Annotated in this window: 47 protein-coding genes, 1 tRNA gene and 4 pseudogenes; 25 read left to right on the forward strand and 27 right to left on the reverse strand. The window is 39.6% G+C overall.

The window, feature by feature from the left end:
- Window positions 1-239: 239 nt before the first annotated feature.
- Window positions 240-1,289 (reverse strand): molecular chaperone DnaJ, encoded by a 1,050-nt coding sequence (locus tag E0H81_RS11985; RefSeq protein ID WP_131319173.1) that lies wholly within the window; start codon window positions 1,287-1,289, stop codon window positions 240-242.
- 352 nt (window positions 1,290-1,641) lie between these two features.
- Here E0H81_RS11985 and E0H81_RS11990 point away from each other — a divergent pair, with 352 nt between their 5' ends.
- The 5 genes from E0H81_RS11990 (at window position 1,642) to E0H81_RS12010 (ending at window position 5,845) form a co-directional block, all read left to right on the forward strand.
- Window positions 1,642-2,319 carry a DUF421 domain-containing protein gene (locus E0H81_RS11990; RefSeq protein ID WP_131266934.1) on the forward strand — a complete coding sequence of 226 codons (678 nt, stop codon included), beginning with the start codon at window positions 1,642-1,644 and terminating at the stop codon, window positions 2,317-2,319.
- A gap of 343 nt (window positions 2,320-2,662) precedes the next feature.
- The gene (locus tag E0H81_RS11995; protein ID WP_131319175.1) at window positions 2,663-3,610 is read left to right on the forward strand and encodes a transporter substrate-binding domain-containing protein; all 948 of its coding nucleotides are present in this window, start codon (window positions 2,663-2,665) and stop codon (window positions 3,608-3,610) included.
- A gap of 68 nt (window positions 3,611-3,678) precedes the next feature.
- Window positions 3,679-4,422, forward strand: a complete 744-nt coding sequence (locus E0H81_RS12000; protein ID WP_131319177.1) for an amino acid ABC transporter permease — start codon at window positions 3,679-3,681, stop codon at window positions 4,420-4,422.
- Window positions 4,422-5,105, forward strand: coding sequence for an ABC transporter permease subunit (locus E0H81_RS12005; RefSeq protein ID WP_131266940.1), 684 nt, complete (start codon window positions 4,422-4,424; stop codon window positions 5,103-5,105). The genes E0H81_RS12000 and E0H81_RS12005 overlap by 1 nt, the downstream gene beginning before the upstream one ends.
- Window positions 5,106-5,119: 14 nt before the next feature.
- The gene (locus E0H81_RS12010) at window positions 5,120-5,845 is read left to right on the forward strand and encodes an amino acid ABC transporter ATP-binding protein (RefSeq protein WP_171255174.1); all 726 of its coding nucleotides are present in this window, start codon (window positions 5,120-5,122) and stop codon (window positions 5,843-5,845) included.
- 58 nt (window positions 5,846-5,903) lie between these two features.
- On the opposite strand, the gene E0H81_RS12015 is transcribed toward E0H81_RS12010, so the two are convergent.
- Complete coding sequence (locus tag E0H81_RS12015; protein ID WP_131319179.1) at window positions 5,904-6,638, reverse strand: carbonic anhydrase; 735 nt, start codon at window positions 6,636-6,638, stop codon at window positions 5,904-5,906.
- A 606-nt stretch (window positions 6,639-7,244) separates the two neighbouring features.
- Between E0H81_RS12015 and E0H81_RS12020 the strand changes: the two genes are divergently transcribed.
- Window positions 7,245-8,432, forward strand: a complete 1,188-nt coding sequence (locus E0H81_RS12020) for an ammonium transporter (RefSeq protein WP_131319181.1) — start codon at window positions 7,245-7,247, stop codon at window positions 8,430-8,432.
- 121 nt (window positions 8,433-8,553) lie between these two features.
- On the opposite strand, the gene E0H81_RS12025 is transcribed toward E0H81_RS12020, so the two are convergent.
- The 3 genes from E0H81_RS12025 to E0H81_RS12035 form a co-directional block, all read right to left on the reverse strand.
- A complete protein-coding gene (locus E0H81_RS12025) occupies window positions 8,554-9,240 on the reverse strand; it encodes an HAD family hydrolase (RefSeq protein WP_131319183.1) in 687 nt (228 codons plus the stop codon).
- A 298-nt stretch (window positions 9,241-9,538) separates the two neighbouring features.
- Window positions 9,539-10,675, reverse strand: a complete 1,137-nt coding sequence (locus E0H81_RS12030; protein ID WP_131319185.1) for a porin — start codon at window positions 10,673-10,675, stop codon at window positions 9,539-9,541.
- Window positions 10,676-10,817: 142 nt separating this feature from the next.
- Window positions 10,818-12,065, reverse strand: a complete 1,248-nt coding sequence (locus E0H81_RS12035; protein WP_131319187.1) for an MFS transporter — start codon at window positions 12,063-12,065, stop codon at window positions 10,818-10,820.
- Between the two features lie 147 nt (window positions 12,066-12,212).
- Between E0H81_RS12035 and E0H81_RS12040 the strand changes: the two genes are divergently transcribed.
- From E0H81_RS12040 to putP, 5 genes are all read left to right on the forward strand, one after another.
- Entirely contained in the window at window positions 12,213-12,839 is a 627-nt protein-coding gene (locus tag E0H81_RS12040; RefSeq protein ID WP_131319189.1) for a 1-acyl-sn-glycerol-3-phosphate acyltransferase, read from the forward strand.
- 64 nt (window positions 12,840-12,903) lie between these two features.
- A complete protein-coding gene (locus E0H81_RS12045; RefSeq protein WP_131266956.1) occupies window positions 12,904-13,821 on the forward strand; it encodes a patatin-like phospholipase family protein in 918 nt (305 codons plus the stop codon).
- Window positions 13,822-13,919: 98 nt separating this feature from the next.
- Window positions 13,920-14,393, forward strand: coding sequence for an NfeD family protein (locus E0H81_RS12050; protein ID WP_131266958.1), 474 nt, complete (start codon window positions 13,920-13,922; stop codon window positions 14,391-14,393).
- Window positions 14,394-14,407: 14 nt separating this feature from the next.
- Window positions 14,408-15,262, forward strand: coding sequence for an SPFH domain-containing protein (locus E0H81_RS12055; protein WP_131319191.1), 855 nt, complete (start codon window positions 14,408-14,410; stop codon window positions 15,260-15,262).
- Window positions 15,263-15,442: 180 nt separating this feature from the next.
- Window positions 15,443-16,933 (forward strand): sodium/proline symporter PutP, encoded by a 1,491-nt coding sequence (gene putP, locus E0H81_RS12060; protein ID WP_131319192.1) that lies wholly within the window; start codon window positions 15,443-15,445, stop codon window positions 16,931-16,933.
- A 97-nt stretch (window positions 16,934-17,030) separates the two neighbouring features.
- Here the strand turns inward: putP and E0H81_RS12065 are convergent, their stop codons facing one another.
- Together E0H81_RS12065 and prpF are read right to left on the reverse strand one after the other, a co-directional pair.
- Entirely contained in the window at window positions 17,031-17,939 is a 909-nt protein-coding gene (locus E0H81_RS12065; RefSeq protein ID WP_131319238.1) for a polyprenyl synthetase family protein, read from the reverse strand.
- A 144-nt stretch (window positions 17,940-18,083) separates the two neighbouring features.
- A complete protein-coding gene (prpF, locus tag E0H81_RS12070) occupies window positions 18,084-19,274 on the reverse strand; it encodes a 2-methylaconitate cis-trans isomerase PrpF (RefSeq protein ID WP_131319194.1) in 1,191 nt (396 codons plus the stop codon).
- Between the two features lie 322 nt (window positions 19,275-19,596).
- Between prpF and E0H81_RS12075 the strand changes: the two genes are divergently transcribed.
- The 3 genes from E0H81_RS12075 (at window position 19,597) to E0H81_RS12085 (ending at window position 22,612) form a co-directional block, all read left to right on the forward strand.
- Window positions 19,597-20,952: an amino acid permease gene (locus tag E0H81_RS12075; RefSeq protein WP_131266969.1), complete on the forward strand. Its 1,356-nt coding sequence runs from the start codon at window positions 19,597-19,599 to the stop codon at window positions 20,950-20,952.
- 91 nt (window positions 20,953-21,043) lie between these two features.
- Window positions 21,044-21,116 (forward strand) — tRNA-Arg (locus tag E0H81_RS12080).
- Between the two features lie 170 nt (window positions 21,117-21,286).
- Complete coding sequence (locus tag E0H81_RS12085; protein WP_131319196.1) at window positions 21,287-22,612, forward strand: tyrosine-type recombinase/integrase; 1,326 nt, start codon at window positions 21,287-21,289, stop codon at window positions 22,610-22,612.
- Window positions 22,613-22,683: 71 nt separating this feature from the next.
- Here the strand turns inward: E0H81_RS12085 and E0H81_RS12090 are convergent, their stop codons facing one another.
- The 11 genes and pseudogenes from E0H81_RS12090 to E0H81_RS12135 form a co-directional block, all read right to left on the reverse strand.
- Complete coding sequence (locus E0H81_RS12090) at window positions 22,684-25,560, reverse strand: type I restriction endonuclease subunit R (RefSeq protein ID WP_131319198.1); 2,877 nt, start codon at window positions 25,558-25,560, stop codon at window positions 22,684-22,686.
- A gap of 3 nt (window positions 25,561-25,563) precedes the next feature.
- Window positions 25,564-26,682, reverse strand: a complete 1,119-nt coding sequence (locus E0H81_RS12095; protein ID WP_131319200.1) for a PD-(D/E)XK nuclease family protein — start codon at window positions 26,680-26,682, stop codon at window positions 25,564-25,566.
- A gap of 8 nt (window positions 26,683-26,690) precedes the next feature.
- A pseudogene (locus E0H81_RS16420) lies at window positions 26,691-27,416 on the reverse strand (restriction endonuclease subunit S); the annotation flags it as partial.
- Window positions 27,411-27,884, reverse strand: a pseudogene (locus E0H81_RS16425) (restriction endonuclease subunit S); the annotation flags it as partial. The pseudogenes E0H81_RS16420 and E0H81_RS16425, both read right to left, overlap by 6 nt.
- Window positions 27,884-29,452 carry a type I restriction-modification system subunit M gene (locus E0H81_RS12105; RefSeq protein WP_131319205.1) on the reverse strand — a complete coding sequence of 523 codons (1,569 nt, stop codon included), beginning with the start codon at window positions 29,450-29,452 and terminating at the stop codon, window positions 27,884-27,886. The gene E0H81_RS12105 and the pseudogene E0H81_RS16425, both read right to left, overlap by 1 nt.
- Before the next feature lie 722 nt (window positions 29,453-30,174).
- A complete protein-coding gene (locus E0H81_RS12110) occupies window positions 30,175-32,688 on the reverse strand; it encodes a DUF927 domain-containing protein (protein WP_131319207.1) in 2,514 nt (837 codons plus the stop codon).
- A gap of 10 nt (window positions 32,689-32,698) precedes the next feature.
- Window positions 32,699-33,184 (reverse strand): Rha family transcriptional regulator, encoded by a 486-nt coding sequence (locus tag E0H81_RS12115; protein WP_131319209.1) that lies wholly within the window; start codon window positions 33,182-33,184, stop codon window positions 32,699-32,701.
- 2 nt (window positions 33,185-33,186) lie between these two features.
- The gene (locus E0H81_RS12120) at window positions 33,187-33,399 is read right to left on the reverse strand and encodes a transcriptional regulator (RefSeq protein ID WP_131319211.1); all 213 of its coding nucleotides are present in this window, start codon (window positions 33,397-33,399) and stop codon (window positions 33,187-33,189) included.
- 110 nt (window positions 33,400-33,509) lie between these two features.
- On the reverse strand, window positions 33,510-34,481 hold the full coding sequence (locus tag E0H81_RS12125) for a hypothetical protein (protein ID WP_131319213.1): 972 nt from the start codon (window positions 34,479-34,481) through the stop codon (window positions 33,510-33,512).
- A gap of 103 nt (window positions 34,482-34,584) precedes the next feature.
- A pseudogene (locus E0H81_RS12130) lies at window positions 34,585-35,094 on the reverse strand (tyrosine-type recombinase/integrase); the annotation flags it as partial.
- Between the two features lie 251 nt (window positions 35,095-35,345).
- On the reverse strand, window positions 35,346-36,104 hold the full coding sequence (locus tag E0H81_RS12135) for a hypothetical protein (protein ID WP_131319215.1): 759 nt from the start codon (window positions 36,102-36,104) through the stop codon (window positions 35,346-35,348).
- A gap of 160 nt (window positions 36,105-36,264) precedes the next feature.
- Here E0H81_RS12135 and E0H81_RS12140 point away from each other — a divergent pair.
- A pseudogene (locus tag E0H81_RS12140) lies at window positions 36,265-36,993 on the forward strand (exodeoxyribonuclease VII large subunit); the annotation flags it as partial.
- A gap of 151 nt (window positions 36,994-37,144) precedes the next feature.
- Window positions 37,145-38,295 (forward strand): IS3 family transposase gene (locus tag E0H81_RS12145; protein WP_244926537.1). Its coding sequence is split into 2 segments (ribosomal slippage): window positions 37,145-37,385 and window positions 37,385-38,295, totalling 1,152 coding nucleotides; the frame shifts between segments, so codons are not numbered across the junction.
- 175 nt (window positions 38,296-38,470) lie between these two features.
- On the opposite strand, the gene E0H81_RS12150 is transcribed toward E0H81_RS12145, so the two are convergent.
- Window positions 38,471-40,018: a hypothetical protein gene (locus E0H81_RS12150; protein ID WP_131319219.1), complete on the reverse strand. Its 1,548-nt coding sequence runs from the start codon at window positions 40,016-40,018 to the stop codon at window positions 38,471-38,473.
- Between the two features lie 3 nt (window positions 40,019-40,021).
- Entirely contained in the window at window positions 40,022-41,107 is a 1,086-nt protein-coding gene (locus tag E0H81_RS12155) for a nucleoid-associated protein (RefSeq protein WP_131319221.1), read from the reverse strand.
- A gap of 891 nt (window positions 41,108-41,998) precedes the next feature.
- Between E0H81_RS12155 and E0H81_RS12160 the strand changes: the two genes are divergently transcribed.
- Both E0H81_RS12160 and E0H81_RS12165 read left to right on the forward strand, forming a co-directional pair.
- Window positions 41,999-43,258: an OmpP1/FadL family transporter gene (locus E0H81_RS12160; RefSeq protein ID WP_131319223.1), complete on the forward strand. Its 1,260-nt coding sequence runs from the start codon at window positions 41,999-42,001 to the stop codon at window positions 43,256-43,258.
- A gap of 330 nt (window positions 43,259-43,588) precedes the next feature.
- Complete coding sequence (locus E0H81_RS12165; protein ID WP_131319225.1) at window positions 43,589-44,755, forward strand: OmpP1/FadL family transporter; 1,167 nt, start codon at window positions 43,589-43,591, stop codon at window positions 44,753-44,755.
- Between the two features lie 71 nt (window positions 44,756-44,826).
- On the opposite strand, the gene thrH is transcribed toward E0H81_RS12165, so the two are convergent.
- Window positions 44,827-45,444, reverse strand: coding sequence for a bifunctional phosphoserine phosphatase/homoserine phosphotransferase ThrH (gene thrH, locus E0H81_RS12170; protein ID WP_067723937.1), 618 nt, complete (start codon window positions 45,442-45,444; stop codon window positions 44,827-44,829).
- 199 nt (window positions 45,445-45,643) lie between these two features.
- Between thrH and E0H81_RS12175 the strand changes: the two genes are divergently transcribed.
- A complete protein-coding gene (locus E0H81_RS12175; protein ID WP_131319227.1) occupies window positions 45,644-46,378 on the forward strand; it encodes a phosphoadenylyl-sulfate reductase in 735 nt (244 codons plus the stop codon).
- Window positions 46,379-46,549: 171 nt separating this feature from the next.
- Window positions 46,550-47,929 (forward strand): WS/DGAT/MGAT family O-acyltransferase, encoded by a 1,380-nt coding sequence (locus E0H81_RS12180; protein WP_131266979.1) that lies wholly within the window; start codon window positions 46,550-46,552, stop codon window positions 47,927-47,929.
- A 55-nt stretch (window positions 47,930-47,984) separates the two neighbouring features.
- On the opposite strand, the gene E0H81_RS15945 is transcribed toward E0H81_RS12180, so the two are convergent.
- The 6 genes from E0H81_RS15945 to E0H81_RS12205 all read right to left on the reverse strand — a co-directional run bounded on the left by E0H81_RS15945 (window position 47,985) and on the right by E0H81_RS12205 (window position 52,737).
- Window positions 47,985-48,155 carry a PA1571 family protein gene (locus tag E0H81_RS15945; protein ID WP_165494446.1) on the reverse strand — a complete coding sequence of 57 codons (171 nt, stop codon included), beginning with the start codon at window positions 48,153-48,155 and terminating at the stop codon, window positions 47,985-47,987.
- A gap of 132 nt (window positions 48,156-48,287) precedes the next feature.
- Entirely contained in the window at window positions 48,288-49,742 is a 1,455-nt protein-coding gene (gene rng / locus E0H81_RS12185; protein WP_131319229.1) for a ribonuclease G, read from the reverse strand.
- A gap of 42 nt (window positions 49,743-49,784) precedes the next feature.
- Complete coding sequence (locus tag E0H81_RS12190) at window positions 49,785-50,351, reverse strand: Maf-like protein (protein WP_131319231.1); 567 nt, start codon at window positions 50,349-50,351, stop codon at window positions 49,785-49,787.
- The gene (gene mreD / locus E0H81_RS12195; RefSeq protein ID WP_131266985.1) at window positions 50,339-50,830 is read right to left on the reverse strand and encodes a rod shape-determining protein MreD; all 492 of its coding nucleotides are present in this window, start codon (window positions 50,828-50,830) and stop codon (window positions 50,339-50,341) included. Before mreD ends, E0H81_RS12190 begins: the two co-directional genes overlap by 13 nt.
- Entirely contained in the window at window positions 50,817-51,674 is an 858-nt protein-coding gene (gene mreC / locus E0H81_RS12200) for a rod shape-determining protein MreC (RefSeq protein WP_131266987.1), read from the reverse strand. The genes mreD and mreC overlap by 14 nt, the downstream gene beginning before the upstream one ends.
- 16 nt (window positions 51,675-51,690) lie before the next feature.
- Window positions 51,691-52,737, reverse strand: a complete 1,047-nt coding sequence (locus E0H81_RS12205) for a rod shape-determining protein (protein WP_131319233.1) — start codon at window positions 52,735-52,737, stop codon at window positions 51,691-51,693.
- A gap of 132 nt (window positions 52,738-52,869) precedes the next feature.
- Here E0H81_RS12205 and gatC point away from each other — a divergent pair, with 132 nt between their 5' ends.
- The 5 genes from gatC to E0H81_RS12230 all read left to right on the forward strand — a co-directional run.
- Window positions 52,870-53,184, forward strand: coding sequence for an Asp-tRNA(Asn)/Glu-tRNA(Gln) amidotransferase subunit GatC (gatC, locus tag E0H81_RS12210; protein WP_131266991.1), 315 nt, complete (start codon window positions 52,870-52,872; stop codon window positions 53,182-53,184).
- 53 nt (window positions 53,185-53,237) lie between these two features.
- Window positions 53,238-54,716 carry an Asp-tRNA(Asn)/Glu-tRNA(Gln) amidotransferase subunit GatA gene (gene gatA / locus E0H81_RS12215; RefSeq protein ID WP_131319235.1) on the forward strand — a complete coding sequence of 493 codons (1,479 nt, stop codon included), beginning with the start codon at window positions 53,238-53,240 and terminating at the stop codon, window positions 54,714-54,716.
- A complete protein-coding gene (gatB, locus tag E0H81_RS12220; protein ID WP_086192630.1) occupies window positions 54,716-56,170 on the forward strand; it encodes an Asp-tRNA(Asn)/Glu-tRNA(Gln) amidotransferase subunit GatB in 1,455 nt (484 codons plus the stop codon). Before gatA ends, gatB begins: the two co-directional genes overlap by 1 nt.
- 49 nt (window positions 56,171-56,219) lie before the next feature.
- Complete coding sequence (locus E0H81_RS12225; protein WP_131319236.1) at window positions 56,220-56,615, forward strand: hypothetical protein; 396 nt, start codon at window positions 56,220-56,222, stop codon at window positions 56,613-56,615.
- Window positions 56,578-56,769 (forward strand): transposase (locus E0H81_RS12230; protein WP_165492622.1); only part of this gene is annotated, 192 nt, incomplete at its 3' end. The genes E0H81_RS12225 and E0H81_RS12230, both read left to right, overlap by 38 nt.

The following is a 56,769-nucleotide window of genomic DNA, read 5'->3' on the forward strand; positions in this document are numbered from 1 at the left end:
AGGAATCGCCAAACTGCCTGTGTAGTTGAGAAACTCGACTTTTGGGTAGAGGCCAGGTCTTTGATTGCGGGAGCAAGTGAAGCAAGAGGAGTCATATTGAGTTTTACAAGGCTGTTATAGCGTTTGACAAGACGCTGATCCAGGCCAGAGATGTTAAATTGAAGAGCATGCTCTTCAATTTAACGCAAAGCTCGGAAATTGTGTAGATACCTATGACCAAAGGGAGAGGGAGAAAAGCATTAAATCACCCCATTCTCTAACAACATCTCTATCCCTTTCACACGGCTCATATATTTCAGTCGTTCCTTTTCCCATTTTAGTTGCTGCTTAATGGCTGCGGTATCCGCATCAATTTGCTTATACAAATCCGAAATTTGAACTTTCCCTTTGGACTTTTGCACGGCAATTTTGGCATTCTCTGACCAGACCAATGAATCAATGATGTCATCTATCTGGCTATCGAGCTGCTGACTTTGTGCATCAAGTGCCAATTTATAAAACTTGATTTGATCTGCAGTTAAACCTTTTTGCGCTGCCCCTCTATTCTGCTCAATTTGTATTTGCAGTTTGAGTAAATAAAACAAATCCTGCTGCTCATAAGCGGCATTGGCATGTTGCAACATTTCAGTTTTTTCAAGTTTCTTGCTTTCGTCTTGCTCACGGTCAGGGTGAATAACAGCTGCAATTTTTAAATACACCGTTTTCAGTGACTGCTCTGCCATTTTCGCTGCTTGCTCGCGTTTCTCTTGTTGTTTTTTAAGTTTGGCTTGTTCGCGTTGCTGTTCGTGCTTTGTATTATCCCAATCACCGAAAGTATCAAATGCTGTTTCATCTGCATCTGATTCAGCGCTTTCAAACCCGGAATCTGTTTCAGCTAAAGGCTTTTTCTTGGCTTTTTTCGCGTTTGTATGTTCTGCATATTGCTGGTAGAAGGTATCAATTTCTTCGACTGTATTGGCTTCTTGTTCAGACAAGGCTTTGGAGCCTTTTAAATAAGCCGCAAAATGTTGGATTTTTTCATCAAGCAGCACGACTTCAGCTTTTGAAAATTTACCGCCATGTAAGTGCTTCCATAACTGTTCAAGCTGCTGAAACAATACAGTGTGCAATTCGTTATACACCGGCACCAAAGTTTGACGCGCATATTGTTGAATGTCGTTTTGAGCTTTTTCCCATGCTGCCAAGTCTACTTTTTGCTGTTCAATTTTTTCAATCAGACGATTGAGCTTTTTCTGCTGGGGCGAAAGCTCTGCATCTGGCTGAACCGTGGTTTTTAAATTGAAAGACATAGGGAAGAAAAAAGCAAAAGAAAAACTATAGCAATATTCCTGACTCAATGACAGACAAGTGTATGGCAAGCAAATTAAAGGATTAGCTGGAAAGATGATGCCTGATACGCAGCACCTGCCATCACAATGTTTCAGCTTAGATTATCTTATGCCGCGTCCCGCGTGTGAAATTTAAAACTACAAATTGGTTTATTGGCTTATTCATCTTTTTATTTTTTCATACCGGTTATTTTCAATTAACTAAGTTACTCAAATACTGGCAGTTCTTTACCGAACTATAAACATACACCCTGCTCTACTGGTGCATAGTATAAAAAGAATGATGAAGCAATTATAGAAAGGAACAGCATACATGGATTGGGCCAGTATCTTTATTCATGACACCACGTGGACATTTGCCGCAGAAATCACCATACGTGTAATTCTCATGTTTATCATGATTATGATCTTTCTGCGCTTAACCGGGAAACGGGGTATTCGGCAACTGTCCATTTTCGAGCTGGCGATTATTTTATCCCTTGGTTCCATTGCCGGTGACCCGATGTTCACTGAAGATCTGCCGCTGATCCAGGCGCTGCTGATCATGAGTATTGTCATTATCCTGTATCGCCTGACCACCTGGCTGATGATGAAATACCAACCCTTCGAAGACTTAATCGAAGGAAAGTCGCTTTATATTGTAGAAGATGGGGTACTGGTTCTGGACAAGATTAAACGCGGCAAAATGTCGCATGATGAATTCTTTGCTGAAATGCGTCAGCAAGGCATCGAACATTTGGGTCAGGTACGTGCCGGCTTACTGGAAACTGATGGTAAATTTAGTATTTTATTGTTCAAACCGGATGAAATACGTTATGGCCTGCCGCTTTTCCCCAAACAGTATCAGCAAACCACTCAAGTAGAACCGGACACCTGTTATGCCTGCATGTATTGCGGTCATGTCGATTATATTTCCAAGCCGGATCAGCAATGTTCACGTTGTAAATGTTGCCGCTGGGCCAAAGCGCTGAATAGTCAGATGTTAAGTTAAATGGTCATGGGTTCTGGATATTTTTATCTTTTGTTCAAATTAAACCGCCTTGAACTTTAGTCGCAAGTCAAAATAAGGAACTTACTCTGGCATGTTTCCTGCTGTAGTTAAAGTCGCTTGCTATACGGGGTTTTGGCTAAAAAATGGTTATTTCCTAAACATTTATCATTAACAAATTCTGCATAAATTTTGCTTGAGCAATACTAGATAACTCGCTTAAGATGAAATTGATGCAGTCTTGCATGAATAATTACAACAGCATCATTTGTGCATAACTTGATAAATGGATCAGTCCAAGACCATAAGCAAATGATGAATAAAATACACAAAAGGAGTTTTGTACATGACCTCTAAACGCACCCTGACTTCGCTACTGTGCGCAAGCGCCTTTATGTTTGGCTTAACGGCTTGTAGCGACAATAAAGCTCCTGCTTCAAATGACCAACCTGCCAGCGGTGCAGATACGGCATCTTCAGGCACCCTGGATAAAATCAAGAAATCTGGCACCATCGTGTTGGGCTATCGCGATTCTTCTATTCCGTTCTCTTATATTGCCGACAATCCAAATCAGCCGGTCGGTTATGCGCATGACCTGCAATTAAAAGTGGTTGAAGCGGTTAAACAAAAACTGAATATGCCGGACCTGAAAATTCGCTATAACCTGGTGACCAGTCAAAACCGTATTCCTTTGGTTTCAAATGGCACCGTTGATTTGGAATGTGGTTCAACTACTAACAATAAAGAACGTCAGCAACAGGTTGATTTCTCTGTCGGTTTCTTTGAAGTGGGTTCGCGTCTGCTTACCGCTAAAGATTCAGGCGTCAAAGATTTCACCGATCTGAAAGGCAAAAAACTGGTAACTACAGCTGGAACAACATCTGAGCGTTATATCCGTCAGCATCAGCAAGAGCTTGGCATTGGTGAAATTATTTCTGCCAAAGACCATGCAGAATCATTCCTGATGCTACAAAACGGTCGTGCCGCTGCCTTTATGATGGATGACATCTTGCTTGCCGGTGAAAAATCTAAAGCTTCGGATCCGAACAAGTGGGAAATTGTCGGCACTGCACCCATTCAAGAAATTTATGGCTGTATGCTGCGTAAAGGCGACACAGGCTTTAAACAAGTGGTCGATGATGCGATTAAAGCCACCTATAGTTCGGGTGAAATAAACAAAATGTATGAGAAATGGTTCCAGCAACCTATTCCACCAAAAAATATCAATTTAAACTTCAAAATGTCAGATCAGCTTAAAGCGTTAATTGCTACTCCACACGATCGCGATCAATAAACTTTAAAACAACATACTTTCAAAGTCAGGTAAAAGAGATTTTTACCTGACTTTTCAGTGGAGTCACTATGAATTATAGTTGGAATTGGAGTGTTTTGTGGCAATCCACAGGGGTCGGTGACAGTACCTATTTGCAATGGGTTTTAATTGGTCTGGGCTGGTTGTTGGTGATTGCGCTTGTTGCATGGACCATTGCCATGGTTTTGGGCAGCATTCTGGGTATCATGCGGACTTTGCCAAGCAAAACTGCCCGCGCTATCGGAACGGCGTATGTCACCATTTTCCGTAATGTACCTTTGCTGATTCAATTATTTATCTGGTTTTATGTGGTTCCCAACTTTTTACCGTCAGCCATTCGCAGTTGGTGGATTAATGACTTGGGTGCCAATACCACGGCGCTAATTTCTGCCAGTGTCGGTTTGGGTTTATTTACCGCTGCACGGGTCTGTGAACAGGTACGTACAGGCATTGAAGCCTTGCCGGTTGGACAGGTCAATGCCGGTTATGCCATGGGTTTCAGTACTGCTCAACTTTACCGCCACGTCATTTTACCGCAGTCCTTTCGCACCATTTTGCCGCCACTCAGTTCAGAGCTGACCAACTGTGTCAAAAATACTTCAGTCGCTTCACTCGTGGGGGTCGCGGAAATTATTTCCCAGATGAAAACCATCAGTGAATATACGCAAAATACCATCGAGATTTATACCATTGTGACCGTGATTTTCATTGTGATTAACGTCTGTTTAATCTCGGCAATGACCCTGCTGGAAAGACGCTTGCATGTACCCGGTTTAATTGCAGGAGGCAAATAATGGAATGGCTCTCTGCATTTTTAAATGATTTACAACTCTCTGGCCCTGCTCTATGGCATGGTTTCAGCATCACCTTAAAAGTGGTTTGTATTGCCACAGTCGGTGGTATTTTAATTGGCACGATACTGGCTTTAATGCGTTTATCTTCCATTAAGGTTTTTAACTTTATTGCACAAGGTTATGTGAACCTGTTCCGTTCCATTCCCTTGCTGTTGGTGCTGATGTGGTTCTACTTTGCGGTACCTTTTTTTTATACTGCAGTCACAGGAAATTACCTGACCATTGATACCGCGCTGGTCTCCAGTATTGTGGCCTTTATGCTGTTTGAAGCGGCCTACTTTTCTGAAATTGTGCGTGCCGGCATTCAGTCCATTTCGCGTGGACAATCCGCAGCGGCTTCTGCTTTAGGCATGAGTTATGGACAATCGATGCGACTGATTATCTTGCCGCAAGCCTTTCGCAAAATGACGCCGCTCCTGCTGCAACAAACCATTATTTTATTCCAGGATTCCACCATGGTTTATGCCATCGGCTTACTGGACTTTTTCAGAACCAATTATGTTCGTGGTGACCTGATGTCGCTGCTGACCCAGTACATTTTATTTGCAGGTTTGGTGTATTTCACCATTAGTCTTTTGGCCACTTATGCTGTTAAAAAATTACAAAGAAGGTTACGTGTATGAATGATAACAAAGTGATGATCGACATTCAGAACGTGAGTAAATGGTACGATAAATTTCAGGTTCTCACAGATTGCACGACGCAAATTCGCCAAGGTGAAGTGGTGGTGGTCTGTGGTCCTTCAGGTTCGGGGAAATCAACATTAATTAAAACGGTCAATGGTCTGGAAGCCTTCCAGCAAGGCAATATCACGGTCGACGGAATTTCAATTAAAGACCCGAAAACCAACTTGAACTTATTGCGTAGTCGCGTCGGCATGGTGTTTCAGCATTTTGAATTGTTTCCGCATTTGACCATTACTGAAAACTTGACCATTGCCCAGATTAAAGTCTTGGGACGTTCTGAAGCTGAAGCCAAGAAAAAAGGCTTGGCGTATTTAGACCGTGTTGGACTCAGTGCGCAGGCGGATAAATTCCCTGCACAGCTTTCCGGTGGACAACAACAACGTGTGGCGATTGCCCGTGCCTTAAGCATGGACCCGATTGCCATGCTGTTTGATGAACCGACCTCGGCACTTGACCCTGAAATGATTACCGAAGTATTAGACGTGATGGTGGGGCTGGCCAAAGAAGGCATGACCATGATGTGTGTGACCCATGAAATGGGCTTTGCCCGTCAGGTCGCAAATCGCGTGATTTTTATGGATCAAGGTAAAATTGTTGAAGACTGTACCAAGGATGAATTCTTTAATACCCAGCGTGGTGAACGCGCTCAGCAATTCCTGAATAAAATCTTGCACTAAACAGATCAGCATTTAAAAAAAAGCAGATCATATGATCTGCTTTTTTATTGGGATGCAATTATTCAAGAACCAGGCGTGCATTGGTCGGTTGCACAGGACGGTTATTCGGATGTTCCATCAGACTTGAAAATGCCTGAATCTGCTGTTTCGATGCGTGTTGAATATCTTTAAGTACAATCCAGCGCACCCCTTCTGAACATGGCGGCGTGGTTAAAGAACCATTAAAACGATAGTAATCCAACTTTTCAGGTAAGAATGCAGCAGCAAAATCTTGATGTTTCAACTGTACGGCATTGCCTGCTTTTTTCGGTAATTCTTTCCAGAGCTGTTTCAGCTTTTTATTTTCCTGGCCTTCTTCAAACATCACAGCGATAACCGCTAACTCGCCTTGCTCAGTGGCATGCACCAGATGCATTTCCATGGCAAAGCTTTTTCCTTTAATGGTGTTTTCACTTGGGCTATGTAAATGAAATTGTTTCAGATGAAAGACTTTTTGCTCTAAATCGAGAGTACTGCCCTGAGCAAAATTGATTTGCACGGTACGATTATTATTGATAATGGTGTCCGCTTTTGAGCTGTAATTTAATTTTAAAGCAGGCAGTGTTGCGGATATGGTTTGATCAATATTAATCGGTGCTTGATTGACCCCTTCGCAGGCTTGATATTCAGGCTTGATTTTGCCCCATTGTGCCGGTGCAGTCTGCGCAGCATAGCCCCAGTCAAATTGAGTTCCTTCTGCTGCAAAGGTATTAAAACCAATCAGTGCCAGTAATGCGAGCATACTCCGTTTCATCTTTAAACCTTAAAATACAATATAAAATGAGCACTTATCTTCTAGGGTTAAAACTGTGATATCAAAACCAAAACTACCATTTCGTTATGGATTTTGTATCCCGTATTGATTAATTATTCATCTTATCTGGTTTAAATATATTCAGTTTCCTCTACCGTATAAGTTTCTACATCAGATCGAATTTAGATTTGGTTAAAGTATAATTTTTAAAACGCACCCTCATTGATGATAAAAGCAGCTAAAACGGCTTCATCACAATGCATTGCTTAATTATCTTCAAATCATCTTTAAATTATTTTTAATATTTTAGATCAATCACATTGCCACTATTCAGTGCCATGGGAAAACGCCGAAAAAATAGGCGAATTCATAAGTCCTAAATTTAATTTAGTAATCATATATTTATATATACTTTAAATTAAATCTTTTGCCTCAAATTGGTGCATAAAATGCATCTAAAAATCAGGCTTTGCTTTATATCGAGTCTTGAGCATTTTTTTAGATGAATGATCAATATTTTCCTTTTTCAAAACCCTTCCTCAAATTATATGCCTCGATATACTGATCTCCTTTTTGTGAAAAACAGCACTAAAATGGGGCTAAAATATGCAAAATATTGATTTACTCTTTCTCCTTCTTGGTGCAGTTTTAGTTTTAGCCATGCATGCAGGTTTTGCATTTTTGGAGCTGGGCACAGTACGACATAAAAACCAGGTCAATGCACTCAGCAAAATTCTGACTGACTTCTCTATTTCAGCCATCGCGTATTTTTTTGTTGGCTATTACATTGCTTATGGGCAACATTTTTTCCATATTGGCGCAACTTTAGCCGCAGATCATGGCTATAACCTGATGCGCTGTTTCTTTTTGCTGACCTTTGCCGCAGCTATTCCTGCCATTATTTCTGGCGGTATTGCTGAACGCGCCAAAATGCGTTCCCAAGCCATCGCCACCTTATTACTGGTCGCCTTGATCTACCCTTTCTTTGAAGGCATTGCATGGAATGGCAACCTAGGACTGCAACAATGGTTAGAAAGCACATTTGGTGCAAGTTTTCATGACTTTGCCGGTTCTGTCGTGGTGCATGCCATGGGCGGATGGATCGCTTTAGTTGCCGTCATTTTACTGGGAGCGCGTCACGGCCGTTATAAAAAAGATGGTCGAGTAAGCGCACATCCACCCTCTTCCATTCCTTTTCTTGCTTTGGGTTCATGGATCTTAATCGTAGGCTGGTTTGGCTTTAACGTGATGAGCGCGCAACGTCTGGATGCTATTTCAGGTCTGGTGGCGATTAACTCGCTCATGGCGATGGTCGGTGGAACCGTTGCTGCCAACTTCATGGGCAAAAATGACCCGGGCTTTTTACACAATGGTCCTTTAGCGGGCTTAGTGGCGATTTGTGCAGGTTCTGATGTGGTGCATCCAGTTGGAGCGCTTATAATTGGAGCAGTTGCAGGCGTGATCTTCGTGAAACTCTTTACCTATACGCAAAATAAACTTAAAGTCGATGACGTACTTGGTGTTTGGCCATTGCACGGCGTATGCGGAACATTTGGCGGCTTGGCCGTGGGTGTTTTCGGACAGCAATGGTTAGGCGGACTCGGCAATGTTTCCATGATTTCGCAAATGATTGGCACACTACTGGCAATCTCGATTGCACTTGCTGGCGGCTTTCTGGTTTACGGTGCACTCAAAATCACCATGGGCATCCGTTTATCCCAAGAAGATGAATTTCGTGGTGCGGACTTGTCTATCCATAAAATTTCTGCCAATTCGGAAGAAACTATTTTTTAAGCTGATTTTTAAACCTTTCTTTAAACTTAATTACCATTTTCAGCGCGACTCGAAAGAGTCGCTTTTTTTATCTGTATCAATGTGACTTCCCTTTCTGAAAATAGATAAACGACAATAAACCTTATAAATATTGCTGAATTTCAGCTAAATTTTGAATCGTATTCATCGACTTATGATCTTCAGTCTCATGAAAACCTTTAAGCCATAAAGCCTGCATGCCCGCTTGGGTCGCGCCTTGTATATCATTGACTGGATGATCGCCAATAAAAAGACAGTTTTGTGGTGCAACATCCAATTGCCGGCTGGTATGCAGAAAGATTTCAGGATTTGGCTTGCTGATACCGACCAGTTCAGAACTGATAATTTCATCAAAATAATGGCTAAAACCCAAGCCTTGCAAAATGGTTAAACGGGTGGCATGTCCCCCATTGGAAACCACCGCCAGTTTATAACCTTGCTGTTTTAATTCTGCTAACAGACTATTCGCGCCTGGCATGGCAACCGCAGATAATCCAAATTGCTGAAACCAGAATTGAGTAAGTTCTTCAAAATCAGGCAGACTGTTCCAATTCAGTTCTTGCTGTAGCGCATAAGCCACGGAAGCTGCAATACTCGGATGAGTGAGTAATTCTTTTTTAGGGTAGCCCCCATTGTCAATACGGCGAATAATCGACTGAATCTGGCTGATCTCAACTTGCTGTAATTGCTGCTGATAGGTATTCGCCAAATGTTGGCTATATGCCAAAATACTTTGATCACGATGGGTTAAGGTATTATCCAGATCAAATAAAACAGCACGAATTGTCATTTTAATACCTCACAAATCTTGTGGGTTAATGTAGCACCGAAAACATTCATGATCATGCTGTTTCCTGAATATGCTTATCACGTTTCAGCACAACATTATTGGCAGATCTGCATAATTATATCCGCACAATCTTCCAAGGTTTACACCCCCATTCGGCCATCACTTAAGTCTAGATCAAGTTTTAGGTGTTATAAGCCTGTTATCAAAATAATGATTCTTTGTCGATTTTCATTAACCCATATTTGATGCCGTAATAAAAAAGGCGATGTTTGCATCGCCTTTTAAATCTAAATACCCATTAGAATTTATATTCTACACCTGTACCGACAACAGGTTGTTTATCTTCTTTAGAACCTTGTTCAAGTGTTAATTGACCTGCATAGCCATATGCTTTCACTTGCTTGTTAAATGCATAGTCAAGACCTGCAAGAATTTGTTTTGCTTCAAAGTCATTTGTATCGACTGCATTCGATTTAAATGCTGTAGTGTTTTGGCTATATTGCGCTTTTACAGTCCAAGCCTTTGCCGTTGGAAGATTATATTCAGCCCCCAACAACCAGCCTTGAGCATCATCAATCGTATTTGCTAAAGCTGCTGTAGCAGGGTTAGCACTTGGACGACCTACATCTGAACTCTGATAAAGGGCTCTTAAAGACAAGCCATTGTCTAAATTTAAACGACCAATTGCACGAATCGTATCGGCTTCAATAGTCTGGTTTAGAGCTACAGTATTTTCTGTAGATGTCGCATTTAAGAAACCTTTACCGTTAAAACGGCTCGGAATGGCTTTGTCATAACCCAAACCGACTACAAACAGATTATCTGTATAGGTGACAGAAGTAGACCATGAATCCCCTAAACCACGACCGGCAACCTTGCTGCCCCCTTTAGTTGCTTTAATCGTATCGCCTTCACCTGTTGCCAATAATGCTTTGGCTTCTAATTTACCTGTACCAATTTTAAATGCAGGTGTCTCATAGACAAGAACATTATCAATACGGTTTTCACCGGCCAAGATACCGTTTACATCAGCTGAATTTTCAATGTAATTATTAAAGGTATCTACAGTTGCAGATAACTGTTTCACTGGCGTATCAATTTTACCGGCTTTTAAAGCCCCTAATTTTTCATCTTTAAGGCCGACTAACAAGTTTCGTGGAACAAAGACATCTGTACCATTTTCGCCATCATCTACATAAAAAGTAAATTCAGCTTGATACAAAGCACTTAGACGATCGTTAAGTTTTTCTTCGCCTTTTAAACCAATAAATGAGTTATTTGAACTGAGTTCAACAACATCACGGTCAGATGTATTCGCATTATTTTCTGGTAGGTAATCTACAGTTGCATCGATTTCCCCGTAGAATGTTGGTGCTGCAAAAGTAGAGCCTGCTAATAGGCTTAAAGCAATCGCTGCTGCAATTTTGGTTTTCATTGTTAAATTCCCCTAAATTATTTTGTAACAGATGTTACTGTTTAGAAATATTTAAGAAAATGATTTAATTTTTATTTAGTTATCTTTTTTAATGTTTAGATTTTAAATAGATATTTAATTGAATTAAAAAGCTTTTATTGAATTACTCCAGTGTGCTTTTCCAGCGCACAATAGGAAATAAACAGATCACGGCAATCAGGCTGATTAAAAGCAAATAGTCTGCATAGCCCAAAAAATCACCCAATATTCCACTTAGGCTGTATAGGCCCCCACTCACCGTCGCCATCAGCGCTACCTGAAAAGTAAAATCTGTTCCTGCCACGTGTTTGCGGCTGTATTGCATCACCAAAGTCAGAATCACCACCAGCAACATCGCTGAAATCATATCTTCAGCTACATTAATCAAATAAATCATCCACGGTTTAATTGACTGTTGTGCCTCATATTGAAAAGCCAGCCATGTGTATGCAGCCAAGCTAAAAATTTTCAAAACAGAAAAACTCAGCAGCGCATTGGCACGGGAAATATACTTCAGGCTCAGTCCGGCAAGTCCCGCCCCAATTAATGCAGCCAACGCCCCAAGCATGGTCACATAAATACCAATTTGGGAAAATGTCAGGCCTAGATCCACCATCAAAGGCTTTAGCAGAGGCCCGGCTAAACCGTCGGCAATTTTAAAAGTGGTCAGTACCCCTAGCCATAAAGCCAGACTACGGCTTTGATAAAAATACGACAGGTAACTTTTTACTTTGCTCCAGCTAAATGCCTCTTTGTCAGCTGTGTGCTGAATATACTTGAATCGCACAGGTTCTTTAAAGCATAAAACAGGCAATGTATTTAAAAGAACCAGTCCGGCCAAAACTAGAAAAGTGATTTGCCAATCCAGCCAGTCCAATGCCCATAAAATCGCCCCGCCCCCGACAATAAAACCCAGCCGTGAGCCGATGACCTGAAAAGTATTGCCCCAATGCTGCTGTTCATTTTTAAGCATATTGACGGCTAAGCCATCGGTTGCAATATCCTGGGTGGCACCGACCAGATTCATGCTCAGTAAAGCCACAAAAAATGCCAATAGATACGCAGGTTGATTCAAAGCCTGGATCGGCAGGAATGATAAGCCGATGAGTACAATGACACTCAATAACTGGGCCGGAACAATCCAGCTCCGATAATGTCCAAAAGCTGAGTAGCCAAAACGATCAACTAAAGGCGCCCAGAAAATTTTAATCGACCACGGCAACATCAATAATCCAAAGCCGCCAATTTGTGCCAGTGATACGCCTTGGGCACGTAAAATTACCGGTAAAGCATGCGTCATGAAACCAACAGGTAAACCTTGCGCCCAATATAAAGAGAACAACAAAATATAAATGTTAGGTGTACGCGGCATAGGGTGCCCTTATGATCAAAAATTGGATTGATTATTTTTATCAAGCAAGCTGAATTGGAGTTAATATTTTGCCAATGCATCTTATTTAACAAAAGCTTAACATAATTAAAATGCGATAACCTTTTGTCGGGGAGGTCGATAAAAACTATGTCAGCACATTTCCCAACCTTGCCCGATCAAGTACCGGCTCGCGGTAGCCGCTTAAGCCGAACTATTTTCAAAAAAATCTTTCTTGCCCAAGGCTGGAGTTTTGAAGGTGAATTTCCCAACCTGCCCAAAGCCGTCGCGATTATTTCTCCCCATACCTCCAATATAGATGCTTGGCATGGTTTTACTGCATTGCTCGGGCTGGGCATTAAAATTACCATTTTTGGCAAACACACTTTGTTTAAGACCCCGCTTAAACCTTTACTTGAATGGATTGGCGTGATTCCCGTCAATCGCAGTATTCAACAAGGCACAACTCAGCAAATTATCGACTTTATTGATACTCAAAACCAGATCTGGGTCGGTATGGCGCCTGAAGGAACGCGCAAACAGGCTAAATCGTTTAGAAGTGGTTTTTACCGTATTGCCGTGGGTGCCAATCTCCCGATTGTGATGTTTGCTTTTGATTATGACCATAAAACCATTTACTGCTTAGGCGTGTTTCAACCAACGGGAAATTATGAACAGGATTTAGAACAGATTTTAAATCTGTATGCGGGGAAATTCTCTCCGAAAAATCCGTACTGGCTGGCCAAACCGTTACAAAATCGTATAAAAAATAGCTAGCCAAAATTACAACAATCTGCTGTCATGTGCGCAACTTTTGTCTATTTGATGTCCAATTTTAATTATGAAGTTTGTGCAATATTCTTTTATGGGTCTCCTTGCGCTTAGCCTGATGGGCTGTGATAAAGCCATTAAAACGCCAACGCAAACAACAACCATAAAAGCACGTGAACCCGTAATTGCCATTGCTCTGGGGGGCGGTGGAGCCAAAGGTTTTGCCCATATTGGGGTATTGAAAGTTTTGGAATCGCATGGCATTAAACCAAAAATTGTCACAGGTACCAGTGCCGGTAGTTTTGTCGGCAGTATTTACGCCAGTGGTAAAACGCCCTACCAACTGCAGCAAATTGCCCTGACCTTAAAAGAATCCGACATTCGTGATTTAACCTTAAACAGTCAAGGGGTTGTACAAGGCCAAAAATTGCAAAACTATGTCAACAAGCACATTGCCAATAAACCGATTGAACAGTTCCCGATTCGTTTTGCAGCTGTTGCAACGCGCCTCGACACCGGTCGTAAAGCTGAATTTATTAAAGGCAATGCAGGTCAGGCGGTTCGTGCTTCATGCAGTATTCCGAATGTATTCGTCCCTGCAACAATTGGCGGGAAACAATATGTTGATGGTGGGCTGGTAAGTCCAATTCCGGTGAAAACCGCGAAAGATATGGGTGCGGATATTGTGATTGCAGTGGATATTTCTGCACGGCCAGTCGGTGGCAGACCGCTGAATATGTGGGGCCTGCTCGATCAGACCATTAATATTATGGGACAGCAAAGTATCAATGAAGAACTCAGTCAGGCGACTGTGGTGATTCAGCCTAAAGTGGGACACTTGGGCACCCTGGATTTAAAAGCCAGCAATCAGTCTATTTTAGAAGGTGAAAAAGCCACCCAACTGAAAATTATTGCGATTGAAAAAGCCATTACCGATTTTAAAAAGTCGCCCGCCGCGTTTAAAGCAGCGCCCAAAGCCAAAATCTAAAAAAGATGCTTTTTTAATATTCAAAGACTTACTCATCTGCTAGATTGATATAGACGCTTGGTTATCTATATCAATTTTAACAATACACGAGTAGATGTATGGAATTTGCTTTCGAACCTTGGCATTGGTTTGTATTGGGTGTTTTGCTCATTCTTTCTGAATTAGTACTCCCCGCTTTTGCTGCACTATGGTTTGGCATCGCTGCCATCATGGTGGGTGTTTTACTTTGGCTGTTCCCGATGATGGGCTTCACCATGCAACTGGTCACCTGGATTATCCTGTCCGTGCTGTGCACCTTACTCTGGTTTAAATTTATCAAGCCGCTTTCAACCGATAAAACCAAAGCCGGTTTATCCCGTGAGGCGACCATTGGTCAGGTTGGCATGGTCATTCAAACCCATATGGAACATGACCTGATTACCGTGCGTTTCCCCATGCCGGTTTTGGGCTCTGACGAATGGAACTGCCGTAGCTTAGAACCGGTTCAGGTCGGTGACCGGGTTCGCGTGATCGATATTCTCGGTAACGATCTTGTGGTCAAGCCCCACCATTCACATAATGAAAATATATAAAGCGAGGAAATAACATGTCTGGTGGTTCTATTATTGTTTTAGCCATCCTGGTTTTTGCAGGTGTTACCATTTTTAAAGGGGTACGCATTGTTCCCCAAGGGTATAAATGGATTGTGCAGCGTCTGGGTAAATATCATACCACCCTGACACCGGGTCTGAGTTTTGTGATTCCTTATGTCGATGAAGTCGCTTATAAAGTCACCACCAAAGACATCGTGATGGATATTCCTTCTCAAGAAGTGATTACCCGTGATAACGCCGTTTTACTGATGAATGCCATGGCGTATATCAATATCACCACACCAGAAAAAGCGGTCTACGGTATTGAAAACTATACCTGGGCCATTCAAAATCTGGTACAGACTTCATTGCGTTCTATCGTTGGTGAAATGGATCTGGATGATGCCTTATCATCACGTGATCATATTAAGGCCAAACTGAAAGCCGCTATTTCTGATGATATTTCTGATTGGGGTATTACGCTAAAGACTGTCGAAATTCAAGATATTCAACCATCAAGCACCATGCAATCTGCGATGGAAGCGCAAGCTGCGGCTGAACGTCAGCGCCGTGCAACCGTGACCAAGGCAGATGGTGAAAAACAGGCGGCTATTTTAGAAGCAGATGGCCGTTTGGAAGCTTCACGTCGTGATGCTGAAGCACAGGTGGTCTTGGCTGAATCATCACAACGTGCCATTGAGATGATTACTTCTGCGGTTGGCGATAAAGAAATTCCGGTTGCCTACCTGCTGGGTGAACAGTATGTCAAAGCCATGCAAGAGATGGCGAAATCTAACAATGCCAAAACTGTGGTGTTGCCTGCAGATATCATGAACACCATTCGTGGCGTGATGGGTCGTAATCCATAAAGGTTTGCATTTTTTCTATAAAATAGACGGCATTGGCTGTCTATTTTTATTCGAGTTGAGAAAAACTCTGCAATCATTGTGAAATTATGATTAAATTTCGCGTTATTTTTTGAAATTATTTGTGCTTCTTTATCCAAGCCTTTGTTTCGATCTACTGTCCACCTTGTAAATGGATACCGTATGAGCTCCCTGAATCCGACCTTAATTACCTTTCTTTTTTATATTGTCGCCATGATTGTGATTGGCCTCATGGCTTATCGCGCGACAGCCAACTTCTCTGATTACATTTTGGGGGGTCGTCGTTTAGGTAGTTTCGTAACAGCGCTTTCTGCCGGTGCTTCAGATATGAGTGGCTGGTTGCTCATGGGACTGCCTGGCGCAATTTATCTTTCAGGTTTGTCTGAAATATGGATTGCCATTGGCTTGATTATTGGCGCATGGCTGAACTGGCGACTGGTTGCCGGACGTCTTCGTGTTCACACCGAAGTTCAGCACAATGCCTTGACCTTGCCAGACTATTTCTCCAACCGTTTTAACGATCAGAAGAAAATTCTGCGTATTGCTTCTGCTTTCATTATTTTGATTTTCTTTGCCATTTACTGTGCTTCAGGCATGGTTGCAGGCGCACGTCTGTTTGAAAGCATGTTTGACATGTCCTATAGCACGGCGCTTTGGGTCAGTGCAATTGCCACCATCAGTTATGTATTTATTGGTGGCTTCTTGGCAGTCAGCTGGACCGATACCATTCAAGCAACCCTGATGATTTTTGCCTTGTTGCTGACTCCTGTGGTTGCAGTATTAAGCTTTGCCGATATGAACCAAGTAACTTTGGCACTTGAAGCTGCCCGCCCACAGGCAACCGACGTGATTGGCAATTTAAGCTTTGTTGCCATTATTTCATTACTGGCTTGGGGCTTGGGTTACTTTGGTCAGCCGCATATTCTGGTGCGTTTTATGGCTGCAGATTCAGTTACCTCCATTCCAAATGCACGTCGTATTGGCATGACCTGGATGATTCTTTGCTTAGGCGGTGCGGTTGCTGCCGGTTTCTTTGGTATTGCCTACTTCCAGCAACACCCTGAACTCGCCGGTGCGGTAACTGCCAATCCAGAAACGGTGTTCATGGAACTGACCAAAATTCTGTTTAATCCATGGATTGCCGGAATTGTCTTGGCTGCCATTTTAGCCGCGGTGATGAGTACCTTAAGCTGCCAGTTACTGGTGTGCTCAAGTACCTTGACTGAGGACTTTTACAAATCATTCTTACGCAAAAATGCAACGCAAAAAGAATTGGTCTGGATTGGTCGCTTGATGGTGCTATTGATTGCCCTGCTTGCAATCTGGATGGCAGGAAATCCTGAATCTAAAGTCCTCGGCTTAGTAGCTTACGCTTGGGCTGGCTTCGGCGCTGCCTTCGGTCCACTGATTATTCTGTCATTGTTCTGGCGCCGCATGACGCTAAATGGCGCACTTACCGGTATGCTGATGGGTGCGGTTGTGGTCATTCTCTGGAAAAATATGTTTAGTGCGACCGGGCTGTATGAAATTATTCCAGGTTTCATTTGCTCACTAATTGCCATTATCGTGGTCAGCTTAATGGGTAAAGCACCCACCGAAGAAATCACCACACGCTTCGATGAAGGTGATCGTTTATATCAAGACTCTAAATAGTCTTTAGCAAATAATCTTTAGCGTATAAAAAAGAGGACTCCATGTCCTCTTTTTTTAATTCAATTTTTCTAAATCACACGCTTCTAAAGCCCAGTATTTAACTTTTGCGCGACAATAAAAACTGTGAAATCTGATTCAGTTCAGCTGCATTTTCAGCAAAAATTTCCAAAGCACTAAAAGCCTGATCGTGCAATTCTTTGGCATAAGCTTGGGCCTTTTCCAAACCCATCAATGCAGGATAAGTCGATTTATCAACTTGCTGGTCTTTACCGGCAGTTTTTCCCAACACTTCTGTATCGGAAATAATATCCAGAATGTCATCTTGCACCTGAAAAGCCAGTCCAATCGCTTGCGCATATTCCCGTAATTTAGGAATCGCCTGATCGGTGCCTTCAAACACACATACTGCAGCCATCATCACTGCCGCAGAAATTAAAGCGCCGGTTTTATTACGGTGAATATTTTCCAAAGCTTCCTGATTGACATGCTTGCCTTCGGCTTGTAAATCCAGTACCTGACCACAAACCATTTTTGAACTGGCAGTCGCCAAAATTTGCATCTGTTTTAATACAATGGATGGAGCAACCGCAGGACCTTGATCAAACAGACGACTGCCTAATATTTCAAAGGCCATCGACTGCAAAAGATCGCCGGCAAGTAAGGCTGTATCTTCACCAAAAGCCACATGACAGGTTGGCTGACCGCGACGCAGTAAATCATTGTCCATACACGGCAAATCATCATGTGCCAATGAATAGCAATGAATCATTTCAATCGCTACTGCCGCACGACGTACCGCAGCGAAATTTGCATTGGGCTTTATGGCCGCTGTTGCATAACAAAGCGCCGGACGTACACGTTTCCCACCGAGCATCACCGCATGATGCACAGCGCCTTTCAGCGGTTCCGGAATGGAAAATGCGTCTAATGCCGTCAATAAATCGTGTTGAATACGTTGCTGTGCTTGGGTTAATACATTTGCATGTACGTCAGTTAAAGATGACACATTCGCCTCGAATACTTTGCTTTGGTTCGTAGATCTAAACATCAGAAATTCATGATTGATCTAATATACAGCGCTCTTGTCATCATCGACAGAGAACTTGCGACTCATGATACTGCTTTCTCGCAAGTTTCTCTATCTTGTTTACTACTTCAGGCTATCTTCTGGAATACGAACCCAGCCTTCCATCAGCACGCGTGCGCTACGGCTCATCACCGCCTTCTTCACCTGCCATTGTCCATTTTCCTGAACCGCTTCTGCACCGACACGTAAGGTCCCTGAAGGATGACCAAAACGTACTGCTTCACGCGCTCCCCCACCCGCAGCCAAATTGACCAATGTTCCCGGAATTGCAGCGGCAGTGCCAATGGCAACAGCGGCTGTGCCCATCATGGCATGGTGCAGTTTGCCCATCGACAAGGCACGAACCAGTAAATCGACATCTGTAGTTTGAATGTCTTTACCGCTTGAAGATGTATAAGCTTTAGGTTTAGACACAAAGGCAATTTTCGGGGTGTGCTGGCGTTTTTCAGCTTCGGAAATGTCCTGGATCAAACCCATATGTTTTGCACCATAGGCACGAATGGTTTCAAAACGTGTCAGTGCCTGAGCATCACCATTAATCGCATCTTGCAATTCAGTACCTGCATAGCCAATATCTTCGGCATTTAAGAAGATGGTCGGAATACCGGCATTGATAAACGTGGCTTGAAAAGTGCCGATGTTGGGAACTTCAAAAGTATCGACCACATTTCCAGTTGGGAACATGGCACCGCCCTCTTCGCCATCATCGGCAGGATCGAGGAATTCAATTTGAACTTCTGCTGCAGGGAAGGTCACGCCATCGAGTTCAAAATCCCCGGTTTCTTGCACTTGACTATTCGTGATGGGTACATACGCAATAATAGTTTTTTGAATATTCACTTGCCAGATTCGTACCGTACATATGCCATTTTCAGGAATACGTTCCGCACTGACCAAGCCATTGGAAATCGCAAATGAGCCTACTGCAGCCGTTAAGTTTCCGCAGTTACCACTCCAGTCGACAAAAGGCTGATCAATTGCGACCTGTCCAAATAAATAATCCACATCATGATCGGGTTGTGAACTTTTCGCCAAAATCACGGTTTTACTGGTACTTGAACTTGCTCCACCCATACCATCAATTTGCTTGCCGTATGGATCTGGACTGCCAATCACACGCAATAACAGTTGATCGCGAACGGTTCCAGGCTGCTGTGCTGCTTCCGGCAAGTCATCGAGTTTAAAGAAAACCCCTTTACTGGTACCACCGCGCATATAAGTTGCTGGAATCTTGATTTGTGGAGCAAAACTCATTTCATTAATCCTTAATACTTATCGTTGTTTTAAACAACATTCGGAAAATGTTGATCACTTTTATGATAATGCTTTTTTCACTAAAAACCTTCGCTACAGGACTTAAGTATAAAAAAGATACGCTCAAACATTATTGATAAAAGACATTTATAACTTACAAGTCATTGTATTAATAAAATTAATCTATTGATTCATTTATCAATTATTTACAAATTATATCCTGCGCTTATTCACATAATCATGACCATACTAGGGTTGTACTAGGCTAATACAAATCAATCCATTACAATCACTTCACTTATCCATTGTCGGGCTGATTACTTTGAATAGCGAGTCTTCTACACTTCAGCGTGGCTTAAAGAACCGTCATATCCAACTCATCGCCATGGGCGGAGCAATTGGTACAGGCTTATTCTTAGGTTCCGCACAGGTGATTCAATCTGCAGGTCCTTCCATCATTTTGGGTTATGCCATTGGTGGTTTGATTGCATTTTTAATCATGCGTCAACTGGGGGAAATGATTGTACATGAGCCTGTAGCAGGGTCATTTAGTCATTTTGCCTTTAAATATTGGGGGAAATTTCCCGGCTTTTTAGCGGGTTGGAATTACTGGATTTTATATATTTTGGTGGCCATGACAGAGTTGACTGCAGTCGCCAAATATATTAATTACTGGTGGCCTTTTATTCCTGCATGGGCATCAGTACTGTTCTTTTTCGTTGTCATTACTTTGGTCAATCTCGGCAATGTGAAATTTTATGGTGAATCGGAATTCTGGCTTTCCATCATCAAAGTAACCGCTGTTATTTCCATGATTGTCTTTGGTGTGTATCTGCTGCTTACCGCAGATGCAGGCTCAACTTCTTCGTTTAGCAATCTTTGGACACATGGTGGTTTCTTCCCGAATGGCTTTGAAGGCTTGTTCTATATGCTTGCCTTCCTCATGTTCGCTTTTGGCGGGATTGAGCTGATTGGGATGGCTGCAGCAGAAGCCAAAGATCCTGAAAAAACCATTCCTAAAGCCATTAACCAAGTGGTTTTCCGTATTCTGCTGTTCTACATCGGTTCATTGGCGATTCTTTTATCGTTGGTGCCATGGAATCAGCTTGAGTTAGGTGGTCTGGATAAAAGTCCATTTGTAATGATTTTCAGTCAACTTGGGATTGGCTGGGCGGCTCACTTATTGAATTTCATTATCTTGACTGCGGCGCTGTCTGTTTATAACAGCGGTATGTATGCCAATAGCCGTATGCTTTACGGTTTAGCACAACAAGGCAATGCACCTAAAGTATTTAATAAAGTAAATAAACAAGGGGTGCCTATCCCTGCTGTTTTATTCTCAGCACTGCTAATTTTTGGTTGTGTACTTTTAAACTACTTTGTGCCAGAAAATGCCTTAAGCCATCTAATATATGTGGTGGTGGGTGCATTAGTACTCAACTGGGCCATGATTACCTTGACGCACTTGAAATTTAGACAGGCGATTAAACAAGCTTCTATCCAAACCAAGTTCCCTGCACTTTGGTCTCCAATCAGTAATTATTTGGTACTCATCTTCATTGCGACCGTACTTTATATTATGTGGATGCAAGGTTTTAAAGAATCTGTACTGATGATTCCGATCTGGATTGTGATCATGTTGGGTCTATTTAAAGTCCTCAAGATGAATAAATCTTAAGCAAAAACCATAAAGATCAGTATTTAAAAAAGTTATTGTTTCGACAATAACTTTTTTTTTATCAGTATTTGCGCTAAATTAGCTGCGCATTGTGCCCTTAGCTTAACTGGATAGAGCAGTTGCCTCCTAAGTGACCGACGCGGGTTCGACTCCCGCAGGGCGCACAACCCCAATAGCAAAATATAAAACAATTTAGTTAAAAATCATTTATATTCATACATATATACCAAAAACATAGAAGAATATAGGTAAATATATAAGGATATAGTTGCAAAATATAAGGATATGATTGAGGATATATACAGTTCTATTTAATTTGTATCCTTATTCTATTATGGCCAAAAAGACTATTCCGTTATCTGACTCCAAGTGCACTGGGGCAAAACCACAGGAAAAAGACTACTCTTTATATGATGGTCATGGACTTATTTTGTTCATCCGAAAGAGCAGCTCAAAGGTATGGCGATTTAAATATAAAAGAGCTAACGGTAAAGATGGCTTAATGACTTTAGGCAACTTCCCAGCTTTAAGCTTAAAAGCTGCCCGAGATAAGCGCCGTGAATTAGAAGAACTAATAGCTAATGGCATAGATCCAATTGAACACGGCGAAATACAAAAGGCTAAATTAAATAATGCATACAGTTTTGAGGTTATAGCTCGGGACTGGCATAAGGAATATAGCAAGACAGGTCGCTGGATTGCACATACCGCCGAGAGAGCATTAAAGAACTTAGAAGATTATGTTTTCCCTATCATCGGGCAACAGTCGATAGATGCAGTTAAGCCTATAGACCTAGCTAAGGTTTTACGCTCCATTGAAGAATCTGGATATTCAGAAGTATTAAAGAAAACTCGTCAAAGATTTAGCAGCATATTTTCTTATGCAATATCACGCGGTCTGATAGAAGAAAATCCTGCTTACTTCCTAAAAGATGTTTTTGTAATAATAAAGAAGTCTAAACATCACCCTCAATTACCTTTAGAACAACTACCCGAACTTTTACAAAAATTAGAAAATGATAAGGGCTACCCTATCACTAAATTATGTACGGCATTTGCACTTCATACGTTTGTACGTTCCAGTGAGTTCCGTTTTGCACGCTGGAGTGAGCTTGATCTTCAAAAAGGTATATGGATCATTCCAGGGGAAAGAGAGTTTATTCCAGGACAAAAATTTTCTAATCGGGGTGCCAAAATGAAGATGGATCATTTAATTCCATTATCACCTCAGGTTATCGATATCCTAAAAGAGATTCACCCTTACAGTGGCATGACTAAAAATGTCTTTCCAAAGAATGGAGACCCTCAAGGTTTTATTAGTGAATCTACAATTAATAAGACGCTACGCCGTATCGGCTATGACACTAATACAGATATCTGCGGACACGGCTTCAGGGGAATGGCTTGTTCTGCCTTGGTGCAAAGTACGCTCTTCCAAAAAGAAGCTGTAGAAAAGCAAATGAGTCACCAAGAACGCGACCAAGTACGTTTGGCTTATACACATCAAGCAGAATACTTAGAAGAACGTAAAGCTATGCTGAATTGGTGGAGTGACTACTTAGATGCAAATCGAGTAAAGCATATCAGTCCATACGATTTTACTCAGCAATTGCTTAATGATGATGTAATCAATTTTAAATATGCAAAACTGTTTAAATAACCAGTTTTCACCGTTCCTAAGCCTAATAATGGATACAAATTACTTTTCTTTAAACCAATAGCTATCTATATTTAAAACCCCAGATAAAACCTCTCAATCAACTGCCGTGTCTTGACCAGCAAGTTAGTGAAGACATTATCCCGTTCAAAAAGTTTTACTTTATAGTTCGGTAAATCTTTCAATTCTTCTTTACGTGGTAAACGATGCGTATATTCATAGTGATCGATTACTTCTTTCATCGCTTCAGGCTTTAGATTTTCCTGTTCACAAAGCTGTTGGTAAGCCTGCTCTTTTTCTATATCCCAAAATTGTGCAAAGGCATCCTGTACGCTTTGGCCGTTGATCATCTTAGGCATGTTTTCTTCAATGAATTTTTGGATGAGGTCTTGCTTATCGTGCAAACCAATATCGCTACTGATTAGATCGTAAATTTGCGCTTGGTACTTCTTACGCTTTTCCTCTGAATCTGTATCAACAACAAGCTGTAGAAGGTTGATGATATAGCCAACATTGATGCGGTCACTGTGCAGTAAATCCAGCTGAAAATCGACATCATTAAGTATCGATACTTTTTCTTTCTTAGTAGTCTTTCTAACGGCACGACATAAGTCAGCATACTTAGAGGCGAAGTTCGCGAAGTGCTGCTTATCCAGTTGTGTTTGGTCTTGGTCGTACTCAATAAAAGTTTGTAATTGCGCGTTATAGCGCATCACTTCACGAAAAGCTTTAATAAATTCCAGTTGCTGTTCTTCTGTGACGAGATCATCGACTGATTGGTAATTAGGTGTTAAGGCAAACAATTTGCTCACCGCTGCTTGGTAATCCTGTTCGATTTCCGCATAGCTGGGAACAAGTACAATTTTAGTTATTTCTTTATTTGAAAATAGCGCCAGTGCTTCATCCGTTGCACGTTTCAGATTGCGGAAACAGATGATATTGCCAAATGGTTTTTTATCATTGTAGACACGGTTGGTACGAGAAAATGCTTGAATCAATCCATGAAATTTTAGATTTTTATCAACATACAACGTATTCAAAGGTTTGGAGTCAAAGCCAGTCAGGAACATATTGACCACGATTAAAATATCAATCTGCCTGTTTTTTACGCGCTGTGCAATATCGCGGTAATACGCATAAAATTGATCACCTGAGTTGTAGTTAGTTTTGAACTGTCGATTGTAATTAGCAATGTAGCGATCCAGCTTATCCCGACTGGATGAATTGACCTGACTTGGAATATCTGCGGCTTCTTCATGAATCAAGCCATTTAAGTCATCAGTCGGTACAGCCTCATTTGCAGCGTAGGAAAAGATGGTTGCAATGGTCAAAGGCTTAAATATCCGACCTTGTGCTTCATCTTCAATTTGTTTTTCAGCCTGTACCTTTTCAAAGATGTCGTAATATTGGGTCAGTGTATCTACTGAACTGACACAGAACATCCCGGTAAATTCACGGTTACGGGTTTTTGTGTCATGCGTCTCGACAATATAGCGCGCAATCATTTCCAGGCGCTGCGGATTATCGTATAGCTCCCGGGTATCAATCCCTTCTACATCTTCAGCATAGCTTTCATTGGTTGCCATACCTTTACTCGTGTACTTACCCCGATAATCGATCTGGAATTGCAATACATTACGGTCACGGATGGCATCCACGATCACATACTGATGCAGACACTCATTGAACAGGTAGTCTGTAGTAAGTTTCAAGCCGGCTTTAGATTGACTGTTTTTCTCAAAGATCGGGGTTCCGGTAAAGCCAAACATCTGGGCATTGCGAAAGAACTTCTTGATATTCTGATGGGTTTCACCAAATTGACTGCGATGACATTCATCAAAGATAAATACCACTTTTTTATTTTTTAGATAATCAATGGATTCTAAATAACGGTCGGTGCTAATGGCCCGATTGAGTTTTTGGATAGTAGTTACAATCAATTTGTCATGACGTTGGTCAAGCTGTTTAACCAACGTAGACGTGTTATCGGTACTGTCCACACTCTCTGCTTTAAAGGCATTGAATTCTCTTGAGGTTTGCGTATCAAGGTCATTACGGTCAACCACAAACAGGACTTTTTCTACATCAGGCATTTGCATGATGATTTGACTGGCTTTAAATGAAGTCAGGGTTTTACCTGAACCGGTAGTGTGCCAGATATAGCCGTTCTGATCCGAGCTTTGTACATGCTGCACAATCTTCTGCACCGCATAAATTTGGTAGGGGCGCAGGACCATCAAAGATTTTGTGGTCTCTAGCAACACCATGTATTGGGTCAGCATTTGGGTAATATGCTGCTGATTCAGAAAAGTATCGGCAAAGTCGACAATTTCATTGATGTGTTTATTGCTGACATCGGCCCAGGGAAAGGCAAACTCGATGCCAGTCGTGCCGTTAGAATAATAACGGGTATTGGCGCCATTACTGATCACAAACAATTGCACAAAACTAAATAGTCCTTGTCCAGCCCAATAGGCTTCACGGGTATAACGCTGGGTCTGGTTAAAGGCTTCAGCAATTTCCATCCCGCGCTTTTTCAGTTCAATCTGTACCAAAGGCAAACCGTTCACCAGTATGGTCACATCAAAACGGCTGGTGCGGCCATTATAGTCACGGTGATCCACCGTAATTTGATTGGTGACCTGATAGATGTTTTTGCTGGGATCATCGGACAGAAAAAAGATGTGCCTGCTGCTGCCATCATCAAACTTGACCGGGAACAGATCGCGCAGATTCTTGGCCCGTTCAAACACAGTGCCTGTATTTAAAAAGCTAATGACCTGTTTCCACTCGGTTTCGGACAGGGGTGCAAGTCCATTGGCGCGTTCAATCTGGGTTTTCAGGTTCGACAGGAGCTGGCTTTCTTCCTTGAGCGTCACTGAGGCATAACCCAATTGCTGCAGCTGGCCAATCAGTTGATTTTCAAGTTGGTATTCGCTTTGTACTGCCATAACTTACCCTAATTCAATTTGATTTAATATTTTTTGATTTTCAATAATTAGCTCTGTTATTGCTGCTAAATCAAACTCATTAAAGTTCCAACAAATACTCAAATAACTCTCATCAGTTTGCTCATGCGTTTTTTTTGTATTTATCTGATTTTTATATTTACCTTTTTTTACTCTGGAATTAATAGTTTTTACCATTTCTTGATTTTTTTTATTTAAATCAAAACATAACCAAACTTCAGAGGCAGGTTTTTCATCAAAATATAAATATAAGGCGATATCAGTATTGGATTTGAATTTTGAATTTTGAAAGCGCCAAGCCTTTGCTTCCTTTTTATCTCGTCTCTCACTGACTACCTTATAATTTTTCTCCTCAAATACTGCCCCATATTCATTTAAAATATGTTGTTCAATTTCTTTATAAGCCTTTTCTCTTAATACAAATAACTCTTGAATCTCTTTATTATTTTTAATTACAAAATCAATCGTATTCATATCGGTCTCTAAAACTTCTTTCAAATTAATTAGATGTAATACAAATTCTCTAGCAAAAATAGTCCATTTACTCAAAGATCGTTCAAAGCTAGATTTACTTAAAGTTGTACGTATATGCTGTGCTAAATGTGAATAGGATATGCAGTACCAATTTTTAAATTTGGTTGTTCCATCTAAACAGATAACCAGTTTGATTAAGTGCTTATTTCCATATTTAGCTTCTTTTTTCCCCCACGCTTCATAGTGCGATACAGGATTATTTTGCTTATGGTTTATTTTTAGCTCTACTAAAATTAAGGTTTTTTCAGTCTCGAGCCATAAATCAATTCTTTTCTGATCGGCTACGGTCTGTTCAACACCTATTTTCTGAAAACTACCAAAATCTAAATCTTCTAACTCATCACTAATATCTTTTAATGAATTAATGAAACTTTCGTAGAAAATTAAACCAAGGTCATGCGCTTCATTTGGGTCAGTAAAAAATGCTAATAATTCAGTTGTAGGATTCTCATGATGCTTTCTAAAGGCGGTATCGAAGATAGTTGCCTCAGATTCTTTTGGGGTATTGAGTTTTGCCTCTAATAGAATTTTTTCATATTTATGAATCAATCTTTCTTCAGTATCTTGCATCACTCCCCCTACACAAACATCTGCTGTAACAAACCTTTTTTCCAAGTTTTAGCTTGTTCAATTTGCTGTACCACGACTTCAATTTTTTGGTCGATGGCAGATAGGAAATTGGCGATTTTGGTTTGTTCTTCTAGGCAAGGAAAATCAAAAGTGAATTCATTCAAAGTACCTGTCGTAATTTGGTTAATACGAGCTCCCAAATTCATCTGAACCTGTTCAAAAAACCACGGTGTTTGCATGAGGTAAGCAATAAAACGATTGTATTGACTTCGATAAACAGACATAAATGCACCGAATGTCATGACTTCATTGTCATTAATAATGACACTTTTTCCGATGAGCCTTTGACTTCCATTTCTAGTACAAATTAGAATATCATTTGGTTGAACAAGGATTTTATCTTTGATCTTTTTATTTACACGCACTTGATCTTTCTTATCCAATCGCCCATTTTTAATATTTGATGAACGCAAAACTAAAATGCCTGAACCATCATTCGTAACATCTGTTGGAGAGTAAGTTAATCCAATAATATTTTCACCAACTTCACCAAGCGTCTTACTTTTCCACTCTCCAAACTCACTGCCATCATCCGCTTTAAAACGAAGCTGCTGACTAAACAGCTTTTGCATCATGCCTTGTTTGTATTGGCTCAGTAGAGTATGTTTCTGCGTGAGTTGGCTGATCTTTTCATCCACGGCAGAAAGAAAAGCAGCGATTTTGGTTTGTTCTTCAATAGTTGTAATAGGCATTACTATTCGGTAAAAATCTGAATGATTCAAATCAGGAATAGTAGAAGCACCTGCATATTTTAAAATAAGATGCTGAGTTGTATCTTTTTTTAGAAATTCAATAAAGAAGTTTTTATTGATAATACTTCTATCAAAATCTATTTTAAAAAAATTATTATGAAAAGCACCCTTAACATCTGTAACAACTTGACCAGTATTACCTGTTCTTGTCATTAAAATATCATTTTCATCACAAATAACATTACGAGGAGGATTTTCAATAAAATAAGTGTTTTTTGCACCTTCTCTCAAAAATTCATTTGTAATATAGAAATATCTATTTTCACCATCATCTGTAAATCTATTTTCAATAGCAATTTGAAGACCTTGATTGATCTTGCAAATATTTTTTAAAGGCTTGATAGACCAATTCCTACCAAACTCTTTAAATCTTAACTTAGGCGAAGCCATTACTTCACCTCCGCAAAAGGCGAAGCAATTCCAAGCTCTTTGCAGAAATCTGCAATTACCGCATCGGTTTTTTGACTGTCTTTTTCAAGCTGTTGAAGCTGTTGGGCAATTACATCCAGATCAATCTCGGCTTCCGCTTCAAAGGTATCGACATAACGCGGAATATTCAGGTTGTAATCGTTGTCTTTGACTTCTTGTAAAGTTGCTACATGGGAATATTTTTCAATGTTTTGGCGGTTTTTAAATGCCGCAATAATATTGTCCAAATGCTCAGGCAACAGCTTGTTTTGATTCTTCTGCTTTTCAAAATCGTTACTGGCATCAATAAACAGAATATTGCCGCTATGCTCACGGTTTTTCTTCAACACCAAAATACAGGTCGGAATCGAGGTGCCATAGAAGATATTAGCCGGCAAACCAATAATCGTATCCACCACATTCAACTGTTCAATCAGGTACTGACGAATCACACCCTCACTGGAACCACGGAACAACACGCCATGCGGTAACACCACCGCCATGGTGCCATGCTCATCCAGTTGATACAGCATGTGCTGCACAAAAGCCATATCGGCTTTCGAGCTTGGCGCCAGTTTGCCATAAGCAGCAAAGCGTTCATCCTGTAAAAATAACGGATCGGCTGACCAGTTAGCAGAGAATGGCGGGTTGGCTACCACTGCATCAAACTTGTGCTCTAAATGCTGCGGTCGGGTTAAGGTGTTTTCCTGCTTGATGTCGAACTTGGCAAAATGCACATCATGCAAAATCATATTCATCCGCGCCAAGTTGTAGGTGGTACGGTTCATTTCCTGACCGTAGATCATATCTACGTCTTTAACTTCACGTTTTACCCGCAGCAACAACGAACCCGAACCACAGGTCGGATCATAGACTGAACGCAAGCGCTCCTTGCCTTGGGTGACAATCTTGGCCAGTAAGGTTGATACTGTTTGTGGTGTATAGAATTCACCGGCTTTCTTGCCCGCGCCTGATGCAAACTCACCAATCAGGTATTCGTAAGCATCACCCAGTACATCGGCCTCGGTATTGGAAATATCAAAATCAATATCGTCTAAATGACTGAGGACTTTAGCCACCAGTTCATTACGGTCACTGGCATTATTCCCAAGCTTGGTGGAGTTGAGATCAATATCTTCAAACAGGTTGGCAAAGTCATCGGCAGAGTCGGTGCCTAAAGTACTTTGTTCAATCGATTTTAAGGTCGCAGTTAAATCATCCAGAATGAATTCGCCCTGACGACCACGCTGTGCCAGTGTATGAAACAGCTGTTTTGGCGTCAGCGCATAACCGACTTCGGCAATGGCATTCTTTTTAATTTCTTCGATATAAGGTACATGCTCAGGATTTTGTTCATCAAGTTCAAGAAAGCTGACCTCTTCCCCATCCAGCACATCATTGGCAAAAGTAACCGACTTTTCCGATAAATATTTAAAGAAAATAAACCCCAGAATGTAATCACGGAATTCATCTGCCCCCATGGTTCCGCGTAAAGTATTGGCAATATTCCAAAGTTGTTTTTGTAGTTGCTGCAATTGTACTTGGGTCATGCTCAATCCAAATTTATCAGTATATTGTTAGACGCCGTATCTTAGCCTTTTCACATAATTTTCAAAACAATAACTTTCTATAAATTGTCATAGAAAAATTATCAAAAACAACAAATTTATCTACTTGATATGACCCATCCACATAAAATTTATTCACGTTTTTTATATAAGTCTCCTTATAAAAACTCACTCTCGTATTGGCATAAAACATCAATTAAAATTAGAATTGAATGAGTTAAAAAAGTGACGCCAACCTGAAAAAGTATTACTTGTAGCGTCAAAAAAAATATTAAATATTTTTAAAAAAATAATTAAAAAAATTAATATTTATATTAAATTTTAAATACTTAAATTAAAAATAAAGTTGTTTAAAATAAAAAAAACGCCACTATTAAAAAATCAAATAATGCAAAAAACGTGGGTTCAAAAATCTGTTAAGGGATGCACAAGTCTATTCAAAATGGTGTATCAAAAGTTACATTTTCAGTAGTATTTGATCACTTATCAAAGTTCTTAATTCACTATAAAAAAGCCTCAATGCTGGGGCTATATCTAATAAATCAGAGATAGACTGTTTTTTCTTAGGCAACATTTGCAACCGGGGCAACAGTGTTCATTTTTGTAGCTTTCAGGCTGTTGCCTCTTTCATTTTCATTAGGCAACATGGGCAACACAGATCAGCTATTTGCTTTAGTTAATTCATTTGTTGCCTTTGTTGCCTTTTACTTTTCTATAAGAGCAACATGCTCAAAACCTTTATTTATAAGGTTGTTGCCCTTGTTGCCTTTGTTGCCCTCGATATTATCCATATCCCAACTAAAGATAGATTCCTTAACGGCATATACTCTTATTGCTTTACTTCGATTAGGCAATCGAACTGTTTTAGTATTTTTGCCTGTGTCATGTTCTAAAAGGCTATAGGCAAGTAAAGCTTTTGCTACTTTTCTGCTGTCATATCCCTTACAGATTTCATTCTTGAACTGCTCAGGCAATACATAAAATATCTTTTCGCCGTTCTCTATTTTCCAATAGCCCACACGGTTATTAATGCGCTCGATGTTGTCAGGGTTAGGAGTAATCGCCTCAAAACGGCTAGATTCGTTCGCCTCAAAAAATGCTTTCACATGAGCAACAATTTCTCTATCCTCATAATCTCCAACTTGTTCAAAGCCTCCCAACCATTGATTAAAGACTTTCTGTACCGCGTCAAATGCTGCACCTGTTTTCCAGCCTGTAATATTGGCTTTTGTTGCTAGCTCTCCAGCAGTTGCAACAATTGCAAAATAATTCGCTACACGAGCAATATGTCCTTGAACATGTTTACCCGTTAAAGCATCTCGATATTGATCTAGTAAAGCCCTAGCATCATCAATAGCCTGATTCTTATCATTGGTAAGATATTCAAGCCATGCAATACCAGCAACACCGTTGCACTCTGCCATGCGGTTAGTTAGCTCAGTTGCCTGCTTTGCTCCATCCTCTGCAAAGTCTATACAATCAAATACACCATACTCAGACTGATCTATATCAATATCGGCTAGGCGTATTTCTTGTCCTAGCTTGGTCTTTTGTCCTTGTTCTTGCATGATGTCTTTAAGGCTTTTTTCACCACTAGATAAGAAAATAACTTTCCACTGGTGAATAGCTCTTGCTGTTATTTGCTTAGTCATTCGTGCCTTACCTGAACCATTGGCAAGCATATAAACAATATTTCCCAGCTCTTTAGGGTTCGCTATCTCCCCAATTTCATCTAGCCCTAAAAAACCATCATTATGCATATAAGCTGTATGCTCTAAAGCGTTTCCTGTCGCTAGCCATGTTCTATAGAACTGTTTTGGATCACCCCATACAGAACAGGCTAGATTAAGCGCTGTACTTTTCCCTTTAGATGAGCCGCCTTTAAGGTGAAAGCCTCCACCTTGCTGGTTAAGAGGGTCTAACAATTGGCCTGCAAATGCCGTACACAATGAAAAAACTAGGAGGCTATGACTCTCCACCAATTGCGCTACATTGCTTCGCCACTCTGCCAATGCGCCTTTACTTTGATATCGGTTATCCAAGCTGTTATTGGATTGATAAACAATTAAATCGCCGTTTCTGTTCTCTCCAATCTGTTGATGAGGTAATACAAATACTTCACCATGCCAGCCAACACGATCAACACATAGAGCAAATTGTCCTGTTTGATAACTCATGAGATAGCATTGAAATAGGTTTCTTGCTCGTTGGTCAGGTGCAATCATGACACCTTGATAGGCTAAGGCTTTGCGTAGATCTGCGCCGTCTGTTTGGAATAGTTCCATAGATAAGGCTTGTGTATGGACTGTACTGCTATCATCTGTCCACTTGAGTAATACTCCCCAATTATTACTAGAATCATCTCTAGTTTTGGCAATAACCAATACAGGACTTGAGATAAAACGCTTTTGAGTTATTCCATTTTTATCTTCTTCAACGAAAAATAGCCCATCCTCCGTGATGTGGAAATATCCATTTCCCCACTTCATCGGCTTGGCTAAATACCCTTTAGGCAAAGTATTTTGTTTTGGCAGTAATGCTATAGCTTCATCAAGAAAGGCTGTTATTTCTTCTTTACTTTCATCGCGCGACAGCTCTGTAATAAATTCAATTTCCTCAATACATTGATATTGGTTAATCAATCTAACTGCCGTGTTTTGTTCCAACTTTTGAAATAGCTCTGCCTTGATGTATTCAGGTCTAACAGGTAGATATAAATGTTTATATCCAGCCTTTGATAATTGATTAATTACATATTGGATTTGCTCAAAATCAAACGGCTTGAGTTCTGTTAGAACGTTATTGCATAAGGTAGATAATACGACTAAGGCAACGGCGTAACCTGTTTGGGCAATTTTAAAAAATGCCTCGAGTGAATAAGTGATAATGACAGGCTTATCTTTATGCAGTTCACCGTAGTAGGCAAAACCTTTTCCTATTCTCTCTGGAATAATTTTAACGGGCTGTTTGTCTTGCAATACAGCACATTGCACCAATTCAAGTTCCGAGTTGAATACAGGTAGAATCAAGGGCCGGTTATATTGAATCTTATCTATAATGACGACATATTCATCTACATAAATTGTTTGCTTAGGATTACCAAAGCGCTCTATGACAGGATGATGCAATAAATCATCATTCTGTGGATTAAGTTTCGAGCAATTTATTAAAATGTCCTCAGGCTTTTCTAGGCTTGGGACTTCTTGAATTACACTCATGATTGCCTTCTTATTCTTGTTCATTATTCTTAAACAGGTCGAGCTGTAAGCGTTTTTTTGAACGTTCGATTAGATCTAAAAAAATAGGTTTGTCACGCTTCCAAAACACCATATTTCGCGCTGATTTACTGACATCATCTTTTCTTAAATTAAAACGCTGACATATATTATTGAACTGCTTAAATTCACTCTGTAGATACTTTTCCATTTCATTGAATGTCTCAATGTATTGAATTTTAAATTCAGTAGCGTCTTTACCAGTAAAGCCCATCACTAATAAAATAAAGCCATCTTTTGTGATGAGATAACTTGGTTGTTTCTTGCCTTGCTGATCGATGTAATAGGTGTATGCAAAATTGTGCAGCCGAAATTCTTGAGAACATTTCAAATTTTTGATTGCTCGTCTGACTGAACTTGGACGTTTATTAAATGCTTTAGCAATAAGCAAGTCAGTCGTTACTACTTGACCATTTTTAATGGAGATAAGTTCTTGCATGATTAAGCTTCCTCTTTAGTAGAAGATTTTTGGCTTTCATGCCATGCGATGAGTTCAGCATAATCAAAGTAGACTGGTGCTTGCTTAGCAGTGCCCTGTTTTATAGCTTTTGGAAAATTTTCATCTGTACGGACAATATGACGTAAGGTTTCACGGCTAATATCTAACAGCTCACATGTTGTTTTAAATTGAAGACGGATAGGTTTAATAGTCATAAAAAAGCCCATATATGAAAGAGTATGGGCATTATTATTTTGATTTTTAATATATTGCTCTAAATAGAGTCTATTTAGAGCAATTAGAGTCTATTTAGCATATTTAGACTCTAATTAGATTTTCTTAGCTCATTTGCTGTCTTGAATAAATTTCCACAGGTGTCCTTATTAGGCAATTCCAAATTATTAATGTCACAATAATTCTTCAATTTTTCATATGCAGTAATGTGATTAGACAAATCTAATTGGGCTTTATTTGCTAAAGCAAACACTATTTTATTTATTGAATTCAATCTCTTAGTGTTTATTTTTACTTGTTCTTTTACTATTTCACCGCGATCACTTTCGAATCTTAAAATATTTTCAATAGGCTCTCTATGTTTTCCATCTAGAAGTAACTGTAGGTCTTCCCCAAATATCAAACATTCTTCTTTTTTTATTTTCCGATCAGAGAATTTTTCTTTATCATCATAACTCTCAGCAAATCTATTGAACCAAGAGCCAACTACCCAATCTGATATTTCATCTCCATTTTGAGGGATATAGCCAAACCCATCTTCTTCATTAAATATAAAATATATACTATTAGTAGAAGCTGAATAAAATATATGCTCATAAAGTTGAAAACCCCTTAATTTATCAGCATACCTAAAGAAAAATAAATCTTTTAATATATCTTCGGGTATACAGAACTCGGAATTCTGTAGCGAATATAAATTATCAAACCTTGCATCACTAAGCTCTATTTCATCCCTAAAATATAAATTTCTAACAGAATTATTATTTAGAATTAGAATTGAACCATCTTCCTCAATAGTATTTAAACAATAGTTCAGAGATTTAATATGTTTAATTGATACTTTAGGATCTTCAACTTTCTCGTACCAATCAAAGTCTAATGTTCCATCTACAACACTGTTATTGTTATGTGCTAGATTTTTAAAAAGGCCTAGTCTTATGTACCCTTTTGATCCAAGTTGGAAAAAATAAGATTCATCTATATCATATCTCTGTGGGAATAGACCACGAAATAGATTTATAGCTTCATCTATTTTATAAAATGTTTTTAAAGGTAAATTCATATATGTCCTCTAAGCCCTATAATAATTTGCTAGCACTAGTAAACTGAATAAAAATAATATTTTTTATCAACTGTCTTTTAGATTACTTATTGGATAAAAACAATCACTCTATTTTCTGAAATTTGATAACGCTTTGATCTACAATTTTTTCTAAATAGTTCGCATACCATTGCATCATCTGTTTACGATCTTGTAGGTATTGGGCCTTATTATATACTCCTGCCACACAATCCTTTATATGTGCTAAAGCAGCCGCAATATGCAGATCATCAAAACCGCAATTGTTTAGCAGAGTACTGGCAATATGCCGAAAACCATGTGGCATTTGTCTGCCCTCATACCCCATACGGGGTAAGGCCATAATAAAAACGGTATCTAATTTAGGTTTGTTTTGGTCCAATCTACTTAGAAACAAATAATCAGAATTAGTTTCATAACTTTTTAATTTTTTGAGTAATTCAATTGCTTGAGTCGATGATGGCACAACATGCTCACGACATCCCTTCATTCGTTGCTCAGGGATATTCCATAAACCTTGCTCTAAATCAAACTCATCCCAAGTTGCCCATCTTAACTCACTTGGTCTGCAAAATAACATGCTCAATAAGTACAACCTGATTTATATATTTAAAGTTGGAGAACAATCTTCTATTTTTTGGAGATTTTTATCATCCGAATTTTGATTATCTTGTTACAGCAAAATTCTAAGTCTTGTTTCGCTTGCACTTTGTCTGTCATGGGTGCAACCAATAATAAGCAAGCGTTAAATTAAAAGGGTTTGTATTCCAATAGTGGAAATTTTTTAGATAATTGTTTAGTGACAAAATTACTTACTATTTTAAAGTAATGTATGTAAAAAAATTATTATATATTTAATTCCTTCACAAAATTTATAGGACCTTTAGAAATAAGTTCATATTTTTTACTTCTTAAATTCCATTGTTGAGATTTGATCGCAAATAATTCAATCTTTTCAATTAAACTATAATACTGAAATGGAAAACCTTTATTTGGAGATTGGATAAGCTGTATAAGTATATCTGCAAACATATTAAAAATTTGAAACCAAACATCTATTTTCACATAATCAACTTCGGAAATTTTTGTAGTAGCCGCACTATCCAATGCCAGCAAGTTGCTCTTATAAGCTACAGACCATTGACCATGAACTAATTTATTCCTTAAAAGTGAGGGTTCTTTTAAATATTTTTTTGTAATATATCGAAGTCTCTCATTGCAATCCTCTTTAGTTACTCCCCCATTAACAGGTAATGTATTTTTATTTAGAGCAATCTCAATAGCCTTTAACCAAGCAGAAATAACATTATTTTTTTTTAAATTTAGTACAATACTTACCTCATCCTGTGTGTAGGAATTTGGAAGGTATAGTAGTTTAAGTAACATTGCTTCTGTGTAAGAGGAATAAATAATAAAATAAGATTTAGTCAAAAACTCGATTACTTCTAAATCCAATCTTTCAATTTCATTAGAATCTGGTGGATTGCTAGCTTTTAAAGTTCTATTAATTATTCTTTTCAAGTTTGATCTTGAACGATTTAAGCTTTTAACATTTTGCACCCACCCTTTATATAAAGGGTCATTATGATCATTAACTTTTTTCATCACACCACTTTTAAATTTTTTGCTGCTTGGATTCGAACCAAGGGCCTCTTAACACACCTTATTCAAAAATTTGAATAAAATATATTAAGCGCTCTAACCTTACTGAGCTACAGCAGTTTAAAAATTTTAATAAAAATACGAAATTAAATCAACAACTTTTAAATCAATCTCAGGTTTAGGGGACTTAAAAAATATGCAGATGCTTTAGATCAGGCTGGGGTCTGTCACTTCGTTTATCATACCGCGACCTTTCAAGGGAATACTGCCGCAGTGAGTATTATCGATGCCTTGGGTAAAAGTTTACGTCAATGGGCTTTAAACTTTGATACTGCTCCAGACCTGATTTCTATTATTCGTAGGGGTGTGGTGAATGATCTGGTCTATCTAAATGGCTACAACCTAGCCGCCCTATTCTGTAAACGTTCAGTTCCGATCTGGGCCAGTATTGGTCATGAAAAAGACCGAACCATTCTAGATGAAGTGGCTCACCGGTCTTTTGATACGCCAAGTAAAGTCATTGGGGGTATTCGTAATCTGATTGTTGAACGCACTCAGGAAGTACCGGGGATGCTCTACAGAAGATTAAGCTTTTACCTCAGCATCAAATCACGGCGTATCAAGGTCAAAATAATCGATACATGAGAGTGATCAAAACGCTTGCTCATGGTCAGATTAATGATGCAAATAAAGCGTTAGGTATAATGAAAGATACCACACAGTACTTTTAGCACAGCAGAAAATCAAATTAGCCTCAAATCAGGTTGGATCATTGATGCGTGAAACCCTATTACAGAATCCACAAAATGTGATGGCCAAAGGTTACGGTATTGTTCGTAGCCAAGGCAAAGCCATCCTATCCATTCACCAGGTATCAAATGATTCTATTTAAGTGGAATTACAAAACTGTTACTTGTACAAATTTTAGTAAAAAAGAGAATAGTTAAATGCTTTTGGGGGATTTATTTTTTATTTGGTGTGAATAGCCACCAATTTTGTAGACACTCTTTAGTTAGATAAAATGGCTAATTAACGAGGTGTTTATGAGCAGTAGCAAACGATATCCTGAAGAATTCAAAATTGAAGCAGTAAAGCAAGTGACTGAAAAAGGTCATAGCGTGGCTGAAGTTGCCGCACGTTTAGGTATAACCACGCATAGTCTTTATGCCTGGATTAAACGTTATGATCCTCAACAGCCTAAAATCACAGAATCTGGTGATCCACTTGCGGAATTGGCAAAGCTAAAAAAAGAACTTCAAAGAGTCACAGAAGAAAGAGACATATTAAAAAAAGCCGCGGTGTATTTCGCAAGCCAGTCCAGGTGAGGTATGCCTTTATTCAGGACAACCAGCGTATCTGGCCGATCCGTCGTTTGTGTTCAACTTTAGATGTTCATCACAGTGGCTATTACGCATGGTTAAAGCAACCCATTAGTAAGACTGCTCAGAAACGGCAAGAGCTTTCAGGATTGATTAAACAATTCTGGCTCGAATCTGGTGGAGTTTACGGCTATCGTAAGATTTACTGTGACTTAAAAGACATAGGTGAAAGTTGTGGAATCAATCGAGTCCATCGGTTGATGAAAGTGGGTGGTCTTAAATCACAACGTGGCTATCGTAAACCTAGAGTACATACTGGGACTTCAGCGGTTGTGGCTGAAAATACTTTAGATCGGCAGTTTAATCCAACTCATCCCAACCAACTGTGGGTGACTGACATTACTTATATTCGTACACATGAAGGATGGCTATACCTTGCTGTGGTGATTGACTTATTTTCACGTCTTGTTGTTGGTTGGTCTATGAAATCGAGAATGACGACAGATCTGGTTTTAGATGCCTTATTGATGGCTCTATGGCGAAGGAAACCGAAGAACAAAGTACTCATCCACTCAGATCAAGGTAGCCAATATACAAGTCATGAATGGCAAGATTTCCTCAAACATCATAATCTGGAAAGTAGTATGAGCAGGAGAGGAAATTGCCATGACAATGCTGTTGCTGAGAGTTTCTTTCAGTTGCTAAAGCGAGAGCGTATTAAGAAGAAAATTTACGTATCGAGATCAGATGCTAGAGCAGACATATTTGAATATATTGAAATGTTTTACAACTCGAAACGACGACATGGTTCCAATGGTCAGCGTTCTCCATTAGATTATGAAAAGGCCCATCAAAAGATGGTTACGTGTGTCTAGAATTTTAGTGGCTATTCAATACTTTAATATAAAGCATTAATAAACGTATAAACTTAACATTTACTTAACCTTAATTTAACCCTTTTTCGGGAAATTGATCGAAGTCTTAGAAAATTGACGAAATGCTGTATGTAGACCATTCATAAAAATTGAGCTCTAAGCGAGATTCTTATACTTAAGATGCTAATTGTAAAACTACACCTATACAATGAAGAAGTTTTTTCACCCAAGGAAATGTTATTTGATTGTATATCAATATCCAAACTATCAACATGGCAGTATTAATTCCGACCCACCAAGATGTATAATAACTTTTTTTAGAATCTACATAATTAAATTCTCGTTCTTGTGATGATCTATTATTAACATCTGATTGAGTAAGAATTTTCTTTAAATCTTGCTCATTTAATAAGTCTTTATATCTATTTTTTATTTCTTCATATTTATCACCCAAACGATTCTTTTCGATTTCAACTTCGTGACGAGCAAATATAATATAAATGTAAGATAATAATATGAATGCTATTCCAGCAATAAATATAGAAATGTCAACTTTAGGATCAGCAATAAATTTAGTAGATCTTAAAATCACCGAAGACATAAAAAAAGCAACAAATGTCCACATGCTTGTTTTAAACATTGTGAACATATCTTTGACAATACTTGAGGCCTTATCTGCTTGAGAATGTAACATATCAGAGATTTTATTTTTTACTTCAATATATTGCTTCACATTACTTTTAAGATATAAATCATATCCTGATCGTGCAGAACTACATGTACCTATCTCTAAAGTAGAAATATCTTCTCCAACGACATGTATTGAAATTACATTTCTAGCTATACCAATTTTATCTGTAAATGGACCATCGCCATATGCCCACTCATAAATCTCATTTAACTCATTAATTATTTGAGTATCTAAAAATCCCTCTGTTTCACACTGTAATGTTTTGTAACCTTTAATTTTAAAAGAAATCTTATTATCATTTTTAATAGCAGAGTAATCACTCAAAAAAATAAGCAATAAGATTGTTTTTAATCTATTAAATATTTTTTTTAAACTCTCATCTGCCAAGTTTATATCAAAACACTCAGGAGTAAACTGAAATGCAACAGCATTAACAAAGTGACTTACTTTGTCTCTTAACTCTGTACGAGTATTAATTTTATCTTTGCTATTTGTATTACTAAGCCATTCATTTAAAGTTTGTTTATCAAACTCTTTAGATGCATCAACAAAGTAAAAGTAGTCGTTTGAGATTACTGGAGTGCTTTCTAATACATAAAAGATTAATTTTTTTGTACTGTTAAACTTTCCTGAAATTTCGCTTAAAACCTGTGTAAGATCCAATCCATTTAAATATTTATAAAGTGTCTCTTTATGAAAAATATAAACTAAATCGCCCCAATCTTTAGATTCAAACTCAAATTTAGTCAAATCTTCACTACAATAAGAATCAAAAAAATTTTCGCATTTACTTTCGAATTCCTGAAAAGAGTTCGATGAGTAATATTCAGTATCATTTTCCCCATTCTTTAAACTTAAATAAACACTTACTCCAATTTCATTAAAACGCTCAAATAAAACTTTTAAATTTCCTAACAATGAAGAATCCACAGCCGATAGAGAACCTTTAACGCAGAACCGAGTAAGCGTTTGATCAATTGTTAACTCTTGGATAACACCTAAAGAGTTAACACATTCGGCAAAAATAGACATTCTTTAACTTCCAGTATCAGTACTAGGAGGATTTTTCTTAAACTTATTGTAACCTTTGTCAGAGTATATTTTTACGAATTTTTGTCCATCCTCATCTTCTCCCACGTCAAGTTTTGTCGCGAGATCATCAATATTTTGAGTAATCTTTAATTCGAAAAACTCATCAATCACTATTGTATTATTCAATTTAGCATTTATAGCTTTAACATCTATATCAAATTGAGTATCAAAGCCTTTTACACCTTGACTAGGTAAGTTTTCGAGCTTCTCAATGAACTGTACTAACTTTTGACCATCCAATTGATCATTAATTGGTTGATATTGCTTAACTTTATCTACCAAATCACTAAAATCAAAGCTCTCTTGTCTAAAACTCAAAATCACTTGATTACGTAAAAAATAATAATCTTGTTCAGAAATAGGTCTAATCTTTTGTTTTAATAATTTATCAATTTCACCAAATGCATTTTTAGTATTCTCTGTTTCATCTCTAACTACAGATGCTACCAAAAAATCTAACTTCCAGTATTTAGAGATTGTTGCATTAGTATCTGATAGTAAGAGGCTTGTAATAGTATTGATTTGATTAAAAGTAATAATTGCTACCTTTTGCATACGAGTATCTAAAGGTAACCCGGTTTTGAGTCTCATAACTTCTTCATCAAGAAATGTATTGTCATCAATTTTAATTAAGGCTATTACTTTACTGCCATTCATCAAACACTTAACTTGTAATAAGCATCCCTTACGGATAGTACTTTTTAATCTCTCAATTTCAACTTGAGTATTTTTTTCAACATCTAATAATTTAATTGCATTATCTAAGCTTTTCTCCCCCCATTCAGTCTTATTGAGATTTCCAGACATTTCTATTAAATTTTTGACAACTCGCTCAGTAAGACTTTTGAAATGAAAATATTGTCCTCTAATTTGCTGTTGCCCTTTAGGTGGAGTAGTAACTTCTTTAAGGATGTGCTCTACATAGTTTTTTACATCTTCCTCACCACCCCCAGTAATATTCCTTAATAGAGGAGCAGGTTCAGATACTGAAACGGAATGAAAAGAAAAATTTTCAATGCTTATCGTCATTATTATGTCTCAAAAAATTAGCTAGATATTTGATTTATAAATATTCTAGCTTAAGATAGGTCTTTTATTAAATAAAAATGTTCTTATTAAATAGAAATGGGGGATTAATGGGGGATTAATTAAATTTAATATAACAATATTTGTTTTACATCATAATCTTAAGTTAACAATATGACTCCCTCTTTCGATTCGAACCCACGTCCCTTTGGCATTTCAGCAATACAAAGTACTTAAAGAAATAAGGATATAAATAGGGATATAATTAAAAAACATGAAAGCTCAAACACTACAACGATAATTATTATAGCTTAAAGTTCTATTCGCGCAGGGCGCACAATCTCATTTTATCGGAAGCCAGAACAATCATATAAATAATCTCTAAAAATTTAGATTGCTCTATTTGATCAATGTTAAATCAATTGAATTTTTATGACTTTTTTAAAACCTTGAATAAACATAAAAAGATATAACTTAAAAATATCTGTAAATCTTTAAAATTCAATATATTAAGATCTTTCATCTACCCAAAAATTCATAAAACCGAATAATGTGATATAGACAATAAATTATTACTACACTTTTCACAATAAATGATTATTTTTTAATCAAATGAAAATCTAAATTAAATTTCAATTAATTAATATTAGTTTATATTTTTCAATATTTTATATATGCGCCACTCCCCAACTTTAGATTAAAAACTCTAATAAAGTCTATTTTTATACTTATTTGTTTTTCTAGAGCATTTACTCTTTTTTTTATTGTGTTATTTTTGTCACATGGAGTAACAAATGATATCTGGTTAAAAGACCAATATCACCAAAAAAGAATGCTAAGCATAAATAACATAAATCTGCAGTAAAAAATTTGTACCTCAAGGAAAGACAAAGAATGAAATTAAAAACTCTTAGTACCGCGATTCTTCTTGCAACAGTGCCAATGACAGGTGCATTCGCTGCTGCTTTGGACCGTTCAGGCCAATCTATTGCAGCATTCTTACAACCAGGCAACTACTTTGAAGCGGGTATTTCTGTTTTAGATCCGAATGTTTCTGGTCTAGATGCAGCTGGCAATTCAACAGGTGATATGGCGGGAGATTATTATTTCCCAAGTGCTGCTCTTAAATTTCAAGTAACAGATAATTTTTCATTTGGCCTATTATATGATCAACCTTTTGGTGCTGATGCAGAATATAACCCAGGTAGTATTTTTTCAGTAAACCCAAATGAGGTTGTGGCCACTATTCCCAATCCTGCTGCACCGGGCGGGATTGTTCCAGTTACAGCAGAAATGGCAGGCGTAGCTAATCAAGTTACACGGGTTGAAGTTAAAACTCAAAATTTAAGTTTCTTAGTCGGCTTCCAGCCAACTGAAAATTGGAATATTTATGCTGGCCCAGTTTACCAAACTGCAAAAGGTAATGTTTCTTTAAGAGGCGCTGGATATGGTGGTGCTGCAGCATTTGGCTCATATGATGCTAATATGAAAGAGGATTCTGCATTAGGTTGGATTGCTGGTTTAGCTTACCAAATTCCTGAAATTGCATTAAAAGCATCGTTAACTTATCGTTCGGAAATTGAACATAAATTACAAGCAACAGAAACTGCAGGCTTTGGAAGTTTAGATCTATCTCTTAACCCATCATTCGCTGCTGGAAAAACTGATGTCACTACCCCACAATCTGTGAATCTTGATTTCCAAACTGGCATCATGGCAGATACAGTAGCATTTGCGAATGTACGCTGGGTAAACTGGGAGGACTTCTCAATCCGTCCAAACTATTTTGGTCAAGCTGCTGCTGCAAGTCCTCTTGTAGGACAAGCTATTAATTTAGTTGATTACTCAGATGATCAATGGTCTGCAACTGCTGGCGTAGGTCGTAAATTCTCTGAACAATGGGCTGGTAATGTATCAGTAGGTTGGGATTCTGGTGCAGGCAACCCAGTTACAACTCTAGGACCTACAGAAGGTTATTGGAATGTAGGCTTAGGTTTACAATTTAGCCCAGCTACAAATTACTTTATTGCTGGTGGTGTCAAATACTTCATGCTTGGTGATGCAACTGCCAAAACAGCACTTAACAATAATGTTGGTAAATTTGAAGATAATGATGCATGGGCTTACGGTTTAAAAATCGGCTACCGCTTCTAAAACCATTAGATAAATGAATTAAAAGACCATTGTTCACAATGGTCTTTTTTACATTACATCACCTGTTTTTCTAACACTACAATCTATATGTTTTAAATTTGATCAAAAAGAATTACTTGTGTGACCCTATTTTTTTAAGCTTATTACTCTATTTTTTTACTTATAAATCATTAATATACAAAAGTGTTGTTAGTACTTTTACTCTATTCAAGTTCATTTTTTGAATTAGTCAGTTCATTTTGCGTCCACTCCCCTACATTTACTCTTTTTTTATTTATGTTACTTTCCCGTAACTTTTAAAAAGATGAAGCGACTCAGGGAAAAGAATCTATGAAGCTTACAGTAATTCATTCAGCTATTTTACTCAGTTTAATTCCAACTACAGCAACTTTTGCTGGTGGTTTAGACCGTTCTGGACAGTCAATTTCAGCTTTTTTACAACCAGGTAACTATGCTGAAGCAGGTATCTCAGTTTTAGATCCAACTGTTAAAGGTTCTTCTACTGTACAAGGCTTTGAAGGCGAAAAAATTAGCGATATGGCTGAGGACTACTATTTCCCTTCTGCAGCAATTAAAGTACAAGCAACTGATAAAATCTCACTTGGCTTGATTTACGATCAACCATTTGGTGCTGATTCTCAATATGCAGCAACTGCAGGTTCATTTGGTAATGGTACAGAAGGTACTTCTGTTGAAGTTAAAACTAATAATTTAACAGCACTCATCGGCTATCAGCCCACTGAAAACTGGAATTTTTATGCTGGTCCAGTTTGGCAAACCGTAGAAGCCGACATTAAATTACGTGGTGCAGCATATGCAAAACCTCCTGCAGGAACATTAAGTGGTTATAATATTAACGTAGAGCAAGAAGAAGCTTACGGTTGGTTAGCTGGGTTTGCTTACCAGATTCCTGAAATTGCTTTAAAAGCTGCCGTTACATATCGTTCTGAGATTAAACATAATGCTAAATCTAAAGAAACATATAACTTAATTCCGGGTTTTGCTTATATTGATGAACTAGAAGCTATTACTCCACAATCAGTAAATTTAGATTTACAAACAGGCATTTCTCAAAATACTTTAGCCTTTGCAAATCTTCGTTGGGTACATTGGGATCAATTTGCAGTAACACCTTCATTCCTAGCTCAAACTACTGCTGCATTAGGAGCTAAACAAAATCTAATTGATTATTCAGATGACCAATACTCAATTACCACTGGCCTTTCTCATAAATTCAATAGTAAATGGGCTGGTACTGCAGCGATTGGTTGGGATTCAGGTGCAGGTAACCCTGTAACAACACTTGGTCCAACAGAAGGTTACTGGAATGTCGGTTTGGGTGGTCAATATAGCCCTGCTGAGAACTACTTCATTCAAGCGGGTGTAAAATACTTCTGGTTGGGCGATGCTCAAGCTCAAACTGGTGGGTCTGTAAAAGCTGACTTCACTGATAACCATGCAATTGGTTATGGTATGAAAATCGGTTACCGCTTCTAATTGCGTTAAAAATTAGGATTAAACAAGAAAGGGCGCTTATAGCGCCCTTCTCTTTTGCTTAAAACATTGAATTAAGCTGGAATATCACGAACTGATGCATTGCGAATGGCTTCTTTTAATGCTTCATAACCGTGAATAGGTGGGAATTGCGGAAATTCAGCAATTACATTTTCAGGCGCATCAAACAAGAAACCATGGTCGGCTTCACCCAGCATCGTGGTATCGTTATACGAATCCCCCGCTGCGATCACGCGGAAGTTCAAACCATGCAAAGCTTTCACCGCTTGACGTTTTTGGTCTGGCTGGCGAAGTTTATAGGCAGAGATCATACCCGCTTCATCAGTTTCCAATTTATGACAGAAAATTGTTGGCCAATCTAATTGCTTCATGAGTGGATGAGCAAATTCATAGAACGTATCTGAAAGAATAATCAATTGAAAATGAGTACTGACCCATTTTACAAATTCCTTTGCACCTGGGAATGGTCCCATATCTGCAATCACTTCCTGAATATCATTCAAGCCTAAACCGTGCTCTTTTAAAATATTCAGGCGCTGTGTCATCAACACATCGTAGTCTGGAATATCACGTGTAGTTGCTTCCAATGCTTTAATTCCAGTTTTTTTGGCGAAGTTAATCCAAATTTCTGGAACTAATACACCCTCAAGATCAAGACATACGATTTCCATGGGTTCTCCCAACATCAGTGAAAAAATTTTGCGTTATCATAGCTTAAAAATTGATATTCGATGTGCTGTTTTTTAAATCTGTTTTATTCATAAGTATTTATTTTTTAGTGATAAGCATACTATTTCAATTCTATTAAAATCGTTGTGAATTAAATTAATATAGGTTTTAAGTGTCCAAGCCTATACGCCAGGAACTGTCATGACTACGATCCCCACCATTGACCTTGTCGATGCACTCACATCTGAATATGCTGATAAATCTCCCAGCGAAATTCTGGAACTTGCCTTAAGTCAAGAAGGTGAAATTGCGATTTCATTTTCAGGTGCTGAAGATGTGGTTTTGATTGATATGGCCTCTAATCTCGGTAAACCTTTTCGTGTCTTTAGTTTAGATACCGGTCGTTTACACGCAGAAACCTATCAGTTTATAGAAACCGTACGTAAGCATTATAAAATTGATATCGAAATTTGTTTCCCCGAGACTGAGGCAATTCAGCAGCTTACAACTGAAAAAGGTTTATTTAGTTTCTATCGCGATGGTCATCAGGAATGCTGTGGTATTCGTAAAGTTAAACCGTTGCGAAAAAAACTGGCAAGCTTAGATGGCTGGATTACCGGTCAGCGTAAAGACCAAAGTCCGGGTACGCGCAATGAAATCCCTGTGGTTCAGGCCGATGCCGGTTTTTCTGGTCCAGGTAAACAGTTAATAAAATATAATCCGCTAGCCAACTGGTCAAGTGCGGATGTATGGAACTATATCCGTATGATGGAAATTCCTTATAATCCGTTGCATGAGCGCGGTTTTGTTTCTATTGGCTGTGAACCGTGTACTCGTCCTGTCCTTCCAAATCAACATGAACGTGAAGGCCGTTGGTGGTGGGAAGAAGCCACCCATAAGGAATGCGGATTACATGCAGGAAACTTAAAAAAATAATTTTTTCAAAAAAAGCCACTGTTTTTAGTGGCTTTTTGTTCACTTTTCCTTACACAGAAAGCGGTTCTTTTCTTTTTGAAAAAAGATATACTGAAAAAACGGTTTTTATAATTCTAACAAGCCTGTTCACATAAGAACAGCCAATGAAATTGCAGTGAGGCATTCCACGCTATGCGTCCATTACATCCTATTGATTTTATTTTTTTGTCACTAGAAAAACGTCAGCAACCCATGCATGTCGGTGGACTTTTTCTATTTCAGATTCCTGACAATGCACCTGAAACATTTATTCAAGATCTTGTTGCCGATATACGTAAATCCAAGTGTCTGCCTGTTGCACCTTTTAATAACAAACTGAATGGCCTATTTTGGGATGAAGACCAGGAATTTGATTTAGATCATCATTTTCGTCACATTGCACTTCCTCATCCAGGTCGAATCCGTGAATTACTGACGTATATTTCGCAAGAACACAGCGCTCTGCTTGACCGTGCCAAACCACTTTGGACCTGTAATATTATTGAAGGCATCGAAGGCAACCGCTTCGCGATGTACTTTAAAATTCATCACGCAATGGTAGATGGTATTGCAGGCATGCGTTTAGTTGAAAAATCACTGTCTCTAGATCCAAATGCCAAAAGTATTGTGCCGCTGTGGTGTGTTGAAGGTCCTCGCGCTAAACGCCTGAAAGCCCCACCCAAGAGTCGTATCAAAAAAATTATGGGGGCTTTAAAAGAACAATTAGAATCGACCCCGAAAGTCATGTATGAATTATCCCAGACTATCTTTAAAGATATGGGACGCAACCCTGATTATGTTTCAAGTTTTCAGGCACCAAGCAGTATTTTAAATCAACGCGTGAGTTCTTCTCGTCGTTTTGCAGCACAATCTTTTGAGCTGGGTCGCTTAAGCAAAATTGCCAAAGCGCTTGGCGTAACGATTAATGATGTGGTGCTTGCGATTTGTTCCGGTGCATTACGCGAATATCTGATCAGCCAACAGGCGTTGCCGAAAAAGCCGCTCATTGCCATGGTTCCTGCGTCAGTACGTGATGATAACTCTGATGTATCTAACCGTATTACCATGATTTTAGCCAATTTAGGCACTGATAAAGAAACACCATTGGAACGTCTGCAAATTATTCGTCGTAGCGTCTTGAATGCGAAACAGCGTTTTAAACGCATGAACTCAAATCAGATCTTGAATTATAGTGCCTTGGTTTATGGTGCAGCTGGCTTAAATATCGTTTCAGGCATGATGCCTAAACACCAGGCATTTAATATTGTGATTTCGAATGTTCCAGGACCGCGTGAACCGTTATATTGGAATGGTGCCAAATTAGATGCACTCTACCCGGCTTCTATTGTGCTAGATGGACAAGCCCTTAATATTACCATGACCAGTTATTTAGATAAACTGGAAGTCGGTCTAACAGGCTGTCGCAATGCATTACCTAAAATGCAAAACCTACTCACTCACTTGGAAGAGGAAATTCAGCGCTTTGAAGAGATCGTGGGTCAAGAAAACCCAAAGTTACAGGCGGTGAGTTAACCGCAATTTCTGAAGAATAAATATAAAATAATTAAGGGGGCGTTTTATTCGCCCCTTAATTTTTAATACTACGGCATTGATTTAATAATTGATGGCAAACCGAACGAATCATGGCAGCAGTAATCTGAACTTCTTTACCCTGTTCATCAACGATATAACCATTTCGTGTTGGTTTATTATCTAATGCGTTCAAACTTTTTTTAATAACGACTTGGCTCATACTCATGTCATACCTCTTTTTGCTAAGCCAAAAAGGGAGAATTTGGCTTTGGCTACTGTGTATGACTAGTATTAGAAATTACGCCGAGAAAGTAAAATTTCAGATGTAACAAGTGTTTAACGATATTCTGTTACAATTTCAGCTCAGAATGATATCGTATTGCTCTTGCGTATATAGATTTTCCACCTGAAACTTGATCATACGCCCGATAAAGTGCTCTAAATCGGCCACTGCTGGTGCTTCCGCTGTTAACAATCGGTCAATCACCAAAGGATGCGCAATTACGGTAAATTCACTTTTTGATTCAAAAGCACGCGCATATCTTAAAATTTCCCGAAAAATTTCGTAACACACTGTCTCTGCAGTTTTCACATAACCCCGTCCCTGACAGGTCGAACATGATTCACATAACAAGTGCTCTAAAGATTCGCGAGTACGCTTGCGGGTCATTTCTACCAAGCCCAGTTCTGAAACCTGAGTGATTTTGGTTTTGGCATGATCACGTTCAAGCATGCGCTCAAACTGGCTCATCACTTCTTCACGATGCTGCGCTTCCTGCATATCAATGAAGTCGATAATGATGATGCCACCCAGATTACGCAAACGTAGCTGACGTGCAATTACTTGCGTCGCTTCCATATTGGTTTTGAACACGGTGTCTTCTAGTGTCCGGCCACCCACATATGAACCGGTATTGACATCAATCGTGGCCATCGCTTCTGTCTGATCCAGCATCAAATATCCGCCAGACTTGAGTGAGACACGCGTTTGTAGCGCTTTTTGAATATCTTCTTCTACATTGTACAAGTCGAAAATAGGACGTTCACCGGGATAGTGCATTAGCCTGTCTTTCATACTCGGTACAAATTCTTCGACAAACTCTTGCAACTTGGCATGAATTTCACGCGAATCGACTGAAATCTTCGCGGTATCTTCATTGGCTAAATCACGAATTACACGTTGCGGAAGCGGAAGTTCTTCGAAAATCAGTGAAGGTACCGCAATACTGGTTTGCTTACGCTGAATAAATTCCCAGAGCTTGGCCAGATACGCCATATCCTGGGCAATTTCGGATTCTGGAATACCTTCAGCAGCAGTACGTACAATGACACTGCCCGGTAGCTTATGTTGAGTCTGAATGCCTTCAATCATCGAACGTAAGCGATCACGTTCCTGTTCAGATTCAATCCGTTGTGATACACCAATATGATGGCCATAGGGCATGAGAACGAGATAACGCGAAGGAATGGAAAGGTCGGTACTTAAACGTGCACCTTTGGTTCCAAGCATGTCTTTCATCACTTGAACAGTGAGGATCTGACCCGGTTGGAGCAGTTCAAAAACATTGGGCGTTGGTTGATTACGCGGCCACACCATATCGTTAATATGCAAAAATGCGGTACGAGATAAACCAATATCTACAAACGCAGCTTGCATACCCGGCAAAACGCGAACAACTTTGCCTTTATAAATATTTCCAACCAGACCACGTTTAACCGTGCGCTCTACAAATAGTTCATTGACCGTACCATTTTGGATTAAGGCCACCCGACATTCCATAGGTGTGACGTTAATCAACAACTCGTCAGACATAATAAGACTCAAAACATTATAAAAATTCTTTTTTTCCAGCCGTTAATTTAGTGCCTTAACCGACTGTAATAACTGTACTGTCTCATATAAAGGCAAGCCCACAACGTTACTATAACTTCCTTCTATGCGAGGAATATAACGTGCTGCAATCCCCTGAATGGCATAAGCTCCCGCTTTACCTACAGGTTCGCCTGTCGCCCAATAACTTTCCATATCATCGAGACTTAATTGTTGAAACTCAACCTGCGTTCGTACCACTATACTTGATTTTTCTGTCATTGTACGTACGCAAACACCTGAAAATACATCATGTTTACGACCTGAAATACGTTGCCACATTTCAAAAGCATGTTGTTTGGATTCAGGTTTACCTAAAATTTGATTGTCGACACCCAAACTGGTGTCTGCTGCGATAACAACAGCATCGGGAAACTGATCCAGCACGACTTGAGCTTTGCTGCAGGCGAGGCGTTGCACATAGGCGGTAACGCTCTCGCCTGCTAAAACCGATTCATCAATATCGGGACTAAAAATTTCAAACTCCAGTCCCAGTTGCTGAAGCAGTTCCCGACGGCGCGGAGAACTCGAAGCGAGAATTAAATGCGCCATTTTCTTAAGAAAAAATAAATAACAGGGAAAAATAAAACACTGCTCAACAAAGGCTGCCAGTGTCTTGCAATCGAAAATTGCATACCGCCCATAATTTGCGCCATCCCGGTCATCAACAAATGCGCCAACACGGCCAGGAAGCTAATCACCCATAAATTGGCAAAGGTCAAAATGCGTCGTTCCCGGGTTAAAAATCTGGAAACGAAAGTGATCACCACAAAGGTTAAAGCATTCATTCCCAACGGTGCATCGACTAAAAGATCGGTAAAAATACCGGTCGCAAAGGCAAACCAGATGCCGCACCATGTCGGCTGGCACATGATCCAAAACAGCATCACCAGCAACATGAATAATGGACGTGCACCTGAAACCGCATAGGACAAGGGATAAACGAGCAGTACTGAACAGATAATAACTGAAATAATAATGGCAATCAGCGGATCACGTTTATTCTCAGAGCGTAATTTAGCGAGCAGCATAGGGTTGCTCCATCGCTAAAGAATCAGAAAAAAGTACCACTACATGATGTCCACCTGCCAATAGAGCGGCTGGAATGACTTCAATTTTGGCAAATTCACCCGAATTATGTCGGTTCACTTTAGACACTGTTCCCACGAGGTAACCCGCAGGGAAATGTTCGCCTAAACCTGAGCTATATACTTTTTCACCAACTTTGATGTTGGCGCTGGTTGGAACATATTCCATCTTCAAATGACCTAAATCACCTGTACCGCTAACAATGGCACGCATTCCAGTATGTTCTAAACGTACAGAGAGAGAATGCTCTTTATCGGACAGCAACATGATCCGGCTACTATGTGGATAGACATTGATAATTTGCCCCATAATGCCCTTGTCATCCAAAACCGTTTGACCGACTTTGAGCTGACTGTTTGCACCCCGGTTAATCACAATAATATGTCTGAGTGGATCTGCATCTGTACCAATTACCTCTGCAATTTCCATACGCCCATCAATAATCAGTGGCGTATCGAGTAAACCTCTTAGACGGGTATTTTCAGCAGAAAGTTCAGATAATTTTTGCAGACGAACTTGCGCCTGTAGAAGCTCGGCTTGCATCGCGGTATTTTCACGACGTAACTGGGCTTCAGACTTGGTTTGTTGATTTAGCCATTCTCGCGATAACACTGGATAACTTGCCAAGGCATAAATAGGATTATATGCCGCATACAAGACATCACGTGCGGGCTGAATCACATGCGGCATGCGCCAGTTAAAAAACAGCACGACCCAACATGTGATAACCGCAATGATAAATGAGCGAAAAGATGGCGGTTGTCTGGAAAACAGATTTGTTTGCACCCGCCTGGTCCTTAACTTAGCCTACAAATAGCATGTCATGATTTGGGTTATCAAAGAATTCTAAGACTTTACCACCACCACGGGTCACGCAAGTTAAAGGATCTTCTGCAACCACCACAGGCAAGCCTGTTTCTTGTGCAAGCAGTTTATCGAGGTTACGAAGTAATGCACCGCCACCAGTCAAGACAATGCCACGTTCTGCAATGTCAGACGACAATTCAGGCGGGGTTTGTTCAAGTGCAGATTTCACCGCAGAGACAATATTTTGTAATGGATCAGAAATGGCTTGAGTGATTTCATCAGAAGTCACAGTAATGGCACGAGGCACACCTTCTGCCAGGTTACGACCACGAACTTCGATTTCCAGTGGTTTAGCACCTTCATCCGGCAATGCCATTCCCACTTCTTTTTTAATCACTTCAGCCGTGGTTTCACCAATCACGCAACCATGTGCTTTACGTACATAGTTAATGATCTGTTCATCAAATACATCACCGCCAATACGTAGCGAGTCTGCATAGACACAGCCTTGCAGCGAGATGATTGCAATTTCAGTGGTACCACCACCGACATCTACCACCATTGAACCACATGCTTGCTCCACCGGCATACCCGCACCAATTGCAGCAGCCATTGGCTCTTCAATCAGGCGAACATCACGCGCACCGGCATTAAATACCGCTTCACGGATGGCACGGCGTTCTACCAGTGTCGATTTGCAAGGAACGCAAACCACGACACGCGGTGCAGGTGGAAATAGACGTCTTTCATGCACTTTACCAATAAATTGGTTCAGCATGGTTTCAGTCACTTCAAAATCGGCAATCACGCCATCTTTCATGGGACGGATTGCGGTAATATTCGCAGGAGTACGACCAAGCATTTGCTTTGCATCAAGACCTACCGCGGCAACAATTTTTTGTGAACCACTGTGACGAATCGCCACAACCGTCGGTTCATTTAATATAATGCCTCGTCCTGGTGCATAAATAAGTGTATTTGCTGTACCTAAATCAATGGCTAGATCGGGCGAAAACAAGCCAATTAGTCTTTTTAGAATCACGGAGACGTTCTCGATTAAACTTTATGTGGACGCAAGGTGGCAACTTTAACTAAATGTGATGATTTGAACAAGTCAATCGCTTATTATAACGCACGATATTTTGAATTTTTTTAATACTGATCAGGTGATGTTATGTCTACAACGGATGCACAGCATTCTGCAGATTTAAATGCACAAACAGTTTCAGCAATCGCCAATCTTGCACGATTGTCGCTAGATGATACGCAATCTGCTGAATATGCTCAAAGTCTAAATAAAATTTTAGGCATGATGGAAACCTTAAAAGGCATTGACACAGAAGGTGTCGAGCCGCTTAAAAGCCCATTTGACCATCCACAACCCTTACGTGAAGACGTGGTTTCTGAAGAAAATCATCGTGAAGAATATCAGGCTGTTGCACCTGCAACGCAAGATGGCTTGTACCTTGTTCCACGCGTGATTGAATAATTTCAAATCAGTCAAACCATTTTTGTTAAATTAAACGTAAAGAATTATTTCTCATGACAGATTTACATCGCTTATCGATTCGTGAACTTTCTGAGGGTTTAGCTGGCTCTAAATTCTCGTCTCGTGAACTCACCGAACATTATTTAAAACGCATTGAAAAAATCGATGCTCAAGTACAGAGTTATGTCACGGTTACGCCTGAACAGGCTTTAGCTCAGGCAGATGCTGCCGATGCCCTGCGCCAATCAGGAATGGCCAATGTGCTGACTGGTGTTCCAGTGGCACATAAAGATATTTTCTGTACCCAAGGCATTAAAACCACTGCCGGCTCTAAAATACTGGATAACTTTATCTCTCCTTACGACGCAACCATTGTAGCGAAAGGCAAAGTTGCAGGCTTGGTGACTTTAGGTAAAGTAAACATGGACGAATTCGCCATGGGTTCGACCTCGGAGTCATCTTATTTTGGCGCAACCAAAAACCCGTGGGCACTTGATCATGTTCCGGGTGGTTCTTCAGGTGGTTCTGCTGCGGCTGTAGCGGCTGACCTTGCACCGTTTGCAACCGGTACTGATACAGGTGGTTCAATTCGCCAACCCGCCTCTTTCTGTGGCCTTACAGGGCTTAAACCGACTTATGGCCGTGTGTCTCGTTTCGGTATGATCGCCTATGCATCATCTTTGGACCAAGGCGGCCCGATGGCGCGTTCGGCTGAAGACTGTGCCTATCTCATGAACGTGATGGCGGGTCATGATGACCGTGACTCAACTTCGGTAAACGTTGATGCTGATGATTACATTGCGAACTTGAACGGTACTTCGGTTAAAGGTTTACGCATTGGTATTCCAAAACAGTACTTCAATGTTGCAGGCTTAGATGCTGACGTGAAAGCACGCGTTGAAGAATCGTTGAAAAAACTGGAAGATATGGGTGCGACTCTGGTTGAGATTGATCTCAACATGACCGATGCTTATGTTCCAACCTATTACCTGATTGCACCTGCTGAAGCATCGTCCAACTTACAACGCTTTGATGGTGTTCGTTACGGCTACCGCTGTGAAAATCCGGTGGATTTAACCGACTTGTACAAGCGTTCACGTTCAGAAGGTTTTGGTCCTGAAGTACAACGTCGTATCCTGATTGGTACTTACGCGCTTTCCGCCGGTTATTACGATGCTTACTATGTAAAAGCACAAAAAGTACGTCGTCTCATCCAGCAAGATTTCTTGAAAGCCTTTGAATCAGTAGACGTGATTGCTGCACCTTCTGCACCAACCACAGCCTATAAAATCGGTGCGTCTTTAGACCCGGTTGAAATGTACTTGGGCGACATTTACACCATCGCAGTGAACCTGGCAGGTTTGCCAGCCATCAATGCGCCTGTTGGTTTTGATAAGGATCAATTGCCCGTTGGCTTACAGTTGATTGGTAACTACTGGTCAGAATCTCAATTGTTGTCTGTTGTGCATCAATACCAACAAGCAACCGATTGGCATACCAAACGTGCGGCAATTGCAGAGGAGACAGTGTAATGGCGAAGCTGATTGATGGTTGGGAAGTTGTTATTGGTCTAGAAATCCACACACAGCTCAACACGAACTCTAAAATTTTCTCTGGTTCTTCGACCACTTTTGGTCAAGACCCAAATACCCAAGCCAGCCTGGTTGACTTGGCGATGCCGGGTGTATTGCCGGTACTGAACAAAGCGGTTGTTGATTTGGCGGTGCGTTTCGGTTTAGGGATCGACGCGTATATCGACAAAGCATCTGTATTTGCACGTAAAAACTATTTTTACCCTGACTCTCCAAAAGGCTACCAAATTAGCCAGATGGACAACCCGATTGTGGGCTTGGGTCATGTGGATATTCAGCTTGAAGATGGCACTGTAAAACGCATTGGCGTAACCCGTGCGCATTTGGAAGAAGATGCCGGTAAATCTTTGCATGAAGATTTTGCAGGCATGACCGGAATCGACTTGAACCGTGCCGGTACTCCTTTGCTTGAAATCGTATCTGAACCGGATATGCGTTCGGTTGAAGAAGCTGTAGCGTATGTCAAAACCATTCACACCCTTGTACGCTGGCTCGGTATTTCTGACGGTAACATGGCGGAAGGTTCGTTCCGTTGTGACTGTAACGTGTCGTTACGCCGTCCGGGCAATGAATTCGGTACACGTTGTGAATTGAAAAACATCAACTCTTTCCGTTTCATTGAAAAAGCGATCAATGTTGAAATTGAACGCCAAATGGATATTTTGGAAAGTGGCGGCAAAATTACGCAAGAAACCCGTTTGTTCGATCCGAACAAAATGGAAACGCGTTCAATGCGTTCTAAAGAAGAAGCCAACGATTACCGTTACTTCCCTGATCCAGACTTGTTGCCTGTGATTATTTCTGATGAGCAAATTGAAGCGATTCGTGCAGAACTTCCTGAGTTACCGAAAGCACGTCGTGAGCGGTTTGTATCTGAGCATCAATTGTCTGAATACGATGCACACGTACTCACTGGTTCACGTGAATTGGCTGATTTCTACGAAGCTGTAGTGGTTGCTGCAGGTGGCGCGAAACAGGCGAAATTGGCGGCTAACTGGGTAATGGGTGAATTCTCTGCGGCTTTAAACAAAGCCAACCTAGAAATTACCGATTCTCCAATTTCAGCTGAACAGCTTGGCGGCATGATTGCGCGTATTGTAGACAATACCATCAGCGGTAAGATTGCGAAGCAAGTATTCGGCTTTATGTGGGAATCCAATGGTCAATCTGCCGATGCCATTATTGCGGAAAAAGGCTTGAAGCAAGAAACTGATACTGGCGCGATTGAAGCGATCATTAAAGAAGTGCTTGCTGCAAACGAGAAGATGGTTGAAGAATACAAGTCTGGTAAAGAGAAAGCCTTTAACGGTCTTGTAGGTCAAGTGATGAAAGCGTCACGTGGTAAGGCCAACCCTGCTCAAGTAAATGAATTGATGAAGAAATTAATTGGTTGATTTGATTAATTTCGAAAAAGAAAACCCGCTTTAGAGCGGGTTTTTATTTATGCAAAATAACACAGAAATCAAAATTTACATCAATGATACAGCTACTACTGAAGTACCTGAACTTGAAAACTACAATGGTTACTTAGTACTTTTAAATCCCAAATCTTGGGATGACTTTGGATTTAAGACAACTTTTAATATTTCGATTATAAATTTTTCTAAATTAGAGAAACCTAAACAAAATTTTAGTGATCTTAAGCTAGCTGTTAAAAACCAAACGCCCTCAAACGCACCGATGGAAGATGTATTTTTCCAAGAATATTTAGGTAGAAGCATAGAGGATAGAACTCTGATGTGTGCTGAGAAAACAGGAGGTTTTAACTTGGTAAACTATAGACACTCATCAGGAGTTTACCATGAGCAAGAAACAGAAGACTTACACCGCAGAATTTAAAGTTGAAGCAATAAAATTGATTGAAGCCAATCAAAGCAATGTATCGGAAACAGCCAGACAACTTGGCATTTCAATGCAAACTCTTTCAAATTGGAATAATAAAGCAAAGACTGGCACCTTAGCAGGCACTAAACAATATTCACCTGATCTAAAT

The organism is Acinetobacter terrestris (assembly GCF_004331155.1).
Lineage (GTDB): Bacteria > Pseudomonadota > Gammaproteobacteria > Pseudomonadales > Moraxellaceae > Acinetobacter > Acinetobacter terrestris.

What these genes read in the sequence shown, in the direction of transcription:
- E0H81_RS12010 (WP_171255174.1), top strand. Translation starts at nt 5,120, where the DNA reads ATGATCGACATTCAGAACGTGAGTAAATGGTACGATAAATTTCAGGTT.
- E0H81_RS12090 (WP_131319198.1), bottom strand. Translation starts at nt 25,560, where the DNA reads ATGGCAGTACAAAGCGAATACCAACTTGAAAATCAACTGATTGGCCAG.
- E0H81_RS15945 (WP_165494446.1), bottom strand. Translation starts at nt 48,155, where the DNA reads ATGAGTATGAGCCAAGTCGTTATTAAAAAAAGTTTGAACGCATTAGAT.
- gatB (WP_086192630.1), top strand. Translation starts at nt 54,716, where the DNA reads ATGGCGAAGCTGATTGATGGTTGGGAAGTTGTTATTGGTCTAGAAATC.
- E0H81_RS12120 (WP_131319211.1), bottom strand. Translation starts at nt 33,399, where the DNA reads ATGACTATTAAACCTATCCGTCTTCAATTTAAAACAACATGTGAGCTG.
- putP (WP_131319192.1), top strand. Translation starts at nt 15,443, where the DNA reads ATGAGCTCCCTGAATCCGACCTTAATTACCTTTCTTTTTTATATTGTC.
- E0H81_RS12000 (WP_131319177.1), top strand. Translation starts at nt 3,679, where the DNA reads ATGAATTATAGTTGGAATTGGAGTGTTTTGTGGCAATCCACAGGGGTC.
- E0H81_RS12030 (WP_131319185.1), bottom strand. Translation starts at nt 10,675, where the DNA reads ATGAAAACCAAAATTGCAGCAGCGATTGCTTTAAGCCTATTAGCAGGC.
- prpF (WP_131319194.1), bottom strand. Translation starts at nt 19,274, where the DNA reads ATGAGTTTTGCTCCACAAATCAAGATTCCAGCAACTTATATGCGCGGT.
- E0H81_RS12050 (WP_131266958.1), top strand. Translation starts at nt 13,920, where the DNA reads ATGGAATTTGCTTTCGAACCTTGGCATTGGTTTGTATTGGGTGTTTTG.
- E0H81_RS12035 (WP_131319187.1), bottom strand. Translation starts at nt 12,065, where the DNA reads ATGCCGCGTACACCTAACATTTATATTTTGTTGTTCTCTTTATATTGG.
- E0H81_RS12180 (WP_131266979.1), top strand. Translation starts at nt 46,550, where the DNA reads ATGCGTCCATTACATCCTATTGATTTTATTTTTTTGTCACTAGAAAAA.
- E0H81_RS12105 (WP_131319205.1), bottom strand. Translation starts at nt 29,452, where the DNA reads ATGACCCAAGTACAATTGCAGCAACTACAAAAACAACTTTGGAATATT.
- E0H81_RS12165 (WP_131319225.1), top strand. Translation starts at nt 43,589, where the DNA reads ATGAAGCTTACAGTAATTCATTCAGCTATTTTACTCAGTTTAATTCCA.
- E0H81_RS12015 (WP_131319179.1), bottom strand. Translation starts at nt 6,638, where the DNA reads ATGAAACGGAGTATGCTCGCATTACTGGCACTGATTGGTTTTAATACC.
- E0H81_RS12190 (WP_131319231.1), bottom strand. Translation starts at nt 50,351, where the DNA reads ATGGCGCATTTAATTCTCGCTTCGAGTTCTCCGCGCCGTCGGGAACTG.
- E0H81_RS12160 (WP_131319223.1), top strand. Translation starts at nt 41,999, where the DNA reads ATGAAATTAAAAACTCTTAGTACCGCGATTCTTCTTGCAACAGTGCCA.
- E0H81_RS12020 (WP_131319181.1), top strand. Translation starts at nt 7,245, where the DNA reads ATGCAAAATATTGATTTACTCTTTCTCCTTCTTGGTGCAGTTTTAGTT.
- gatC (WP_131266991.1), top strand. Translation starts at nt 52,870, where the DNA reads ATGTCTACAACGGATGCACAGCATTCTGCAGATTTAAATGCACAAACA.
- E0H81_RS12135 (WP_131319215.1), bottom strand. Translation starts at nt 36,104, where the DNA reads ATGAAAAAAGTTAATGATCATAATGACCCTTTATATAAAGGGTGGGTG.
- E0H81_RS12110 (WP_131319207.1), bottom strand. Translation starts at nt 32,688, where the DNA reads ATGAGTGTAATTCAAGAAGTCCCAAGCCTAGAAAAGCCTGAGGACATT.
- E0H81_RS12150 (WP_131319219.1), bottom strand. Translation starts at nt 40,018, where the DNA reads ATGTCTATTTTTGCCGAATGTGTTAACTCTTTAGGTGTTATCCAAGAG.
- E0H81_RS12175 (WP_131319227.1), top strand. Translation starts at nt 45,644, where the DNA reads ATGACTACGATCCCCACCATTGACCTTGTCGATGCACTCACATCTGAA.
- thrH (WP_067723937.1), bottom strand. Translation starts at nt 45,444, where the DNA reads ATGGAAATCGTATGTCTTGATCTTGAGGGTGTATTAGTTCCAGAAATT.
- gatA (WP_131319235.1), top strand. Translation starts at nt 53,238, where the DNA reads ATGACAGATTTACATCGCTTATCGATTCGTGAACTTTCTGAGGGTTTA.
- E0H81_RS12115 (WP_131319209.1), bottom strand. Translation starts at nt 33,184, where the DNA reads ATGCAAGAACTTATCTCCATTAAAAATGGTCAAGTAGTAACGACTGAC.
- E0H81_RS12095 (WP_131319200.1), bottom strand. Translation starts at nt 26,682, where the DNA reads ATGCAAGATACTGAAGAAAGATTGATTCATAAATATGAAAAAATTCTA.
- E0H81_RS11990 (WP_131266934.1), top strand. Translation starts at nt 1,642, where the DNA reads ATGGATTGGGCCAGTATCTTTATTCATGACACCACGTGGACATTTGCC.
- E0H81_RS12040 (WP_131319189.1), top strand. Translation starts at nt 12,213, where the DNA reads ATGTCAGCACATTTCCCAACCTTGCCCGATCAAGTACCGGCTCGCGGT.
- E0H81_RS11995 (WP_131319175.1), top strand. Translation starts at nt 2,663, where the DNA reads ATGACCTCTAAACGCACCCTGACTTCGCTACTGTGCGCAAGCGCCTTT.
- E0H81_RS12025 (WP_131319183.1), bottom strand. Translation starts at nt 9,240, where the DNA reads ATGACAATTCGTGCTGTTTTATTTGATCTGGATAATACCTTAACCCAT.
- E0H81_RS12225 (WP_131319236.1), top strand. Translation starts at nt 56,220, where the DNA reads ATGCAAAATAACACAGAAATCAAAATTTACATCAATGATACAGCTACT.
- E0H81_RS12005 (WP_131266940.1), top strand. Translation starts at nt 4,422, where the DNA reads ATGGAATGGCTCTCTGCATTTTTAAATGATTTACAACTCTCTGGCCCT.
- mreD (WP_131266985.1), bottom strand. Translation starts at nt 50,830, where the DNA reads ATGCTGCTCGCTAAATTACGCTCTGAGAATAAACGTGATCCGCTGATT.
- E0H81_RS11985 (WP_131319173.1), bottom strand. Translation starts at nt 1,289, where the DNA reads ATGTCTTTCAATTTAAAAACCACGGTTCAGCCAGATGCAGAGCTTTCG.
- E0H81_RS12125 (WP_131319213.1), bottom strand. Translation starts at nt 34,481, where the DNA reads ATGAATTTACCTTTAAAAACATTTTATAAAATAGATGAAGCTATAAAT.
- E0H81_RS12045 (WP_131266956.1), top strand. Translation starts at nt 12,904, where the DNA reads ATGAAGTTTGTGCAATATTCTTTTATGGGTCTCCTTGCGCTTAGCCTG.
- E0H81_RS12055 (WP_131319191.1), top strand. Translation starts at nt 14,408, where the DNA reads ATGTCTGGTGGTTCTATTATTGTTTTAGCCATCCTGGTTTTTGCAGGT.
- rng (WP_131319229.1), bottom strand. Translation starts at nt 49,742, where the DNA reads ATGTCTGACGAGTTGTTGATTAACGTCACACCTATGGAATGTCGGGTG.
- E0H81_RS12085 (WP_131319196.1), top strand. Translation starts at nt 21,287, where the DNA reads ATGGCCAAAAAGACTATTCCGTTATCTGACTCCAAGTGCACTGGGGCA.
- E0H81_RS12155 (WP_131319221.1), bottom strand. Translation starts at nt 41,107, where the DNA reads ATGACGATAAGCATTGAAAATTTTTCTTTTCATTCCGTTTCAGTATCT.